Below are 57,671 nucleotides of genomic sequence, written 5' to 3' on the forward strand. Positions count from 1 at the left end.
ACAATGCAGATGGAACACCATTCCAAGGGGACCCACGCAACAATTTAAAGCGTATTTTAAGTGAAATGGAAGAAATGGGGTTCACTGAATTTAATCTAGGACCTGAACCAGAATTTTTCTTATTCAAACTAGATCAAAATGGGGATCCGTCACTGGAATTAAATGATAATGGTGGCTATTTTGATTTAGCACCAACAGATCTAGGTGAGAACTGCCGTCGGGATATCGTTCTTGAATTAGAGGAAATGGGATTTGAAATTGAAGCATCACACCATGAGGTAGCACCTGGTCAGCATGAAATTGATTTTAAATATGCAGATGCATTAATGGCATGTGATCAAATTCAAACATTTAAACTAGTTGTAAAAACGATTGCTCGCAAACACGGATTGCATGCAACCTTTATGCCGAAGCCGTTGTTCGGTGTCAGCGGGTCAGGTATGCACTGTAATGTATCGTTATTTAGTGAAGGAAAGAATGCTTTTTTCGATGAAAATGGGGATTTGCAATTAAGTGATGTAGCAAGACAATTTATTGCTGGGACATTGAAACATTCAACAAGCTTCACAGCTGTAACAAACCCAACTGTAAATTCATACAAGCGCTTAGTACCTGGTTATGAGGCTCCTTGCTATGTAGCTTGGTCTGCTCAAAATCGTTCTCCGCTTATTCGAATTCCATCCTCTAGGGGAGTAAGTACTCGTGTGGAAGTTCGTAGTGTAGATCCAGCAGCAAATCCATATCTCGCAATGGCCGTTCTGTTAAAAGCAGGTCTCGATGGCATCAAAAATAAACTCGTTCCACCAGTAGCTGTTAATCGTAATATTTATGTGATGAGCAAAGAGGAGCGGATTGCTGAAGGGATTGATGATCTGCCATCAACATTGGCAGAGGCACTTATAAAGTTAAAAGAAAATGAAACGATTGTTTCCGCATTAGGTGATCATATTTTTGAACACTTTGTTGAAGCGAAAGAGATTGAGTGGGATATGTTCCGCACCCAAGTGCATCCATGGGAAAGAGAACAATATATGTCAATGTATTAATAAATGCAAGAAGGGATGCTTTTTCTAAGCATCCCTTCTTGCTATGTATATAAGAAATAAAGGTCAAAACTTTTAATGGATATCGCGATATACCCCGATTACTTTACCTAAAATAGTCACGTTACGTAGGATGATTGGATCCATCGATGAATTTTCTGGTTGAAGTCTGATTTGGTCTTTTTCCTTGAAAAACCTTTTAACAGTTGCTTCATCATCTTCTGTCATTGCAACGATGATATCCCCGTTATTCGCAGAGCTTTGCTGTCTTACAATTACATAATCCCCATCTAAAATTCCTGCTTCAATCATACTTTCCCCCATAATTTCTAGCATAAAAACATGCTCATCTGCTGGTGCGAGACGCTCAGGTAATGGGAAGTATTCCTCTACATTTTCAATGGCTGTAATGGGCATACCAGCTGTAACTTTACCAACGATAGGGACATTGATGACTTTGTAATCTAATCTTGGTGCCTCATCATCCATATCTAGTATTTCAATTGCACGTGGTTTCGTTGGATCTCTCCGGATTAACCCTTTTGTTTCTAATCTAGCAAGATGGCCATGCACAGTAGAACTTGAAGCCAAACCAACGGCCTCGCCTATTTCTCTAACAGAAGGCGGATATCCTTTCAATTTTACTTCCTCTTTAATGAAATTTAAAATATCCTGCTGCCGTTTCGATAATTTGATCATAATCAATACACCTCATATGATTTCTTTTCCTAATTATATCATCCTTTCCAATTAAGTACAAACATAAGTTCGAATTTTTGTTGACACAAAACAAATGTTCGGTCTATAATAAAATTAATTAATCGAACGTATATTCTTATAGGGGTGACATAATGGGAAAAAAATTGTGGAATCAATATTCATATGCTATTATTTTAATCATTTTAAGCTTGTTAACTTCATTTATCCTATTCTTTCAAAATAATGGTGCTGGAAAAGAAAATTTAATGAAGATTACTGTAAATAATGGAGATTCACTTTGGCAGATTGCAGAAGAGTATGCGGATGAACACTCAATATCTCCAAAACAGTTTGTGCAGTGGGTACAGAAAACGAACGAGATCACAGGTGATCGAATTTATCCTGGCGATGAGCTCATTATCCCTATTAAAATCACAAATGCGAATGTAACTGAATTAGCGAGCTCTGAAAGAAATTAGCATTAATCGAAGGGAATAACAAATACATGAATGCCGTTATCTACTGCCGGGTCAGTACAACAAAAGCAACACAGGAAACATCTCTTGCTAGACAAGAAGAAGAGCTAATGAATCTTGCGAATTCACATGGATTTGAAATAATGAAGATAATTAGTGAACAAGCGAGCGGCTATGAGCTTGAGCGTGAAGGAATTCTGGAGCTGATATCATTAATTAAAGAAAAGCAAGTAGAAGTCATTCTTATACAGGACGAGACAAGAATAGGAAGAGGGAATGCAAAGATCGCCATTCTTCATTGTTTGTTCAAAGAAGGAGTGAAATTATATAGTATTACTCATAATGGTGAGCTGCAGCTCTCTGAATCAGATTCAATGGTTTTAAATATTGTGGGCATGGTAGAGGAATACCAGAGAAAATTACATAATATTAAGATCAAGCGCGGCATGAGAAGAGCAGTCAAAAATGGCTATAAACCCGAAAGGAATTTATCCAATCTAGGTGCCCATTCGGGTAGAGAACGTATTGAGGTGCCAATTGAAGAAATTATTAGGTTGAGGAAAAATCAGTTAACTTTTTCTGAAATTGCGGCTACTTTAAGAGGCTTTGGCTATGATATTTCTAAAGCGACTGTCCATAGACGGTATCAAGAATATATGGAGGCAGAACTAGAGAAGTGAAGATTCTTGTCAAAAAAACTTATTTCTAGTATTATGGCATTTGGGTTTAATGTCAGATAGAAGGAGCTGAATTATGCTACCTAAAGAGAAACTTGCGCGAATTAATGTGCTTGCTAAGAAGTCGAAGGAAACAGGTTTAACAAATGCAGAAGCAAAGGAGCAAACTGTGCTTCGCAAGGAATATTTAGAAACCTTTCGTTCTTCCATGTTGACGACACTTAAAGGTGTAACAATCGTTGATCCTGAGGGAAATGATGTGACCCCTGAAAAGCTCAAAGAAGCTCAGAAAAAGAACAAGCTTCATTAAGAGGAGGAATACAATGCGATTGTATTCCTTCTTTACATATGGCCATTTCTATAAGATTTCTGCTTTTTAATCAACTGTTGCAGGGGGATTGTTCTGAAGAGAATCAAGCGGACACTCAGCAGACAGAGGGCGTCTAAAGCGGAAATCAACTCTTACCAACGTTATCTTAATTGGCAACAATGTTTGTGAAACAGGCTTACATATAGATATCTCTTTGTGACAAAATAAGACAAAGAGTGTTTTTTTGCTTGCGCTTTTGATACATTTTATTGAATGGCTCTTTTCGAAAAAATTGTTGTTTTTAAAGTAGTTGTTTGAATGATTTACCAAATAGTTCGGTTGATTGGAGCGGAAGGTGCGAGACTCCTGCGGGATGCGTGGGACAGCTGAGACCCCACAGGAGCGTGAGCGACGAGGAGGCTTAGCGCCCTCCCCGCGGAAAGGGAGCAACCTGGAGCGGAAATCAACATTTACCAAAATATGTAAGAACAACAATGGTTGCGAAAACATCCTATTGAATAAAACTGGAGCTGTCTATATTATTAAAAGGGTACCAATTATTTGTAGAGAGGAAGAATAAGAAAATGATCAATCAAAATGATGCTTTATCGATAAATGCCATTCGTACTTTATCAATCGATGCCATAGAAAAGGCTAATTCAGGACACCCTGGAATGCCAATGGGTGCTGCACCAATGGCATACACACTTTGGACTCAATTTATGAATCATAATCCAAAAAATCCAACATGGTTTAACCGTGACCGTTTTGTACTTTCCGCTGGACATGGTTCAATGCTGTTATATAGTCTCCTCCATTTATCAGGATATGATTTATCAATGGATGATATTAAAGAGTTTAGACAATGGGGAAGTAAGACTCCTGGACACCCTGAATTTGGCCATACTGCAGGTGTTGATGCAACTACTGGACCTCTTGGACAAGGAATTGCTATGTCAGTAGGGATGGCGATGGCTGAACGTCATTTAGCATCGGTTTACAATAAAGAAAATATGAATATTGTTGATCATTATACATATAGCATCTGTGGAGATGGAGACTTGATGGAAGGTGTTTCTGCTGAAGCAGCTTCACTTGCAGGACATTTAAAGCTTGGAAGATTAGTTGTTCTTTATGATTCAAATGATATTTCTCTAGATGGAGATTTAAATAAGTCGTTTTCTGAAAGTGTTGAACAACGCTTTAATTCATATGGTTGGCAATATATTAAAGTTGAGGATGGCAACAATCTATCAGAAATTGCAAAAGCAATTGAAGAAGCGAAACAAGATGAAACACATCCAACTCTTATTGAAGTGAAGACTGTTATCGGATACGGTTCTCCGAATAAATCTGGTAAATCAGATTCGCATGGCGCGCCACTTGGTGCGGATGAACTAAAATTAACGAAAGAAGCTTATAAATGGACATTCGAAGAAGACTTCCATATTCCGGAAGAAGTTTATGAGCATTTCCGTAAACAAGTAGTTGAACAAGGCGAGAAAAAGGAACAACAATGGCTTGAAATGTTCAATCAATATAAAGAAACATATCCTGAACTAGGTATTCAGCTTGAACAAGCGATCAATGGGACGCTGACTGAAGGTTGGGATAGCGAAATTCCGGTTTATGAAGAAGGCAAGAGCATTGCAAGCCGTGCGTCATCTGGAGAAGCTTTAAATGCCATTGCTAAAAATCTCCCAACTTTTATGGGTGGATCAGCAGACCTTGCTGGATCTAATAAAACAATGATTAATGGTCAATCAGACTTTACGCCAGCATCATATGAAGGACGTAATATTTGGTTTGGTGTTCGTGAATTTGCAATGGGTGCAGCACTTAATGGGATGGCTTTACACGGAGGACTTAAAGTTTTTGGAGGAACATTCTTTGTGTTCTCAGATTATCTTCGTCCAGCAATCCGCTTAGCTGCATTAATGAAGCTTCCGGTAACTTATGTATTTACACATGACAGCATTGCCGTTGGGGAAGATGGACCGACACATGAACCGATTGAGCAATTAGCTGCATTGCGTGCAATGCCTAATTTATCAGTTATTCGACCGGCTGATGGCAATGAAACAGCTGCAGCATGGAAATTAGCTGTTGAGTCAACTGATCAACCAACTGCACTCGTATTGTCAAGACAAAATCTGCCAACATTAAAAGATACAAAAGAAAATGCCTATGAAGGCGTATCAAAAGGCGGATATATTGTATCACCAGCTAGCAAAGATGTGGCAGATGCCATTCTAATTGCTGCAGGTTCTGAAGTGAGTTTAGCTGTGGAAGCTCAAAAAGCATTAGAAGCAGAAGGGATCTACGCTTCTGTTGTAAGTATGCCTGCATGGGATCGCTTTGAAGCACAGTCAAAAGAATATAAAGATACCGTTATTCCAAAAACTGTGAAGAAACGATTAGCCATCGAAATGGGTTCTTCACTTGGTTGGCATCGTTATGTAGGTGATGAAGGAGATGTCCTTGCGATTGATCAATTTGGCGCATCTGCACCAGGTGAAAAGGTCATGGAAGAGTACGGATTCTCTGTAAATAATGTAGTTGCTCGTGTGAAGCAATTAACTCAAAATTAATAAATTGTAAAGGAGAGCGTGTGATACGCTCTCTTTTTCTTACAATTTAATGAAATACTTGACATTCGACAAAACAAGAGTAAATTTTCGACGGCAACAGACATAAACCTGTGTGACTATTCATTATAATAAGAAGAAAGGGGGATGTCCCAGAAGGAGAGGTTTTGGATGAGAGCTTATCAGTTGTATTTAATTGAAGAGGAGTTTGCTTCCCATTACTTTGGAAGGGAAAGGATGTTTTTTCAGTTATTTCAAGAATTTGAGAAATCATCCGGTACATTGAATGCAATCATTTCTAGACAAATTCAATATATTACAAAACCAATACCGGGATTAAAACTCCACCAATATATCAATCAGCAGCTGCACAGAAAGAATGACTTTCTAGCAGAAAAAGGTGCATACTACATAAAGATGGGAAAACGAAGCACAGCAAGACTTGAAGTGAATGATCAATCCCTTATATTAGAAGCAAATGGTAATTACGATGCTGAGACCGTGTTTTTTGAAGTTTTAAGGAAGAGTGAGGCTTCATTTTTAGCTATTGATTTGGCACATCAAAGATATGGCTGGCTAAAACCAATTAAAGAAAGAAAATTTGTCTAAAAAATAGAAGAAAATATGAAGCAAATATTGTATAATGACCTTTGGTTTAGTACACTGAAAGATAGACAACATGAAGGAGGAAATTTTGAATGTGGTATTATATTCTAGTCGGTACACTAGCACTTCTTGCTGGAGTAGCACTAGGATTTTTCATTGCTCGAAAATACATGATGAGCTATTTAAAGAAAAATCCGCCAATTAATGAACAAATGTTAAAAATGATGATGATGCAAATGGGTCAAAAGCCATCACAAAAGAAAATCAATCAAATGATGAACGCCATGAACAAACAGCAAACAAAATAATGGTGGACGAGCACTCGAATATGAGTGCTTTTTCTTTTCGCTATTTTAATGATATAATCTTCCTTATATTAAAAATATTTGTTAAACTATTTAAATAATTGAATGATACATTGTAAAACTAACTGATTTATTTGTGCTATTTACAATGACGGAGGACATTAGGATGAGGGTCTTTTCAGATTTAATGTGGTTTTTTAAACAAGAGAAGAAGGCGTATTTAACAGGGGTTATTTTGCTGTTATTCGTAGCGTTTTTTCAATTAATTCCGCCTCGTGTAATTGGTGTGTTCGTTGACCATATAAAGAATGGAACATTAACACTTAAAGGAATGCTTATATGGATTGGGGTTTTAGTTGCTTCAGCAGCCATCATGTATATTCTACGTTATTATTGGAGGATAATGATTTTTGGTTCTGCTGTTAAATTATCGAGACTCTTACGAAATAAGCTATATCATCATTTTACAAAAATGTCACCATCCTTTTATCAAAAAAAGCGTGTTGGTGATTTGATGGCACATGCGACGAATGATTTACAGGCCATTCAGCAGACGGCTGGATCAGGTGTTCTTACACTTGTAGATTCTTTGGCTACAGGTGGGTTTGTCATTATTGCTATGGCCACTACAATTAGTTGGAAACTGACGCTTATTTGTTTGATTCCTATGCCCTTAATGGCGATTTTAACAAGCTGGTACGGAACCATGTTACATAAAAGATTTCATAAAGCGCAAGAGGCCTTTTCATCTTTAAATGATAAAACACAGGAAAGTGTATCAGGAATCAAAGTAATTAAAACCTTTGGCCAAGAAAAAGAAGATATTGAGGATTTCAGAAAGCAGTCTGAAGATGTTGTAGAAAAAAACATTTCAGTTGCTAAAATTGATTCACTCTTTGATCCAACGATTTCTCTGATCGTCGGTATCTCATATTTCCTTTCCATTGTGTTTGGAGCGAAATTTGTACTTAATGATGAGCTTACAATCGGGCAACTCGTTTCCTTTACAACCTATTTAGGGCTTCTTATTTGGCCGATGCTGGCGTTTGGCTGGCTTTTTAATATCGTTGAAAGAGGGCGTGCGTCAAATGATCGTGTGACTGCTCTTCTTGCTGAAAAGATTGATATTCCAGATGATTTAGAGGCGCTTGAAGAAGTACCGAGTGGGGATATCGAATACCGTCTTACTGAATTTGTGTATCCAGATGAAAATGAACCTGTGCTTCAAAATATTCACTTTACTTTAAAGCAAGGTCAGACATTAGGGATTGTAGGGAAAACGGGAGCTGGAAAAACGAGCTTATTGAAATTGTTGCTTCGTGAGTTTGAAGGCTTTGACGGGTCCATTCAATTTGCTGGACATCCTTTATCAGAATATCGCATAGAGAGTTTGAGAGAGGCGCTTGGCTATGTTCCGCAGGACCACTTCCTGTTTTCGGCAACAGTTGCTGAAAATATTGCTTTTACAAACCCATTTGCAGAGTTGTCTGAAGTTTATGATGCTGCAAGAACAGCCCATATTCATGAGGATATTTTACAATTTACGGAAGGCTATGAAACAGTTGTCGGTGAAAGAGGAGTATCCTTATCAGGCGGACAAAAACAAAGGATATCGATTGCTAGAGCTTTAATGATGAACCCTGAAGTCTTAATCCTTGATGACTCTTTATCAGCAGTTGATGCAAAAACAGAGGAAGACATACTAACGGCCTTGAAGCAAAACCGTACAGGGAAAACAACCATTATTACAGCACATCGTCTAAGTGCCATTCAGCATTCTGATCTAATCATTGTTCTTGATGAGGGAAGTATTGTGCAAAGTGGAAATCATGAGAGGCTCATGCTTGAAAATGGCTGGTATAAAGAAATGTATTTGCACCAGCAGCTAGAAGAAATAGTGGAGCATGGAGGGAGCTGAGAATATGGATAAAACGCCGGAAATTAAAGGGAAAGACCAAAAAAAGATTCTGTTTCGATTATTATCTTATACAAAGCCGCATATGAAAACAATTATTCTCGCTTTCTGTCTACTCCTCATTACAACTGTTGGGGATATATTAGGTCCGATATTAATTAAGGTTTTCATTGATGATTATTTAACACCGCGCAATCTTGTATTCGAACCACTTTTTGCGTTGGCTGCAGCATATATAGGTATACAAATAATGAATGTGCTAGTTTCCTATTTTCAATTATTGAAATTTCAAGAGATTGCATTGAAGATTATTCAGCAGCTTCGAGTGGATGTATTTTCAAAGGTTCAGAAGCTTGGGTTGAAATACTTTGATCAAACACCTGCTGGCAGTATTGTTTCTCGCGTAACGAATGATACCGAGGCAATTAAGGATATGTTTGTGAGTGTATTAGTTACATTTATACAAGGGGCATTCTTAATTATTGGCATATTCATTGCCATGTTTATTTTGAATGTGAAGCTTGCCCTATTTTGCTTGCTTATTTTACCGCTGCTCTTTTTAATTATGCGGGCTTATCGGAAATATAGTTCAATATTTTATCAGAATTTAAGAGAACGATTGAGTCAATTAAATGCAAAGTTGAGTGAATCCTTACAGGGGATGGCGATTATCCAAGTGTTTCGACAAGAACGAAGACTTCGGAAGGAATTTGGTGACATTAATGAACAGCACTATCAAGCTGGCATGCGTAATATCAAAATAGATGGCTTGCTTTTACGGCCTGCAATTGATCTCGTATATGTTTTTGCGATTATCCTCGTATTGAGCTTTTTTGGAATTACATCCTTTAGCAGTCCTGTAGAAATTGGGGTTCTTTATGCATTTGTTAGCTATTTAGATCGATTTTTCGAGCCTGTTAATAATATGATGCAGCGACTGTCTATGTATCAGCAGGCGATTGTTGCGGCTTCAAGGGTATTTATATTAATTGATGAAACAGAGCTAGCACCTGCTCAACAAGCGGATAAAACAAGTAAAATAGCAGATGGGGAAATAGAATTTCATAATGTTAGTTTTTCATATGATAAGCAACGTGATGTCCTCAAAAACATATCTTTCACTGCAAAGCCTGGTGAAACGGTGGCACTAGTCGGACACACGGGGAGTGGGAAAAGCTCCATTATTAATTTAATGATGCGCTTCTATGAGTTTGAACGAGGCGATATTTTAATTGATGGGAAATCAATTAAATTATATAGTGAAGATGAGATAAGAACAAGGATGGGGCTTGTTTTACAAGATCCATTTCTATTTTACGGAACGATAAAGGATAATATTCGCCTTCATAACCTGGAAATGACAGATGAAGAGGTTGAAGAGGCAGCACAATTTGTGCAAGCACATCTTTTTATCGAAAAACTGGACGATGGATATAGTCATAAGGTTGTAGAAAGAGGGTCTACTTTCTCCAGTGGACAAAGACAGCTGCTCGCTTTTGCCCGTACAATTGCAGCTAATCCCAAGATTTTAATTCTTGATGAAGCAACAGCGAATATTGATACTGAGACTGAAGAAGCGATTCAACTTGCTCTGGAGAAAATGAGAAAGGGAAGAACGACAATAGCGATCGCACATCGACTTTCCACAATTCAAGATGCAGAGTTAATTCTCGTGCTTCATCAAGGAGAAATTGTGGAAAGAGGAAATCACCAAGAGCTATTAGCTAAGCGTGGACTGTATCATAAAATGTATCTGTTGCAAAATAGTGCTGTGGAAAGAGTGGAAGATGTCGTAAGCTAATTAATTGTAGAAAAGAGAAACCAGCTTGGCAATTTTAGCAAGCTGGTTTTTTTAATGAGTTGGAACTTTAGTATTGGAAATTTTATTATATTCGTTCAATAATCTATCCAGTTCTTGGCTATTTCTAACAGCTAATGAGGAAGTAAAACCATATTTTAGAGCAACCTGGATGAGCTCTCCTCTTTTTTGTTCAATTAATAGGATTAAATCTTGTTTGGACACATTTAAATTCCTTTCAACCTTTTTAACATAGCTGATTTTACATGAAATTTGTAAAATCATGAAAGATTCTAACAAATATTGTTAGGATATACTATAGTATAGCGAATGATCAATAGTAATTCAAAAGAAAAATAAGTGATTCTACATCTTTTTACAATTCGTTAACAAAAGAAAGGAAAATTTCTTGATTTCATGCGGAATGAAGGATATTTTATATAGACACAAATTGTTCAAAACTAAATATTATCTTTTCAACCGTAGTTTTGTTAGAATGGGGAATGAATTAGTACATACAGGAGAGGTTATAAATGACAGATTTAAATGTGTTTTTAGCATTAGGTGCTGGATTTTTAAGCTTTATATCTCCTTGCTGTTTGCCGCTGTATCCAGCATTCCTTTCGTATATTACTGGAATGTCAGTAGGTGAACTAAAAGAAGAGAATGCGATGCTTCAAAAGCGTAGCATGTTACATACACTGTTTTTTCTAATTGGGTTTTCTGTTATTTTTATCGCAATTGGTTTTGGTACATCTTTCATAGGTAGCTTTTTTGTTGATTATCAGGATCTGATTCGTCAGCTTGGGGCCATCTTTATCTTTTTCTTTGGATTGTTAGTAGTTGGTTTTCTTAAACCGGAATTTTTGATGAAAGAGAGACGATTCGAGTTTAAGAATCGCCCATCTGGTTATATTGGGTCATCCTTAATTGGGATGGCATTTGCTGCTGGATGGACGCCTTGTACTGGTCCGATTTTAGGTGCTGTTATTTCATTAGGAGCATCTAATCCTAATTCAGCCATGTTTTATATGTTTGCTTATATACTAGGCTTCGCTGTTCCATTTTTCGTACTGTCATTTTTCATTGGCAAAATGAAATGGATTCGAAAGCATAGTTTGAAAATTATGAAAATTGGTGGATATATAATGATGATAATGGGGGTTGTCCTTTTCTTTGATTGGATGACGGAAATTATTAAAATACTTACACCTATTTTTGGCGGTTTTACAGGCTTTTAACAATAAAATCCAGCTTAATAAAAGTGGATTGCGAATTTTGTCGTTCGATTTAATTGAAGTTTCAATTTATTTATTCTATATTATATAATATGTGTTTTTACTTTATATTTATTAAAAATTATATACTATCTAATAGATGAAACTTCTGTTGTATTGATCAAGGAGGAACAGCGATGGCAAGAATACTGATTATTGACGATGCAAAATTTATGAGAATGACTTTAACCAATATTCTTAAAAAAGCAAATCATGAAATTGTAGGTGAAGGTGAAAACGGAAAGGAAGCAATTGAACTTTTCGGAAAGCTGAATCCAGATTTAGTAACGATGGATATTACAATGCCTGAAATGAGCGGAATTGAGGCAGTGAAAGTAATAAAAAAGGAAAATCCGTCAGCTAAGGTAATTATGTGTTCTGCAATGGGCCAGCAAAAAATGGTCGTAGAAGCAATTGAAGCGGGTGCGAAAGACTTTATCGTTAAACCTTTTGATGAGGGACGCGTTTTGGATGCTGTAAATAGAGTATTAAGTTAATGTATAATATAAGCTGACTCGGTGGTTTTGCTATTTTCGAATAGCCACTTTTTGAGTTAGCTTTTTGTTTGTACTTTTAAAATGATGAAAATTTATTGGTTAAAGGATGGAAGAAATGGATTTTATTCTTATTACTTCAATTGGAGCAGTTGGTGTTGCGATTTTTGCGATGTTTGTCCGAATGAAAGCAGCAAAAAAACCAGCTACAGCAAAAAAGATCATTCTCCCACCAGTATTTATGAGCACTGGTGCGTTCATGTTTATATTTCCCTACTTTAGGGTTACTCCTATTGAAATTGTGGAGGCCGCATCAGTAGGTATGCTTTTTTCCATCTTGCTAATAAAAACCTCTAAATTTGAAATAAGAGAGAATGAAATATATTTAAAACGTTCAAAAGCTTTTATGTATATTTTAGTTGGTTTGGTTGTCATTCGAATGGCAGGAAAGCTAATATTAAGCTCATCTATTGATTATGGTGAATTAAGTGGGATGTTCTGGATTTTAGCATTTGGAATGATCGTTCCATGGCGAGTAGCTATGTACTATAATTTTAAAAAGCTCCAAAAAAATCTCTACGAGTCAATGGAGACAAAGAGGACAATCTAAGAAAAAGGCTACCAGATTCTAAATAAGTGGTTCAGTTATTGTGGAGAAAATCTAACATAACAGGATAAATAGCATTTGAATCCACACAATAAAGCCCAGACCTTATATGGCTCTGAGCTTGTCTTTTTTGAATCATTTATTTTGCGGATTGAGAATCCCTTATTCTGCAAATAGTCCCCTATTTCATCGCAGTTGCGGACACCAGTTCCTTTATTTATTCAAAATCACACAAAATAGCTTCAAAGTAACTAAATAACGGAAAGGGAGTCCGTTTACTTACAAAAATCATAGGTTTTTATTGAAATAACGAAACGTACGTTCGTTTATATTTCCTAATGTCAAATAACAACCGTAATCGCATCAAAAATAGTCAACGGACAACAGTTATTGTCATCCAGTTAATAGGTATACTATTTCAAATGATCAATCGTTAATGAAAACAAGGGGAACCCTTACATATCAACAAAAAGCCGAGTATAAATCCTTTCCGTTTTTATACTCGATTTCAAATGCGATTTTTAGTGTTTCTCCACGTTATCTGAACTACTTAGTCTCTAAATTGGTAGCCTTTTAATATGAAAAACCACTCTAGTTATTATTCAGAGTGGTTAAAATAATGCTCATAAGCCGTATAATTTATTTGTTTTTCGGTTAATTTCTTTTTAAGAAATTTATGATCTCTCTTTGGTGTTGCTAAAATATACCCACGAATGACTAAATCCTGGCTAATTATTGGTGCATCTTCCTTTAAAGCAAGCTCACCAATTTTTCCTGCAATTTTATGACGGGCTACATCCCTAAATAATTCAGGAACAGGGCTTACTAAATCCTCTAGTAAAACTTTTTCTTCCTGACTCCAAAGATGTCTTGTATTATCTACATAATGTTCTTCCCAGTCCATATCTGATTTTCCATCTTCTTTAGGCATCTTTTTCAAAAACTTACGGAACATAAAGAATCCGCCGATTGCCATTGAACCAGCAAAAATAATAATCCAAGCTAGGATGAACCACAAAAACCAACCTTCAAGCATATTCTCACCTACAAATCATTTTTCATACATATATTATAATCCCTTGTCTATTCCAAAGACAAGGGAACGACCCCCAGAAAACTTCGGATAAAGTGAAACTTGTTACATGGCGTTCAACTATTATAATATGTTCACAAAGTTGCCCTTGTATGTTTCATATCAAAATAATATAATAGAATATGTTCTATAATGGGGCTGAATGGGGTTCTGGTGTCCTCCGTAGTCTTCAAAACTATCTGTGACCTGCGTGCCAGGTCAGCTGGGTTCGATTCCCAGGCGGTCCCGCCAAATACTTGAATAGCATACTGTCATTTTTTTAGCGGACTTCTATAAAATGATTCTAGAAGGAGTTCTGCTCTTCGGGCAAGTCCTTTATTTTCCTATAAGTTTAATTCTTCAGAATTGCTCAAGCATGTGAGCAATTTTTTTGCATTTTATAATAAAATACTCATTTTTAAAAGAGTGGTGTTATTTATTCACATATTTAAATTAGCATCCATGTTTGTGAAAACAGCCTAATAAAATAGTTTCAGTGAAAAAACTGTTTTTCAATCGTATGTATCAAATGATAGTGAATGGGTATATAGTTAGTGTGTATTGATTTATTGAAAGTAGAAACTACATATTTATACGGAGGAATTTTTATGAAATGTAAAATTAATCGAAATGCTGCAAAAGTGTTAAATAACATGTTAAGTTCAGAAGATGCTAAAGGAAAGAGTATTCGTGTATTCATTACTCATATGCATGGGGATCATGCCCATTATGATTTGAAACTTGATACCCCAACTGAGCATGATGAAGTAGTTACAACAGATAAGGATATTGATATTATCTTGGACAAGCGAGAAGAATTTTTGGATGGCGTCTGGATCAAATATTTCTATGTGCCGCAAGAAGGATTTGAAATTACGAATCCTGCAAAAGATTTTCATGGACATCATCATTAAATAGTAGAGTCGAACAATTTAATGATCTATTTTCTTTCTGAGATGGATCAATCGAAATAAGACATGTAAGAAGGAAAGTGCGTATTAGAAAAAGCCTGAACTTCTGTGTGAAACACACAGGAATTCAGGCTTTTTTGATAGTTATATTTTAATACGGCATGGATCTACAAGTAATTTAATACATATTAGTGGCAAGTGTTAATATTTCCAATAAAACGCACGTTAGAAAGTTTATTTGATTAAAAACTGTAAAGTAACATTAACAACGATTTGTTAATGTTACTTTACAGTTTTTTTATTTCTCATAGAAAAGATGATTGCTAGTACCTTTCTAGGTTGGCATGATATTTGCTTCTAAGTTAATTAGAGGTGATTACAGTTGAAATTTGATGAGTTTTCCATTGGACAGATGTTTGAGACACCGTCATATAAGATGAATACGGAAGAAATCATGACGTTTGCCTCGCATTTTGACCCACAGTACATGCACGTGGATGAGGAAAAAGCGAAACAGAGTCGGTTTAAAGGAATTATTGCATCAAGGCTACATACATTGAGTATTTCTCTTAAGCTATGGAATAAATTGGGGGTTTTTGGTGATGATGTGATCGCAGGTACGGGATTAAATAATCTTAAATTCATCAAACCAGTTTATCCGGAAGATGTCTTATGTGTTAAGGCTACAATTATTGAAATGAAAAAAAGAAAGGCGGAAGGAGAGATCACTTTAGCGCTTTCTACCTTTAAGAATGTCGATGAACAAGTGTTACAAACAGAACTGTCCGCATTAATTTCAAGATAGTATTTTAAATTGGAAAGGAGTTACGACTTTGAGTTATCAGACAATCGTATGTGAGAAAAGGCAGCAGACCGCTTGGATATTTTTAAATCGACCAGAAGAAATGAACTCTTTATCAATAATTTTAGTAAATGAATTTCTTCAAGTACTAAATGAAGTGGAGCAGGATGAAACAATCCGCGTCATCGTATTATCCGGGAAAGGAAAAACATTCTGTGCTGGTGCTGATTTAAAAGAGCTTTTAGTAAATTTAGATCAGAAGTCAGAAGGACAAAAAGGGATACTAGACATTGCGGGAAATATATTTGAACGACTTAACATTCTGTCGAAGCCACTCATCGCAGCATTAAACAGGATTACCTTAGCAGGCGGATTAGAACTTGCGATGACAGCTGACATTATCATTGCTTCTGATAAAGCAAAGATTGGGGATGTACATTCCAATTTCGGTGTCCTTCTAGGTGGTGGTGGAGCAGTTAGATTGTCTCGAATCATAGGTGTCAATCGAGCAAAGTACTTACTTTTTACAGGCGATTTTATTACTGCACAAGAAATGAAGGATTACGGCCTCGTACAGAAAGTAACTCCTGCGGATGAGCTCGAGGGTGTTGTTCAAGAATTAGCAGACAAACTTTCAGCAAAAAGCCCTCTTGTTTTAAAAGAGATGAAAAAACTAGTGAGAGATGGACTTGAACAACCGCTAGATATAGCCTTAAGACAAGAATTATTAGCTTTGAAAAATCATACACGTTCCCATGATTTCCAGGAAGGACTTTCCGCATTTGCAGAAAAACGAATACCAAATTATAAAGGATTTTAATTTTATTTAATGGGGGAAAATCAATGAATATTGTAAAAATGTTAGAGGTAAATACAGCCAGACATCCTGAGAAGGAAGCGATTATCTATAAGGATATGACGTATACCTATAATGAGTTTAATAAGAGTGTCAATCAATTAGCACATGGATTAGTGGCAAGAGGAGTAATTAAAGGCGATAAAGTTGCTTTAATGATGAAGAATTCCGATTACTTCGCCTTAGCTTATTATGCGTGTGCAAAAATTGGTGCCGTTCTTGTTCCTATGAATTTTCGTTTGTTGTCTAAAGAACTGAACTATATTATTACGCAATCTGATACTGTACACATTATTACCGATCAGGAATTTGAAAGTGTTATCTTACAGGCGATCGATAATAAAGAGCTAATACAAAATCTCATTTCTGTTCCTAAGGCAAGCAATGAGGCATTCCAATCCATCACTGATCTCTTCTCAAAAAATGATCAAAATCCTTCTATTGAAATTTCAGATACAGATGATTTGCATATTTTATATACATCTGGTACAACTGGTTTCCCGAAAGGGGCGTTATTTGACCATGAGCGTGTAAAATATGTAGCTTTACAATTTGTCATATCACTTGGCTATCACCCTGATGAAAGAATGATGAACATTGCCCCATTATTTCATTGTGCACAGTTAACTATTGGACTGATCAGTGGATTATATATCGGTGGTTTAACTGTCATTTACCGGGATTTTAATCCAATAGAAATACTAAGTGATATTAAAAAGCACAAAATTACAAGCTTCCTAGCAGTACCAACCATGCACATGGCCTTCCTTCAAATTCCTAAACAAGATGATTTTGATTTTTCTACTGTTGAGAAATTTATATATGGGGCAGCGCCGATGTCTGAAGCCGTTATAAGAAAATGCATGGGCGATTTTGGGTCTAATTAATTATATAGTTTATGCGGCCAAACGGAAGGTGGACCGAATGGCATCGTCCTCTATCCAAAGGACCATGAGAAGTATGCTGGAATGGCTGGAAGAGACTCTGCTATGTTTGCCGTCATTGATATTGTGAATGAAGACGGACATTCAACAAAACCTGGAGAGGTTGGGGAGTTCATTATAAAAGGACCGACAGTTATGAAAGAATACTATAAGAATCCGCTAGAAACGGAAGAAACGATTAAGAATGGCTGGCTACACACAGGTGATCTAGCTGTTAGAGATAAAGAAAACTATATTAAACTAGTAGATCGTAAAAAGGGTATGGTCATCTCTGGCGGAGAAAACGTATATACAGTTGAAGTTGAGAATGTGTTAGGAATGCATCCTTGTATTTTAGATCTGGCTGTAATTGGAACACCGGATGAAAGGTGGGGCGAGCTTGTCACAGCAGTTGTTGTCCTTAAAGAGGGGGAGCGAACAAGTGAACAAGAAATTATTGAATTTACAAAGAGCACTTGGCTGGGTATAAAGTGCCGAGAAGGATTATTTTTTCTGAAAGCTTGCCGAGAAATGCCTCTGGTAAGTTGATGAAATTCAAGCTTCGAGAAAATGTAAGGGTGTAAAAACAAAGTGGTCAACTGATCATGAATGAGGTCAGTTGCCCCTTATATTATTCCAAACAATATTTATTTATCTTCGCATAAAGCCAAGGCCGGCTGATATCTAGTAGTTTACTAGCTTTTGTTTTGTTCCACTTTGCTTATTTTAAAGCAGCAACAATCATTTCCTTCTCAGATTTTTGAAAAATTTCTTTATAAGTTGGGGATGGGTAGTGGGGATCTGCATTTTCTTTAAGTAAATCGTTAAATGTTGGTATGTCATCCCCATCAATATAATCACCTGTTTTTAAGTTTGCTGCTCTTTCGAGAACATTTTGTAATTCTCTTACATTCCCTGGCCAAGAATGTTTCATTAATTTGGTTAAAGCAGAATGGGTAATTCCCTTAATATAAAACCCACTCTGATTCAATCGATTAATCATTTCATATGTGATGTCAGGTAAGTCTACCATTCTCTTTCTTAATGGTGGAATATTTAGGCGAATAATATTTAATCGATAGTATAAATCCTCGCGGAACTTACCTTCACGAACTAACTGTTCAATGTTTTGATTTGTAGCTGCGATGATTTTCGTATTCAAGTGAATAGTTTTAGAACTACCAATCGGTTGAAATTCCTTTTCTTGTAACACGCGGAGGATTTTTGTCTGTAAAGGGAGAAGCATATCACCGATTTCGTCCAAAAAGATTGTCCCATTTTGAGCAAGTTCAAACTTCCCTTTCATTCCACCTCTTTTTGCTCCAGTAAAAGCACCGTCCGCATATCCGAAAAGTTCAGATTCTAATAAATCAGCAGGAATTGCAGCACAATTTACTTGAACAAAGGCGCCCATTTGTCCAGAAGACACATGAATTCCTTGGGCGAATAACTCTTTACCTGTTCCACTATCCCCAATAATTAAAACGGTCGACATGCTTTTAGAAGCTAAGGTTGCTTCATGTTTTATCTTTCTGATTGCTTCTAACTCTCCGGAAAAATCAAACAAGGTATATTTTGTTCCCTTTAAATCACTTATTTCAGTCTGATAGGCATTAACTTGTTTTTCTAATTTCCTAACCTTTGTTAATGCTGTATGTAAATGGGTTAGACCTCTGTATGTAACTTTACAAACAGCACTAATGGTCTCACCGTTTTTCATTATTGGCAAAATAGAAATAAGACATTGTTGTCCTTGGATCATTTAGTGCATATTTTGAATGCTAATCCCATTGTTAAGGACATTTTCGATTTCGAGTTCTGGAAACAATTTGGACGCAGATTTGTTTAGTATTTCTTGACCATTGATATCAAATAAATCAGTAAAGCCTTTATTTACCATCGTAATAGCAGCATTCTTATTCACGAGAATAATAGCATCATAGGCAAATTCAATAACAGAGTGTAGTTTCTGTTCCCATTCTTTCGTTTGACTTAGGACTATATTATACGAACTCAGTACTTGTTGTGTGGATAGGACTCCAATCGGCTTCATCCCTTCATCTACAACCGGCGCATGACCAATTTCATGTTTTAATAGTAAATCTCTGGTGCTTTCAATTGTCTCAGTTGGTCGGATAAAAATGAAATTAGGATTATAAAAATGGTCGATCGTCATATCGAAAGAGGGCTTTGTTGCGAGTATTCTAAATATCTTATTTTTGGTGATAATCCCAATCAATTGATTCGATTCATTAACAACTGGAAGTATATTGGAGTGTGTGTGGGTAAACAAAGGAAGCACATGATGCAGGTTGTCATTCGCTCTGCAGCAATGGAAATTGGTGGTCATAATATCTGAAACGAGCAATAAGATCCCTCCTCTTCTGATAATTGTATCATATGAAAATGTAAACATTAAAAATATTTTCTTAAATAAATTAACAATTTACAATTCAGTGTTAATAATTGTTTACACATTATGTGTGGGAAGAGGATACTTTAATACTTCTAATTTTGGCATAGAACTTGCTATAAGATTATATAGAAAAACAGTAGGAGGGAAAATAATGAATCAAACTGTAGTCATTGAAGAAGAAATTACACTTTTTAAAAAGTCAGTTGCAGCTTTTGCAAAAAAGGAAATTGAAGCACATTACAGCAGATGGGAAGAAGAAGGAATCGTCCCAAGAGAATTGTGGAGGAAACTAGGGGAAGCAGGTTTCCTTTGTGTTGATATACCTGAAAAATATGGTGGTTTAGGAGCACCTGTCCATTTTGCAGCTTGTATTGTGGATGAATTCAGCAGGCTTGGATATCCCTCGGTTGAGGGGAATTTAGCGGTACACTCAAATATTGTTGCTCATTATATTTTAAATTCTGGAACAGAAGAACAAAAGACGCATTATTTACCAAAAATGGCGTCTGGAGAATACATCGGTGCTATTGCGATGACCGAGCCTGGTGACGGGAGTGATTTACAGGGGATTAGAACAACAGCCATTAAGAATACAGAAACAGGAAACTATGTTATAAATGGCTCTAAAACGTTTATCACCAATGGTCAAAGCTTTGATTTTGTCATTGTAGTTGCAAGAACAAACAACCATGTACCTGCTGCAAAAGGAACGTCTTTATTTAATGTTGATTCCAATAGCAAAGGTGTAACAAAAGGCAAAAAACTAAAGAAAATTGGATTACATTCAGCCGATACTTCAGAGTTGTTTTTTGAGGATGTGACTGTTCCTTCTAGTCAAATACTTGGAAACCTTGATTATGGGTTTGTCACATTGATGAATGAACTGCCACGTGAAAGGATGATTCTTTCTGTTGGTGCATGTGGGGCGATGGAAGGGGCTTTAGAGATCACGATTAAGTATATACATGAACGGGAAGTATTCGGAAAGCCACTCAGTCATTTACAAACCATTCGCCACAAAATGGCAGAGATGACAACAGAAGCGAAAATCAATCGGGCCTACGTAAATCAATGTCTTGCTAGCTTAGAGAAAAATCAACTATCTACAGCTGATGCAAGTATTGCAAAACTATCGACTACTGAAGCGCAAGGCAGAATTGTTGATGGTTGTCTACAGCTTTTCGGAGGGTATGGCTATATGGAAGAATATCCGATTGCTAGAGCTTATGTAGATGCAAGAGTTCAACGAATTTACGGTGGCACTTCTGAAATTATGAAAGAAATTATTAGCAAAGACATTTTAGGAAGGTAGAGGATTGCATGTGGGAATCTTGAATGGCTTGAAGGTTTTGGATTTTTCAACACTTCTACCAGGACCTTTTGCTACGATGATGCTAGCTGATATGGGGTGTGGAGCCAGTGTTGAACTTTTCAGAATCGGTCAATCATTCACAAATACAGGCACGAGAATTAGTTGTCTCAGTACCGAAGCGAGATGGCGGGACGAAAAAACAAATCGCCTTTCCTATTAAATTCTCAAATAACCAAGCAGAGTACAGATTTATAGGAGTGCAAACAGGGTATCACACAGAAGATATTTTGAAGGAAGCTGGTTTTGATTCAGATACAATTAAAACGTTCGTAGATGAAGAGATTTTTGGAAAAATAATCAGAAATGAAGGAGATGGATGCAGATGAATTTAAAAGATAAAGTAGCCGTTGTCACAGGTGGGGCTTACGGATTGGGGCTTGCAACCGTAACTAGATTAGTAGAGAAAGGTGCGAAAGTAGTTATTTTTGACTTAAATGAAGAAAAAGCAAAGGAAGCCGTAGAACAATTAGGAGAAAATGTACGATTTGTCCTTGTCAATGTGGCTGATGACGAATCTGTACAAAATGGAATCGCTCAAACGATTGATGCCTTTGGTGCCATCCATATTTGTGTAAACTGTGCTGGTGTTGGTACGGCAGCAAAAATGATTGGAAAAAAGGGTGCTCTGCCTCTTGAGGATTTCAGTTAGGTTGTTGGCATTAACTTGATTGGGAAATTTAATGTATTAAGGCTAGCAGCGAACAAAATGAAGAATAATGAACCCCTTACAGACTCAGGAGAAAGAGGAGTCATCATCAATACGGCTTCTGTAGCTGCCTTTGACGGGCAAATGGGGCAGGCTGCTTACGGGGCAAGTAAAGCCGGAGTCGTGGGGATGACATTGCCAGTTTCACGAGATTTATCGCAATTTGGTATTCGCGTAAACACAAAAGCACCAGGTTTATTCTTGACACCAATGGCTGATATGCTGCCAGAAGTTGTGATTAATAAACTATCACAAAGTGTCGAATTTCCAAAGCGCTTAGGGCGTCCATCAGAATATGCAGAATTGGCAACATTTATTATGGAGCATGAATATTTAAATGGGGAAGTTATTCGTCTAGATGGCGGAATTCGTATGTCACCCAGGTAATTAATTATTCCTAGGAGGTTATTTTTAGGCGATTACACTTTCAACAATCAAAACAAGAATGATTAAAATGGCTAAATAGGGTTAGATCCATAATTTATTTAGTCCTTAACCCATCTGTCCAGATGATATAAGGATTTTTAGAGGAAAGTGCCTATTAGAAAGAAGCCTGAACTTCTGTGTGAAACACACAGGGATTCAGGCTTTATTTTACAGTTAAATTTTGATTTGGAATGCCATTCTTAACCTTATATTGTCTTCATCTGTCAAGTACAAGAGTGGAGAAATGTCCTTCATGCTGTCATTACTCTCGCTTGTAATTTAAATATTAAAAAAATTCCGTAAATAATATTCAAAAACAAACAAACATAATATATAATAAAACAGTAGGAAACAAAATTAATTTTGTTATTAAAGGATAGGTGAATACATGAGGGTGAGTTTATTTGCTACATGTCTTGTTGATATGTTTCAAACAAATGTTGGAAAATCCACTGTAGAGCTGCTAGAAAAACTAGGTTGTGAAGTTGTTTTCCCAGAATCGCAAGTATGCTGTGGCCAACCATCTTATAATAGCGGTTATGTACGTGAGTCGAAGGAAGCGATGAAACGAATGATTGAAACATTTGCAGATGCGGAATATATCGTATCCCCTTCAGGTTCTTGTGCTTTTATGTTTAAGGAATATCCACGGATTTTTGAAGGTGACAAAGTGTGGGAAAAAAGGGCAAAAGATATTGCTGATAAAACGTTTGAATTAACACAATTTATTGTCGATATTCTCCAAGTAAAGGATGTTGGAGCTGCTTTCGAGGGAAAAGCAACATATCATGCATCCTGCCATATGACCAGATTACTTGGTGTAAAAAGTCCGCCAATGCTCCTTTTGAATAACGTAAATGGCCTCACATTAACAGAATTACCAGGAAAGGAACAATGCTGTGGTTTTGGGGGAACTTTTTCTGTTAAAATGGCGGAAATTTCTGAACAAATGGTGGATGAAAAAGTTCGTCATGTAGAAGAAACAGATGCGGACTATTTAATTGGGTCTGATGCAGGTTGTTTAATGAATATTGCTGGAAGAATACAAAGGAAAGGAATGCCTATTAAAGTCTATCATATCGCTGAAGTGCTTAATTGCCGATAAAGATTTAGCTGTGAATAAAAAATTCCTATTAGCAAGTAAGAATGGAGGAAAAACCGGTGGCTATGAAAATTGGTACATCTAAATTTAAGCAACGGATAAATGATGGCATCGATAATTCCTTTATGCGTGGGGCCGTTTCAGCTGCACAGGATGGCATGGGAATGAAACGGAAATTAGCAATGGATGAGCTTGAAGATTGGGAAGATTGGCGTTCTCACGGGGAAGAAATAAGAAAACATGTATTAGAACACTTGGATTCCTATCTTGAACAATTAAGTGATAATATCGCGGATTTAGGTGGCCATGTTTTTTTTGCGGAAACAAAGGAAGAAGCGAATGACTATATTCGTACGGTTGTGCAGCAGAAAAAGGCAAAGAAAATTGTGAAATCAAAATCAATGGTTACTGAGGAAATTAACCTTAATGCTGTATTGGAGGAAGCAGGCTGCGAAGTGATTGAGACTGATCTTGGTGAATACATTCTTCAAGTCGATGATCAGGATCGACCCTCTCATATAGTTGTTCCAGCTTTACATAAAAATAAAGAACAAATTCGGGACGTTTTTACTGAAAAACTAGGATATAGCAAAACATCTAAGCCCGAGGAACTAGCATGGCATGCACGTGAAAAGCTTCGAAATGAATATTTAACAGCAGACATCGGAATTACAGGGTGCAATTTTGCGATAGCTGAAACAGGGTCATTTTGCTTAGTTACGAATGAAGGAAACGCTGATTTAGTAACTGCTCTGCCAAAGGTGCAAATTACGGTCATGGGAATGGAACGAATTGTCCCTACATTTGAGGAAATGGAGGTGCTCGTCTCTCTATTAACAAGAAGTGCTGTCGGACAAAAATTAACAAGCTATATCACTGTATTAACTGGACCTAGGGAGGAATTAGATGTTGATGGCCCAGAAGAATTCCATCTTGTGATTGTTGATAATGGGCGTTCCAACATACTTGGGGGAGAATTCCAGTCTATTCTTCAGTGTATTCGCTGTGCGGCATGTGTGAATGTTTGTCCAGTATATCGACATGTTGGTGGCCATTCATATGGCTCGATTTATTCAGGTCCAATTGGTGCTATTCTTTCCCCATTGCTAGGTGGATATGACGAATATAAGGAGTTGCCTTATGCATCTACATTATGTGGTGCATGTACAGAAGTCTGCCCTGTGAAGATCCCCTTGCATCAGCTTCTTCATAAACATCGTGAAATCATCGTCGAAAAAGAAGGGAAAGCCCCCATATCTGAAAAACTAGCAATGAAAGCTTTTGGCCTAGGGGCTGCATCACCTACTTTATATAAGCTTGGCTCTAAAATTGCCCCAAGCGCCATGCAGCCATTTGTGGTGAAAGGGGTTATTTCTACTGGACCTGGTCCGTTAAAAGAATGGACAAAAATCCGTGAATTTCCTTCGCCGAATAAAGAAAGATTCAGAGATTGGTTTAAAAATCGACGCCGGGAGGAGGAAATATGATGAAAGGCATCATCCGAAATCGTGAAGGATTTTTAAATCAAATTGCCAAGCAGCTCGGTCGTCCACGAATTTCCGCATCCATTACTCGGCCAAGCTGGGCGCATCAACCTCAATTAGAGGCATTGAAAAACACGACAGCAGATGAATTACTAGAAAAATTACAGGATCAATGCAAGAAAATTCATACGGATATCTATATGACGGATGTATGTAATTTACCAGCTATCTTAGACAAGGCAGTTACGGATTATGGGGGCGGACCGATCGTTACATGGAAGGATGAACGATTTAGGAATTGGGGATTGAGTACACTTTTTACACAACAATGGCCCCAAAAAGGGATAGATGTATTTGAGTGGGATTATACAAAACAAGAGAAGAATATTGGAAACGCAGAAAAGGCAAATATCGGAATGACAATTAGTGAAATCACATTAGCTGAATCGGGTACAGTTGTTATGTTTAGCGAAAAAAATAAAGGAAGGACCGTGAGCTTTCTGCCGACATCTAGTATTGTTCTCATTCCGAAAAGCACTCTTGTCCCAAGGATGACACAAGCAGCAATAAAGATGCGAGAAATTTATTTGAAAACAGGAAAAGTGGCATCCTGCATTAATTTTATTACGGGTCCTAGTAATTCGGCTGATATTGAACTCAATCTTGTTGTAGGGGTGCATGGGCCGGTGAAGGTGTCTTATATAGTGATTGTTGATCAATAATGAGCAAATTAAAGAGATTCAATATGAAAATTATTAAGTTGGAGAGCTTGAATATTGCTTATACTTTATAGCCGATCAGTATTTGTAAAAAACTGCTCAAATAAATAGTAAGAATTTTCAAATATGCATTGCTTTTGCTTTGATTATTTTATACAATCAATAAAAACAAACAAATATACAAACAAAACAACCTTTGTTTTATTTTGTTTGTTTTTGCGAAAAAAATGTAAACGATTACAAAAAATCATAGATTGGTAGGTGATATGATGGCTGAAAAATTACTTAAAATGGAGGGAATTAGTAAAGCCTTTCCTGGTGTGCAGGCATTATCTAATGTACTTTTTGATCTGAATAAGGGAGAGGTACATGCATTATTAGGTGAAAATGGCGCAGGTAAATCCACATTAATGAAGATTTTAACAGGTATTTATCAAAGGGATTCAGGTACGATCATTTACCAAGGAAACGAAATAGAAATTGCTGATACGAAGGAAGCGCAACAGCTTGGAATCAGTATCATTCATCAAGAATTAAACTTAGCAAGAGATTTAACGGTCGCACAAAATATTTTTATTGGTAGAGAGCCAAAAAGTGGTTTTCGTCTATTTTTAAATGAAAAAGAATTGAATCTGATGACTCAGGAATTATTTGACCGTCTAAATATACGTTTGAATCCAGGGGAATTAGTAGAAGACTTATCAGTAGCAAAGCAACAGATGGTAGAAATTGCAAAAGCTCTTTCATTTGAATCGAAAATTTTAATTATGGATGAACCGACTGCAGCATTAACTGATTCGGAAATCGATTCACTATTTACAATTATTAGGAACTTGCGTTCGGACGGTGTTGGCATTATTTACATTTCCCATAGAATGGAAGAATTAAAAAGAATCGCTGATCGGGCAACTGTAATGAGAGACGGTACATATATTGGTACAGTTAATATGAGAGAAATAACGATTGATCAAATTATTTCTATGATGGTTGGCAGACAAATCTATCAAAATCAAAGGCCAGAAATAAAAAACAGAAGAATCGAAAAGGTGCTGGAAGTGAAATCGTTAAATCGAGGAAGCACAATAAAGGACGTAAGCTTTGATTTGCATCAAGGTGAAATCCTTGGCTTTGCAGGGTTAATGGGGGCAGGGAGAACAGAGGTAGCTCGAGCTATTTTTGGAGCGGATCCACTTGAGTCAGGAGATATTTATATTAGGGGAAAAAAAGTCCGAGTGAAAGAGCCACTTGATGCTGTAAATAATGGAATCGGATATTTGTCAGAAGACCGTAAACAGTTTGGTTTAATGCTTGAGATGGATATAAAAGCAAATATTGCGATTGCATCTATGAATGGTTTTGTCCAAACTGGCTGGCTTAATAAATTAAATATAAATAAGCAAGCATCGAAAATGGTGGATGCATTAAAAATAAAAACCCCTTCTATTCATCAGCTTGTAAAGAATCTATCAGGTGGAAACCAACAAAAGGTAGTAATTGGAAAATGGTTAACGAGAGATTCAGATATTTTAATATTTGATGAGCCTACAAGAGGCATTGACATAGGTGCAAAGGATGAAATTTATAAGTTGTTAAATGAACTAGCTGCACAAGGCAAATCAATCATTATGATTTCATCTGAGCTCCCTGAAATTTTGAGAATGAGTCATAGAGTAATCGTGATGTGTGAGGGGCGAATTACTGGTGAATTAATTAATGATGAAAAAATATCACAAGAATTGATTATGACTCTAGCAACAAAACGAATAGGCTAATTGATTTACAATGACTACTGAAAGGGGCATGAACCATGGAAACCCAAGGTCCTCAGTTGATACCTAATGATAAGAAAAAGATTCATTTAAAATCAAATGCAATTCAACAATTTTTAGCATTCGGCAGTTTGATCATTCTTATCATCTTCTTTTCGATCGCATCTCCAAATTTCTTTCAGTTTAATAATATTATTGGTATTCTCCTTTCAACATCAGTTATAGGCATTTTAGCATTAGGAGCGACTTTTATTATTATTACGAGTGGGATTGATTTATCAGTAGGGACAGTAATGACCCTTTGCTCAGTAATGACTGGTGTTTTTATCACTAGTATGGGCTTGCCCATTATTGTTGGTGTTTTAGGTGGGATATTAACAGGTGCCACGGCCGGAGCCATTGCAGGTATTGCAATCGCCAAATTTAGAATCCCGCCATTTATAGCAACGCTTGCAATGATGATGATTGCAAAAGGTTTAGCATTGGTGATTTCTGGGGCAGCACCAATTTATTTTACTTCGTATGAGGCTTTTACAGAAATAGCAATGGGCTCCATTATTCCAGGGATTGAAATACCTAATGCAATCCTCATTTTCTTCGGAATGGCAGTTATTGGTGGAATCATTTTGAATAAAACGATTATTGGCAGATTTACCTTTGCCATTGGCAGCAATGAAGAGGCCACCCGATTATCTGGTGTCAATGTGAACAAGTGGAAAATAATTATATACTCGATTGCAGGGATATTTACAGGAATAGGCGGAATCGTTATGGCAGCACGTCTAAACTCAGCTCAACCAGCGTTAGGACAAGGATATGAATTAGAGGCCATTGCAGCAGTTGTGATTGGGGGAACCTCATTAAGTGGTGGAAAAGGAACCATTCTAGGGACTGTTATTGGTGCGCTGATTATGAGTGTATTAACAAATGGATTACGCATTTTATCTGTCCCACAGGAATGGCAAACGGTCGTTGTAGGGGCAGTCATTCTTTTTGCAGTCTACACAGATGTAATTAGAAATAAAAAGGCAAATTAATTACTTCGGTATTACTCTCTAAAAGGGAATAATATATATTTTTCAAAAAAACAAGGGGGCTATAAAGTGAAAAAGAAGAGTACTATTTTTCTAGCTGTAATGTTTTTATTCTCTTTAGTTTTGGGTGCTTGTTCGTCAGATCAGTCCAATACCGACAATGATTCAGGGGGTTCAAAAGATGGAAAACCTTATATTGCAATTATTTCTAAGGGATTCCAGCATCAATTCTGGCAGGCTGTGAAGCAAGGTGCGGAGCAAGCTGCAAAAGAATTTGATGTAGAAATTACATTTGAAGGACCGGAAAGTGAATCACAGGTTGATAAGCAAATGGAAATGCTGCGTGCGGCATTAGATAAAAATCCTGATGCAATCGGTTTTGCTGCACTTGATAGCCAAGCGGCATTAAGTCTTTTACAAGAAGCAAGTGATAATAAAATTCCAGTCATCGCCTTTGATTCAGGTGTGGAAAGTGAAATTCCTCTCGCAACAGCTGCTACAGACAGCCGTGCAGCAGCCGCACTTGCAGCAGATAAAATGGCTGAATTAATCGGTGAAGAAGGGGAAGTGGCTGTCGTAGCTCATGATCAGGTAAGTCAAACTGGTATTGACCGTCGTGATGGATTTGTTAATCAAATAAAGGAAAAGTATCCAAATATTACAATTGTAGATATCCAATATGGTGGAGGAGATCATCTTAAATCAACAGATGCGGCAAAGGCAATTATGCAAGCGTATCCTAACCTTAAGGGGATTTTTGGTACGAATGAAGGCTCTGCAATCGGGGTAGTTAATGCAGTTTCTGAGGTGAATAGAAATGACTTAGTTGTGATTGGTTTTGATTCAGGAAAACAACAAATTGATGCAATTAAGAATGGTTTAATGACAGGTGCGATTACGCAAAACCCGGTTGGAATAGGGTATGAGACAGTAAAGGCAGCGGTTGATGCGATTAATGGGAAAGAAGTACAAAAAAATATTGATACTGGTTTCTTCTACTATGATAAAGACAATATTGATGACGAAGAAATAGCGGCAGTTATTTACGAATAGTCAGCAAAATTAGGGAGGATGTTCAGCTTGTGGCATCCTCTTTAATGATTGAATCTCATAATCTAAGAAAGTAGGAAAGACAATGGATAAAATTAAATGGGGAATTTTAGGTACAGCAAAGATTGCGATGGAGCAGGTTATTCCTGCTATCCAAAGATCGTCTAATGGGGTAGTTGCTGCGATTGCCAGCAGCAGTGGGAAAGCAGTGAAAATTGCCTCTCAATTCAATATTCCACATTCATATGAGAGCTATGAGGATTTATTAGCAGATCCAGAAATTGATGCCGTCTATATCCCTCTGCCTAATCATTTGCACAAAGAATGGGCGATTAAAGCTGCAAATGCAAGAAAACATGTCTTATGCGAAAAACCAGCTGCCTTGAATACAGAGGATGTTAAAGCAATGGTCTCAGCATGCATGGCCAATGATGTCCTTTTTATGGAAGGATTTATGTATCGTTTTCATCCTCAGCACACAAAAGTAAAGGAATTAATTCAAGATAATGTAATAGGGGATATTAAGATGCTCCACGCCAATTTTTCTTTTTACATGGAGGATAGAAAAGGGAATATTCGTCTAAATCGGCAATTAGGTGGAGGGGTGATTTATGATATTGGCTGCTATTGTATTCACTCACTTCGATATATTTTAGAAGCAGAACCCATTCAAATGAGTGTCATCGGAGAAATGAATGATGAGGGTGTTGATACTTCCGCTTCAGTAATCATGACATTTCCAAATAATGTGCAAGCAATGTTTATGTGTAGTTTTGATGCAATGTTGAAAAATGAATATGAAATTATCGGTTCGAAAGGCTCCATTCGTGTTCCTTTCGCTTACCGGCCAGATTTGAATGCAGGAAAGGGAATTGTACAGCTTGTGCTTGAAAATGAGTTTAGAGAGTATGTTATTGATGGCGATCAATATAAATTCGAAGTGGAGCATTTTGCAGATTGCATACAGTCGAACAGGGAACCTGTTTCATCAGGTGATCATGCCATTTCTAATATGCGAGTGATTGATGCACTTTTAGAAATGCTTATATAACAAATTTTCCTAAATGGAGGTGAAGAGTTTGTCGAAAGCAATTGCTGAATTAAAGCAGTATGCAGCAAAAATTGTTGAGTCAGGTCTAGTTGTTGGTGCTGGTGGGAATTTAAGTATAAGAGATGGAAATATCATGTACATCTCTCCTAGTGGTTTTGATCTTCAAGAGATTGAAGATCATCAATGGGTGCGAGTGAATATCGAATCAGGAGAAATAATTGATTCATTAAAACCATCTTCGGAAGTATTAATGCATCTTGAATGCTTTCGTAAACGCCCAGATATAATGGCTGTTCTTCATACACATCCTAGTTACTCTGTAGGTGTATCTTCTGCTGGTCATGAAATTCCAAGTATCTTTCCTGATTTTCCAGCCATGATTCGTAAGATTGCTTATTTGGACTACATGATTCCTACTACGGAAGTATTAGCAAATGCTGTTGCTAATGTTATTGAAGATACAGATGTAGTGGTCATGAGAAATCATGGGGTATTATCCGTAGGAAAAACAATGAAGGAGGCGTATTTCTTTATGCAGATTACTGAAGAATCTGCAAAGGTATATACAATTGCTTCAACTTTTGGTACTCCAAGAATCCTCACAAAAGAAGAATGTCAAGATTTAAGAAATCTATCCTCAGAAAAATATCGTTCAGAATTACTCAAGGACAATCAATGAAAGAGAAGGCCATAAGGGGATGAGGGATTGAAACATGTTTGGGCTTTCGATTTAGGTGCTTCAAATGGTCGTTTAATGGTAAATAGCTTTAATGGCAAGAACATGTACCTAGAGGAAATTCATCGATTTTCGAATCAGCCTATTCAACTGACTGGTCATTATTATTGGGATGTACTAAGAATATATCAAGAAATGAAAAATGGCATGGGAAAGAGCATTCAAAATGGATACAAATCAGTTGAAAGTCTATCAATTGATACTTGGGGTGTTGATTTTGGCCTTCTTTCCAGAGAGGGGGAACTTATTGGGAATCCATACTCCTATAGAGATCCACATACGAATGAAAGCATAAAGAAAATCGCACAAAAAATTTCAAAAGAAGAGCTTTTTGCTCGGACAGGTGTTGCACCTGCACCAATTAATACAATTTGTCAGTTAGTTGCAATACATGAACGAAACCCTGCATTACTTGAGCATGCCGATCAATTATTGCTAACTCCGAATCTGCTTAGCTATTTTTTTACAGGTATAAAGGCGAATGAATACACAATTAGTACGACCACCTCTCTATATAATGTTCATCAAAAAAAATGGGACAATGACTTAATGGCTGAATTAAATATCCCTATGAATTTAATGGCTGATATAGTTAAGACCGGAACAATTCTTGGTCCAACATTGAATTCAATCAATAAAGAGCTTGGCATTTATTCTACACAAGTCATAGCTGGAGCTGGACATGATACAGCATGTGCATTAGCTGCCTTGCCAATTACATCAGATAGTACAGCATTTATGAGTTGTGGCACATGGATATTGATGGGAATTCAAGTGAAGGAGCCAGTAATAAGCAGAGAGGCGTTAAAATGGGGATTTACAAATGAAGGAACGGCAGATGGTGAAACCCGCTTACTCAAAAATTCAATGGGATTATGGCTTATCCAGCAATGTCGATCTATTTGGTCAAAGGAAGGGAATCGTATTACATATGAGGAGGAATTACATTCAATTAACCATTCGACTGCTTTTAAGTGTTTGATAGATCCTGATGATCCTGCATTCTTTAATCCAAGTAATATGGTGAATCAACTATCAGAATATTGCAGACAGACTGAGCAACAGCAACCAGAATCTATTGGTGATTTCTTACGGTGTATTTTAGAAAGTCTTTCCCTTAAATATCGTTGGGTACTAGAGAAATTAGAGCAATTAACGAGTAAAAAAATCGAGTTGATTCACATGGGGGGAGGCGGAATTCAAAATGATCTTTTATGCCAGTTTACTGCCAATGCTACGAATCGAACAGTAATTGCTGGTCCGATTGAAGCAAGTTCAATTGGTAATGCCTTGTCACAATGGATTGCATTAGGTGAGATAAAGGATTTAAAAGAAGGAAGAGAAATCGTAGCAAACTCGTTTCCTTTGAAAATATATGAACCTCAAAATCAAATGGAATGGCAGGAAGCATATGAACGTTTTATTAAACTAGTGAAAAGGGGATATCTGTATGAAAATCAGTAAAAATAGGTATCACGGGGATTTACCAAAAATAGGTATCAGACCAACGATTGATGGTAGAAGAAATGGTGTTCGAGAATCTTTAGAGCAAACGACGATGAATTTGGCAAAATCGGTTGTGAAATTTTTATCTAAAAATCTACGACATTATAATGGTGAATTAGTAGAGTTTGTTATAGCTGATACATGTATAGGTGGTGTCGCTGAAGCAGCACAAGTAGCAGAAAAGTTTTCAAGAGAGGGTGTAGGTGTCTCTATTACTGTCACACCATGCTGGTGCTATGGATCTGAAACAATGGATATGACGCCAACTATTCCTAAAGCGGTATGGGGGTTTAATGGAACTGAAAGACCAGGTGCTGTATATTTAGCAGCTGTCCTCGCAGCCCATAATCAAAAGGGAATTCCTGCCTTCGGAATTTACGGTGAGGACGTACAGGATGTTGGTGATACAACCATTCCTCATGATGTTCAGGAGAAACTTCTGCAATTTTCGAAGGCAGGTCTAGCTGTTGCAATGATGAAAGGAAAATCATATCTATCGATGGGCAGTGTCTCGATGGGGATTGCAGGAAGTATGATCAATGAGAGCTTTTTTCAAGATTATCTAGGGATGAGAAATGAGTATATTGATAGTTCAGAGTTTATTAGAAGGATGGATAAAGAAATTTATGATAAGGAAGAATTTGAAAGAGCACATAGTTGGGTGAAAGAAAATTGTATGGAAGGTCCAGATAATAATGTGGAAGCCAATCAGAGGTCTAGAGTTGAAAAAGATAAGGATTGGGAAATAAGTCTGAAAATGGCTTTGATTTCACGTGATTTAATGATTGGAAATCCTAAATTAGCTGAAATCGGCTATGGCGAAGAGGCTTTGGGGCATAATGCGATTGTTGCAGGCTTCCAAGGTCAACGTCAATGGACAGATCATTTCCCGAATGGTGATTTCATGGAGGCGATATTAAATTCTTCCTTCGATTGGAACGGCATTCGCCCTCCTTATATGTTGGCAACAGAAAATGATAGCTTAAATGGGATTACAATGCTTTTAGGCCATCTGTTAACAAATACGGCTCAAGTATTTGCGGATGTAAGAACCTATTGGAGCCCAAGTGCAGTAGAAAGAGTTACGGGTTATCAGCCTCAAGGATTGGCAGAAAATGGATTTATTCACTTGATCAATTCAGGAGCAGCAGCACTTGATGGAACAGGAGAGCAATCGATTGATGGAAAGCCAGCAATGAAACCATTCTGGGAAATAAGTGAAGAAGAAGCTCAAAAGTGTCTAGATGCAACACTTTGGCGGCCATCATCTACTGGCTATTTCCGTGGAGGTGGATTTTCTAGTGATTTCTTAACTAAAGGAAATATGCCAGTTACAATAGCAAGAATAAATTTAATTAAGGGTTTAGGACCGGTTATTCAAATAGCAGAGGGATATACAGTGGAACTGCCTAATGAGGTTCATGATATACTCGATACCCGTACTGACCCGACATGGCCAACAACATGGTTTGTGCCTAACTTAACAGGTTCCGGTGTGTTCAAAGATGTATATTCTGTCATGAATAGCTGGGGAGCTAATCATTGCTCATTGAGTTTTGGTCATATTGGAAGTGAAATCATAACGCTTGCTTCTATGCTACGCATTCCAGTCAATATGCATAATGTGAGCGAGGACAAAATTTTTAGACCGAGTGCTTGGGGAATGTTTGGAACGAATGACCCTGAAGGTGCGGATTACCGTGCATGCAGCAATTATGGGCCATTATATCGTTAATTCTACTAATATTTACTCCCACATTGAAACAACGGAGTGTGAAGGAGAAATCCAAACAGATTTTAGTTTTACTTTGATGATGAAATGTTTAATGTGTATGAAAAACTATAAGTAAATGAGGTTTAATCGATGAATGAAAAAAAGTATTCAATTGGGATCGATTATGGAACCGAATCTGGAAGGGCTGTGTTAGTAGATGTCACAAATGGGGAGTTAATTGCTACACATGTAACTGAATATAGGGATGGGGTCATTGATAAACAATTGCCAAATTCAGATATAGTATTAGCTCCTAGTTTTGCCTTACAAAACCCAGCAAATTATTTAACCGTATTATTTACTTCTGTACCAGAAGTGATAAAGCAATCGGGAATTGACCCAGCAGATGTAATTGGACTGGGAATTGATTTTACGGCTTGTACAATATTGCCAACAGATGAAGAATTAAGGCCACTTTGTTTGATCGATCGATTGAAGGATAATCCTCATTCTTGGGTAAAGCTTTGGAAGCATCATGCTGCACAAAATGAAGCCAACCGAATCAATCAATTAGCTTCTCTATATGGAGGAGACTGGTTAAAGCGTTATGGTGGGAAAATTTCATCAGAGTGGATGCTGCCAAAAGTTTGGCAAATATTGAATGAAGCACCTGAAATATATGATGAGGCCGTCTATTTCCTTGAAGCAGCAGATTGGATTACAGCAAAGCTGACTGGAAATATTAAGCGGAATAGTTGTGCGGCTGGTTATAAAGGCATATGGCATAAACAAGATGGATATTTGCCACCTGAGTTTTTAAATAAGTTAGATTCGAGACTAGCAGATATTTATGAAACGAAATTAAGTGGGGAAGTTGTTCCAATTGGCTCAAAAGCTGGAGAGCTAAGAAGTGAAATGGCGGAATTTATGGGACTCTCTCCAGGCATTTCTGTTTCCGTAGGAATAATAGATGCTCATGCAGGAGTCCCAGGTGTGGGGGTTACTGATTCAGAAAAAATGGTTATGGTGATGGGAACTTCTAGTTGTCATATGCTTTTAAGTGAAAAAGAATTATTAGTGGAAGGAATGAGTGGTGTTGTTGAAGACGGAATCATTCCAGGGCTCTTTGCATATGAAGCTGGTCAAGCGGCTGTAGGTGACATATTTGCGTGGTATATTAATCAGAGTGTCCCGTCCTATATTGAAGATGAAGCAAGAAATAAAGGCATATCGATTCACGAACTACTAGAAAAAAAGGCTAGTCGACTGAAACCAGGTGAAAGTGGATTAATTGCCTTAGATTGGCAAAATGGCAATCGCACTCCATTGGTGGATGCTGATTTATCAGGCTTACTTATCGGGTTGACCTTATCAACCACACCTGAAGAGATATACTTAGCATTGATTGAATCCACTGCTTTTGGTACGAGATCGATAATTGAAACATTTCGTAAACAAGGAGTAGCTATAAAAGAACTTTATGCTTGTGGAGGGCTCCCTCATCGCAATAAACGATTAATGCAAATCTATGCAGATGTGACAAACATGGAAATCAAAATTTCCAATACAACCCTGACTTCATCAATAGGGGCTGCGATGTATGGAGCTGTTGCAGCTGGGAGTATAAATGGTGGATATGATTCCATTATTGATGCAGCAAGAAATATGGCACAGCTAAAAAATGAAGCATATTATCCAATGCAAGAGAATGTTCGAATATATGAAAAGCTTTATCAAGAATATATTCGTCTGCATGACTATTTTGGACGTGGAGAAAATAATGTAATGAAATGTTTGAAGGAGATAAAAGAATCAATAAGATAGATAATAAAGGATCCCTCAGCCAATACTGAGGGATTTTTCGTAAAAAGTAAGCGAATATGGCGGAGATGATGAGAATGGGAAAGCTTTATGCAATAGGTGAAGTATTAATTGACTTTATTCCTTTACAGAGTGGTCAGCCGCTCAAAGACACAATTTCATTTACAAGATCAGCTGGAGGGGCACCGGCAAATGTAGCTGCAGCTGTTGCAAAACTAGGTGGTTCTTCATCGGTCATTACAAAATTAGGAATGGATCCTTTTGGCGATTTTTTAATTGAAAATTTAGAAAGTGTTGGAGTGGAAATTGATAAAATAAAAAGAACATATGACGCAAACACAGCACTCGCATTTGTATCTTTGAAACAAAATGGAGAAAGAGACTTTTCCTTTTATCGGAACCCTTCTGCTGACTTGCTATTAGATGAAAGTGAGATTGATGCGAATTGGTTTCAGCCTGGGGATATCCTTCATTTCTGTTCAGTTGACTTAGTGGAAAGTCCAATGAAATACGCACATAAAAAAGCAATACAAGCAGTTATTCAAGCACAAGGACTTGTTAGTTTTGATCCAAATGTAAGGCTTGCTTTATGGAATAGCCCGGAAGAATGCAGAGAAGCGATACTCGCTTTTGTACCGCTTGCACATTTGATTAAAGTATCGGATGACGAACTGGAATTTATTACTTGTATTAAAGGTATTGATCAAGCAATATATTCACTTTTTATTGGAAATGTTAAGGCAGTGATCTATACAAATGGTGCAAATGGTGCAACTTTATACATAAAGAATTGTAAATACGAGTCAGGTGGATATGTAATAGATGTAATAGACACAACAGGTGCAGGTGACGCGTTTATAGGAGGAGTCAATTATAAACTCCAGGAAATGAAAGCAACCCCATTTAATATTGAGGAATTACTTCAAAAATGCGGGGTGGAAATCCTTGAATTCGCTAATGGCTGTGGAGCATTAACAGCAGCTGGCAAAGGTGCAATCGCCTCTTTGCCTACAAAAAAGCAGATAGATACATTTATAAGTAATGCGAGGAAATGAAAAAGAAATGAATAAATAAAAACAAACAAAATTAAATATTAAATATTCAAAAACAAACAAAAATATTATATAATTAAACAAAATGCATTTTATTTTTGGATAGGAGGGAAATGAATGGCGGAAAATAAATGGAATGAAATAAAGGCACAACAAATGCAAAAGGGGCTTGAGGAATTAGTTTATCGTTCGAATTTAATTGGTTCTGACCGTACGGTATGTAATTGGGGTGGCGGAAATACTTCAATGAAAATGGTCGGGCAGGATTTTCGTGGCAGAAATATTGAGATCATGTGGGTCAAGGGAAGTGGCTCTGATTTAGCTACAATGACCGATGATAATTTTACTTGCCTTCGATTAGACGATATTCAACCATTGTATGATCGCGAAGACATGACTGATGAAGCGATGGTTACTTATCTTTCTCATTGCATGATTGATAGCAATCATCCCAGAGCTTCAATTGAAACATTATTGCATGCCTTCTTGCCATTTAAACACGTGGATCATACACATCCAGATGTTATTATTAGTCTTTGCTGTGCAGATAATGGCAAACAAATTGCTGAAGAGATATATGGCAATCGATTCGTATGGGTTCCTTATATCCGGCCTGGATTTACATTATCAAAGCTGATTGCAGAAGGCGTTCGAAACAATCCTGATGCCGAGCTAGTTTTAATGGAAAAGCACGGTTTGGTTACTTGGGGTGAAACATCTGAAGAATCATATCACAAAACAATAGCAATTATTAATGAAGCAGAAACATATATAAATGAAAGAATTGATGAAACTTCTGTATTTGGAGGGCAAAAATTTGAAACACTCCCTGAAGAAGTGGCAGTTGATCTTTTAGCAAAAGTTATGCCCGTGATTCGCGGTGCAGTAAGTGAAGATAGAAAAATGATCTTAACGTATGATCGTAGTCTGGATGTTCTACAATTTGTAAATAGCTATCAAGCGGCGAAACTATCTCAAGTGGGGGCAGCTTGCCCAGATCATTTAGTTCATACGAAGCGGACGCCTCTGTATATTGATTGGGATCCTGAGTCTAAGAATATAGAATTATTAATTGAGAGAATAAGAGATGGAATTATTCGTTTCAAAACAGAGTACACAACTTACTTTACCAGTCATAAGCAGGATGGTGATCACATGGTAGAACCTGCGCCTCGAGTTATTCTTATTCCTGGAATCGGAATGGTGAATACAGGAAAAGGATATGAAAATGCAGGAATAAGTGGTGCATTATATCATCGGGCAATTGCCGTTATGAAGGGATCTACTACTCTAGGGGACTTTGTTTCATTAAATGAAGAAGAATCATATCATGTAGAATACTGGCCATTGGAGCAATATAAACTATCACTTGCACCAGCTGAAGCTGAATTTTCAAGAAAGATCATCTTTGTTACTGGTGGAGCAGGGGGAATTGGCAGTGAGACATGCCGTCGGTTTGCTTCTGAAGGTGCACATCTTGTTATTGCAGATTTAAATCTTGAAGGTGCAAAAAAAGTAGCAGCAGAAATAAATAATAAATATGGGACAAATCGTGCTATTGCTGTACAAATGGATGTAACGAAGGAAGTTCAGGTGGAGGATGCATTCATAAAAATGGCACTTTCATATGGCGGTGTGGACATTATTGTCAATAACGCTGGGCTAGCAACCTCTAATCCGTTTGATGAAACAACTCTACAAGAATGGAATTTGAATATGAATGTTTTAGGAACTGGTTATTTTTTAGTTGCCCGTGAAGCCTTTAAACAAATGAAACAACAAGGAATTGGCGGGAATATGATCTTTGTTGGTTCAAAAAATTCGTTATACGCAGGGAAAAATGCATCAGCCTATAGCGCTGTTAAAGCTTTGGAAATCCATTTAGCTAAATGTATTGCTGCTGAAGGTGGGGAGTATGGGATTCGTGTAAATTCGGTTCTTCCGGATGCTGTTCTACAAGGATCAGCAATTTGGGGATCGAGTTGGCGTGAGGAACGGGCAGCAGCTTATGGAATTCATCCAGATCAATTAGAAGAGCATTATCGAAAACGAACAACACTGCAAGTAAATATTTATCCATCTGATATTGCAGAAGCAATTGCATATTTTGCTTCTTCTAAAGCAGACAAAACGACAGGTTGCATGCTTACGGTTGACGGAGGTGTGCCTGCTGCATTTACTAGGTAGGTGGTTCTTTTTTTCCTTTTTTATTTATGGAATATTATGATAAAATAATAAAGGTTCTCAAAATAAATAAAAAGAAACAAACATAATCCAAAAGTTGGAAGGGTGCAGTGGAAGTGCTTGTTGCTGAACGACATAGAAGAATTATTGATTTAGTTAATGAAAGATTAAGTATACGAGTGACAGAATTAAGTAAGATCTTTTCAGTAACTGAAGAAACAATCCGGCGTGATTTAGAAAAGCTGGAGAAAGATCAACTTCTTAAGCGCAGTCATGGTGGTGCTATATGCGTTGAAAAAGAACAGTCAGAGATTTCCTATCTTGAAAGAGAAATAGTAAATATTGACGAGAAAAAGGCCATTGCTAAAGAAGCTGTCCGCATGATTGTGCCTGGTGATCAAATTGTCTTAGATGCAAGCACGACTGCATGGTATTTAGCTAAGGAATTACCTGATATGCCTCTAACCGTACTTACAAATTCAATAAAGGCTGCAGTTGAACTAAGTAAAAAAGAGCAAATAAAAGTCATTTCTACAGGTGGGATTTTGTTAAATCAATCCCTTTCATATGTAGGTCCACTGTCAGAAAGATCACTTAAGATGTATCACGTAAATAAAGCGTTTATTTCATGCAAAGGCGTTCATTTGGAAAAAGGTCTGAGTGATTCAAATGAATCCCAAGCATTAGTAAAAAAACAAATGCTAGAAATTGCTGATGAAACGATCGTAATGGTTGACTCTAGTAAAATAGGAATTCGTGCCTTTTCACAAATTGCCTCTTTATCTGCCATTCATTCAATTATTACTGATTCAAGAATAGAAGAAAAAATAAAGCTGCAATTACTAGAAAGCGGAATGAAATTAACAATGGCTAATTAACTTTTTGTTGATACGTGTAAAAAGATGGGATTGATGGAAGATTAGCAGGATAAAACATCATTTGTATTAAAAGGAAACAGTGGGGCAACACCCCACTGTTTGTATATTTATCGTATTAAAAAATCCCCTGAAAACGTTAATCTCACTAATAATTTCGAAAAGTGTTGACACTCTTTTTTGGATGCAGTTAACAAATCTTATAACAATCCCCAAGTTTAGAGTTATTTGTAATTTTGTGAATGATTGAGCATTTTCCTTCCTTCTTTACTACGACTATAGTAAACTAATTTTATTCAGAAAATGTAGTTATCGGTTGGAGGAGAAGTAACGTGTTTAGACAATTAACAAGGCGGAAGATGAATAAAAAATGGTTACAATCAGTACCAAGTTCGGAAAATCATCGTATTATTGCGCCTACTCCTAGTGTCCAAGAAAAACTTTCAATGATTCAGCTAAAGGAAGAAGACTTACGAATTATTTCAAATATCAAACCTTTAGTGGAAAAACATATAGATTGGTTAGTAGATGAGTTTTATTCATCCATTTTGCAAGTAAAGGAATTGCAACATATTATAAATACATATAGTACGATTGATCGTTTACGTAAAACATTACGTTCACATTTAATAGATTTATTTGACGGGAAAATTGACACTTCCTTTTATGAAAAAAGAATAAAAGTAGCAAAAATTCATTATCGAATTGGTCTTAAGCCTGCTTGGTATATGGGGGCATTTCAAAATGTCCAACGTGCATTTTTTCAAATTATATTTGAAGAAGTGAAGGATCCTGAGGAATTTCATCAAATTTGGACGGCAACTACGAAAATTCTTAGTTTTGAACAGCAAATTGTGCTAGAAGCTTATAATGAAGAGACAGAAAAAAAACTGAAAGAAACATTTGATAACGGTCAAAAAAATTTACAAGAGAAAATTTCTAAAGTAAGTGAAGGATTAGTAATTGTTTCTGAAGAAACATATACCTCAGTTAAACATTTAATTGCAAACAGCAAAGATGTTAACCAATTAGTGCAAAATAGTTATCATCAAGCAAAAGTAGTTCAAAAACAAGTCAATGAGGGCCAGGAGAAGCTCACATCACTATTAAAAAATATGAATCAAGTGACGAATGATACACAAATTATGAAGGATATGGTTTTTCGATTAACCGATTCCTCGCAGAAAATTACCGAGGTCGTCCGTATTGTCCATAGTATTGCAGAGCAAACAAATTTACTTGCCTTGAATTCTGCGATTGAAGCAGCAAGAGCAGGAGAACATGGGAAGGGTTTCTCGGTTGTTGCACAAGAAGTAAGGAACTTAGCAGAAAAAACAAAACACTCCATTTCAGATATTCAGTCACTAATCGATACATCGAATGCTTATACGACCGAAGTGACGAAAATAATCGTAAAAGTAGAAGAAGTTGTTCTTAATGGCGGTTTGGCTTCCAATGCAACGAATGAAACGTTTCAGATCATTCGTTCTTCCATTGAAGAAAATGAAAAGAATTTAAGTTCAATGGATAGCCAAATTGAAAATTTATTAATGGTGATTGAAGAAGTAGGTAATTCAACGACTCAAGTGGCAACTTCGGCAGAGTCATTGAGTCAAATTATTCATGATGCATAATTGAAAAATTTATTAAAATAGGAGAATTGTCCAAGCTGTTTATTAAGTATTGAATAGGATATATAGTAAGATCTCCTCCTTAAGATCTGTGATATCTTTTGCTGTTCATCTGTAAAATGTGATGAACGGCTTTTTTTTGTTTAAACTTCTATAGTCAATCAAAAAATCATCCTATTTATATGGTAAAATATATAAACATGTCCAATTACATCATGAAGTGAGGCTTTAGTATGAAAATAACAGTGAGAAAGAAACTTATCTTCGGTTTTATTATTGTTCTTATGCTTTTTGGAATCGTTGCTGGAATATCCAATTATGAATTGAAAAGAATTAATGATCGATATACCAACTTATTAAACGAGGGTGTACAAAATCTTTTACTTGTTAAAAATTTCAAAGAGGATTTAACCATCGAATCGAATGGAATAAGAGGATACTTATTATCAGGTGAATCTACATACATAACTGACTATGATATGGCTAGAAAAAGATTAGATCAGCAATTAGATGTATTAGCGGAATTAATTGTTAACGAGGAAGCTCAATCTTTGATCACTGATTTAAAGAAATTACATGGTGAATTTGCGGAAATTACAGAAGCTGCCCTTTTTTATAAAATAGAAGGAAATGAAGCGGCTTATTTAGAACTTATACAAACATCTGCAAAGGAAGTCGGTCAAGCATTTAGTCTTAAGGCAGATGAATTAATTAAATATGAGGAAACTAGGTTAACTAAAGAAAGTGAAAAAAACGCAGAAGCAATTTTATCAACACAGCTTACCGTCATCATTATTAGTATTGCTTCCTTTATCTTTGCAATTGGTATTGCCATTTTCATTAGTAGAATGATTACAAGACCAATACAAATGGCTGCTAAGTCAATGGATCAAATTGCAAACGGTGAACTGCATATAGAAGAAGTAAAGGTAAAAAGTAAGGATGAAATTGGCTCTTTAATCCATTCGTTAAATAGCATGGTGAAGGATTTAAGAAAAATGGTGAGTCAAATTAGGGGGATTTCTACACATTTGACTGCTAGTAGTGAAGAATTAGCATCAAGTGCAGAGCAAAGTACAGATGCAGCTGAACAGGTTTCACAAATATCTCAGCAAAATGTAGCAAGTATTGAACAACAGATTACTGGATTCCAGGAAGTGGCTACGGCGGTACATGAAATGGATCAAAGTATTCATGCGATTACAAAAAGCAGCGAAGAAATGCTCGAAGTAACCAATCGATCCAATCACTTATCTTCAAAAGGAGAACAATCCATTGAAAGGGTTTTTATTCAGATGAATGAGGTAAGTCAATCCGTTCAAAATGCAACAAAATCCATTCAATTACTTGAAGTGCGGTCAGATGAAATTAGTAATATTAGTAGTATTATTACAAATATTGCGGAGCAAACAAATCTATTAGCATTAAATGCAGCCATTGAAGCGGCAAGAGCTGGTGAGCATGGCAAAGGCTTTGCCGTAGTTGCTGATGAAGTACGTAAACTGGCTGAGGAATCCAAGAAATCAGCCATACAGATACAAAATATGATTGGAATGATCCAACAAGAAACGAACCTAGCAGTAGGAGTGATGGATGTTGGCAATAAGCAAGTGACGGATATGTTCACTGAAACAAAAGAGGCGAGGAATGCCTTTAAAGAAATAGCAGAAACGATGTTGGATACAGCTGGAATGGTAGAAAATATCAATTATTTACTCGGAAACCTGTCTGTATTATCTGAACAAATTACTGTAGTGATAACGAATGTGGAGGAGATTTCTAAGAATAGTGTATCAGCATCAGAGGATGCATCCGCAGCAACAGAAGAGCAATTAGCGACGATGGAAGAAGTATTCACTTCATCTATTTCTCTTGCAAAGCTTGCTGATGAAATGCAGACAGTTGTCTCCCGTTTTAAATTATAGGTACAAAAAGTACTCGTCTATGGCGAGTACTTTTTGTTTAATGGAATCTTATTTGCCATTATCCTTTTTCTTAAATCCTTTATCCATGAAAGTTTGTTTCAACATTTGATGTCCTAGGACAGCTACTCCAGCAGCAATAATTCCATTAATTACACCGGTAACTGTAAAACCGAATGCTAAGCTGCCCCCAATTATTGAAATTAGTAAGATGATCCAAATGATTGTCCAATCAGGAATGGCAGGTGTTTGTTTTAATGCATATCCGAGTACCCATAAAGCAGGGACAAGCATGAGGTAATTTTGGTTTAAATATGAAAGTAAATCCAAATACCTTCACCTCCTTAACTGGTTCTCTACTATCTTATGATAGAAGATGCAATTTGGAATGTTTCTAATTCCTATAAAATAACAATTTAAAAATTATGTGCTTTTACATAGGATAGGAATCGGTGTATTTCAATTATTGAATCCTTCATTTTTAAATCCATAACAGAAATTGGAATAAATAGCCAAGAGTTTTGAGCAATTATCTTTTACAAGCAATGAATAAAATATTGTTTCAAATCCCCATGTCCTTTTTCATTATTTACTTATATATAAAGAGTGAAAGGAGGGGATGAGAATGGCACAAGCATTAATGATTGATACGAAACTGCGCCTTAGCTTTGAAATAGGCGTAAATGAAAAAGGCGAGCCGAAGTACAAGTCGAAGACCATTGGGAATGTAAAGAAAACGGCAAGTGCAGATCAGATTTTTGAAGCAACCCAGGCAATTGCTTCCTTGTGTAATGACCCACTTGTTACAGTAGTAAGAAATGATAGCTTTGACATTGTTGGCTAATAGTCAATTGATCGAATGAAAGGGAGGTGAATAGGATGACTAAATCATTAGAGCTGTCTTTTCTAACAGAAACAGGAAAGTTATCGCGGTTATCAATTGATAATCCGAAGGAGCCAATCGATGCTGCTGCAGTTAAGCTCGCGATGGAGCAGATGATCACTTCTGCTATTTTTCAAACAGCAAATGGAGATTTTGTAGCTGCTGAAGGGGCAAGATTGATTGAACGTAATGTAACAGATTACGATTTTGAATAAGTAAACTAGGGCAGTTCGCAAGGTGGAGCTGCCCTTTTAAATGAATAATAGAAAGGAGAGTTAGGAGATGGAAGAGTTCGTATCATTAATAAGCGAAGTTGGCTTTCCTGTCGTTGTCACCCTTTATCTGTTACATCGAATAGAGGCGAAACTAGATGTTGTTGTCCATTCGATTCAAAGTCTTCCAGCTCGAATGAAAGAGGAAAACTAAGAATTGTACAATACTATTGAATTGACTATTTTTTCTAGTAGTGGTAAGCTTGTTTAAGCTATATGCATCGAATTATAATTTAGCTAGCTAATTTTCCCTAGTTTTTTTGTTTGGAAGAGTAGTGTATGGTAAAAGCGATAATCGTTGTAAATAGTGAATTAACATGTGGCTTTTAGTGCCTATAGGAGGATTTTCTTTATGAAAAACGGTAAAGTAAAATGGTTTAATGCAGAAAAAGGTTTCGGATTTATTGAAGGTGAAGATGGAAATGACGTTTTCGTACATTTCTCTGCTATCCAAACAGAAGGTTTCAAATCATTAGAAGAAGGTCAAGAAGTATCTTTCGAAGTTGTTGAAGGTGCTCGTGGACCACAAGCTGCTAACGTAAATAAACTATAATCGAAAACTAATATGCAGAACAGCCCTTTCAATTGATTGGGCTGTTTTTATATTGGAGGTTTATAAGTAAGAATGATTGCTCAAATATAATGACAATCGCTAATGATCGCCTAAAGTTATTGATCATAGATTCAAACGATAACTAATCTTCTTCATTTGTAAATATCTTCATCGCACCAATTATAAACACAGCCGGAAATAGGATTAATGATAATTTAAGAATCATAATATCTAAGATGATACTTAATAAGAAAATAGGCAACCCGATAATCGTTAACAAGGATATAAATTTTGTATAACGGATTGCTGATTTAGAAATTTCGGGCTCTTCTTGATACATCCACCTTTTCCCGACTAATATACTATCTTCAGGATAAAAATAAGTCCAAATTAACAAAGCCTCAAGTGGAATCAAACAAATAACTGTAAGGATAATTTCTGCCATTTTCTTTCCCCCCTGAAATTCAGTGATGCAATAATTGTCTATATTCTTATTACGAGATAAATTTAAAATAGTTCCAATAATTTATATTTTTTGTTGTTTAGCGTAATTATAAATTTAGATGTTGTGGATAACTTTGCGACAAGTTTTTCTGCGTCCAGCTCCAGCGCCTACCCCCTCGAGGTCACAAGCCAATCCTCCCAGAAAGGTAAAATACACCTTTCCGAGAGGCTCGTCTTGTGCTTGTCGGGGGTGATCAAGGCGCTTGCGCATTTGTTCTAGACAGCAATTTGTGAAAAAGTGTTTTGAAATTTAGTCAGCTATAGTGCTTAATCGGTTTCTAATTCGTTCTTACAAAGAAAACAATGAAATTTTTGATATAATAATAGGTAAGAGTATGTAAGGAGATGAAAACGGCATGAAATTTATTCATACAGCGGACTGGCATCTAGGTAAGCTTGTTCATGGCATATATATGACAGAGGATCAACGGTATTTTCTAAATCAATTCGTTAAATTAGTAGAAGAGGAAAAGCCGGATGCGGTTGTTATCGCAGGAGATTTATATGATCGTTCTGTACCGCCAACAGAAGCGGTTGAATTGCTTAATGAAATTCTCTTTAAAATCAATGTGGAATTACAGATACCTGTTGTTGCGATTGGCGGCAATCATGATAGCGCTGAAAGGCTATCATTTGGTAGTTCGTGGTATAAGCAAAGTCAATTTTATTTATCTGGAAAGCTAGAACAAGAAATTCAACCTGTCCATCTTAATGGTGTAAATTTCTATCTTGTTCCATATGCTGAACCTGGCATGGTTCGACATCTATTAAATGATGAATCCATTCACTCACATCAGGATGCAATGAAGGCGGTCATTGGGAAGATAGAGCAATCAATGAATCTGAATGAGCCAAATGTTTTCGTCGGACATGCCTTTGTCCTCGGAGGGAAAACGAGTGATTCAGAACGAACTTTATCTGTTGGAGGATCTGGTTGTGTGGGGGCAGAAATTTTCGAACCATTTTCGTATACGGCGCTTGGGCATTTGCATAGCCCAGATGCAATTAAGCATCCAAAGGTCCGCTATTCGGGCTCTCTATTAAAATACTCCTTTTCAGAAGCGAAGCAAGAGAAATCAATTTCAATCATTGAAATGAAGGACAATGGTCAATTTGATCTTCGTATTCGTTCGATTGCTCCGAAGAATGATATGCGAGAGCTTGAAGGATATCTTGATGAGTTAATGGATTCAAGTTTTTATGAAAAACAAAATGTGAATGATTACTTGAAAATTAATTTACATGATGAAGGGGCATTAATTGATCCTATTAATAAACTCCGCCAAATCTATCCGAATGTGCTTCATCTTGAGCGAAAAATAACAATGACTGATCTGAAGAAAAAGAAATCATTCTCTTCACATAGAGAGGAGAAAAAGTCGGAGCTTGAACTATTTAAACAATTTTATGAAGAAATGACAACATCAGAATTTACGGATGAAAAAAATACGGTTATGGCTGAAGTAATCGAAAAAACATTGAAGGAGGAGGCGGCAAAATGAGACCATTAAAATTAACGATGCAAGCTTTCGGTCCATATGCCGAGACAGAACAAATTGATTTTACAAAGCTAGGCAGCAGGACAATGTTCGTTATTTCAGGGAAAACGGGTTCAGGGAAAACAACCATTTTTGACGGGATTAGCTATGCAATTTATGGCAAAGCAAGTGGAGAAGACCGCAGCGGGCCGGATCTTAGAAGCCAATTTGCTAAAGACGATACAACAACAGAGGTTTCCCTGGAGTTCACGTTAAGAAATAAAACCTATTTAATTATAAGATCTCCACAGCAGGAAAAAAGAAAGGCACGTGGAGATGGATTTACGACGATTGGAGCAAAAGCAGAGTTGTATGTGTATGATACAAATGGGAACCGTCAGCTTCTAGCGGCTAATGTTCGTGATGTCGATGAAAAAGTAAAAGAGATAATGATTATAGATAGTAATCAATTTCGCCAAATTTTAATGATTCCTCAAGGGGAATTCCGAAAGCTACTAACATCAGAAAGCAAGGACAAGGAAGTTATTCTGCAACGGCTATTCCACACCCAGGTATACAAGCGTATTGAAGAAAAATTAAAGGAAGATGCAGTAGAACTTAAAAGAACGGTAGAAAAGCAAGTGGAGAATCGAAACCATGCGATCCAGGACATCCATACGCTTTATAACGAAGAATTAAAAGGCTATTTAGATACGGGAAGTGTCAATGACCATTTGATTATGCCTCTATTACAAATAGAAATTAGTCAAATGTTAGAGGAGCTGAGCAGGCTTGCAGATCTATTAAAAGAGAAAGACGAGCAAAGAAAAGCTATCCAGCAACAATTGTATGAAGCGGAAGCAATTACGAAACAATTGAAAGCAAAGGACGAATTGCAGGTAAGAAAATCAGCACTTGAAAAAGACAAATCGAAATTTGCTGAAATGGAAGTGCAAATGAAACTTGCTCAAAAAGCAGCAGTTCTTGCAAAGCAGGAAGAGCTTTGCCATCACTTGAAAAAAGAGATGGATGCAGCTAATCACGAGCTTTCCCTATTGAATGACCAATTAACAGTACAAGCAATTCAGCTTAAAGAGCAAGAAGAAATTTGGGTAGCTGAAAAGAATCGGGAGTCAGAAAGAAAAGCAATAGGTGAGGAAATTAGTTATTTAAAGAATATGAAGGCAGATATCCATTCCTTTGCAAGTGTGCAAAAGGAAGTGAACGAATTAGAAAGACATCTTGGAAAGTTGTCAAAAGAGAGGACTCTACTGGAAGAGGCGGAAAAAAGGACAGAAAAAGCTACACATATTTTAAAAGAAGAGAAACAAGCGATTGAACAAAATCAGCTAAAATTAATTGGACTTACACACAAGCTTGAAAATCTAGCTGGAGAACTTTCACTTATCAATAAATTTGAGGATCAACAAAATCGATTAGAGAAGGCATCCTTCCAATTTGAAAAGAAAAAGAAAATTTTGGCGAATGCTGAAGCCAGATTAGCTGATGCAAAGAGTATGACTTTGGAAGTGGAACAAAAATGGCTGCATGGACAAGCTAGCTTGCTTGCAGCTAAGCTTCACGTGGGGGATGCATGTCCTGTATGCGGATCAGAATATCATCCAAAACTTGCAGTTTCAGAGAATGAGATCCCTAATGAAATAGATATAAAAATGGCTAAAAAGCAATACGAAGAACTTGAAAAGGAAAAAGTTAATGCTGAAAAAGTGTTTTATGAGGCACAATCGATCAATCTATCATTAAAGGAAACTGTAAATAATTTGATTGAGGATATTCAAAGACGACAGCCTGAATTGTCTACGGAAGATTTTTCAGTCTATAAAAATTCAATTATTTCGGAGCAGTTGGAATTATCAGCTTCCCAGCAAACACTGACTAAAAACGTTGAACGACTGTCAAGCTGTATGAAGGAATTGCAATCACTTGAACAGGATAAAGAGAAATTTGCTACTGAACGGCTAAAGATGAATGAAAAAGTAAATGAAGCAACAATTCAATTTACGGAAAAGAAAACGAATTTGAATCGGATGATGGAAAACATTCCCGAAGAGCTACGTTCAATGGAGGTCTATGAAGCACGACTCGATCAATCAATTAAAAAACAAGAAGAGTTAAGCAACCGATTAGAAGCTGCAGAAGAGAAATATCGAAAAAGCAAGGAAAAACTTCTTTTATTAAAGACAAAATATGAAACCATTGAAAAAAATAAGAACAAAACGAATGAGCAGCTAGTAAAAGAAAGAGAAGCTTTTGTTAACCGTATGAACGAACAGGGCTTCGCCACGTACGGGGAATACAATGGTGCAAAGAAATCAGAGCAAGAGATCAAACAGCTGGAGAAATCTTTCATTGATTATCGTGAGGAAGTCCGTTCAGTAACAGATCGCTACAATGAATTGGATGAGTTGCTAGCAAATATTGAGAAACCTGATATGGAAAAGCTACACATAGCACTTAAAAATATAGAAGATCAAATTCGTTCACTGCAAGATGGCTATACAAATCTATTTATGAAGAAAAGAGATAATGAGGAAATAGCGAATAAAATCAAACAAATAAATGAGGAATTGAAGGCATTTGAAGAGAAATATAAGGTGATTGGCCATTTATACGAGATTGCTAAAGGGCAAAATACGTATCGGATTACGTTTGAAAGATTTGTTTTAGCTTCCTTCCTTGATGATATCTTAAATGAAGCAAATGGCAGGCTCCGAAAGATGACAAGTGGAAGATATGAGCTTATCAGAAAAACGGACAGGTCAAAAGGAAATGTTCAAAGTGGCTTAGAATTGCTTGTTTTTGACCAATATACAGGTCAAGAGCGGCATGTGAAAACATTATCAGGAGGAGAAAGCTTTAAGGCTGCACTAGCACTTGCCTTAGGATTAGCAGATGTTGTTCAACAATATGCTGGAGGTGTCTCATTAGAGACTATGTTTATTGATGAAGGCTTCGGTACACTTGATCCGGAATCACTTGATCAAGCGATTGAGGCATTGATTGATATCCAAAGCAGCGGAAGACTCGTCGGCATTATTTCGCATGTTCCTGAACTAAAAGAAAGAATAGATGCACGGCTTGAAGTAATCGCAACACAGACAGGAAGTAAGACGAACTTTCAATTTTTAGCATAAGAGGACTTCGATCAGTGAGAGATGATAAAAATGTACTGATTGAAGTTTTATCATTCCTCACCTTCTTGAATCAATTGCTTTAATCTACGATAATATGATTGAAAGAAGGAGGGGAATGTAAGTTGAGTATGCTATTTGGCCATCAGTATGATCTTTTTCCATTTGAGGTCTTTTCAATTTCGCATATACTAATGATTGTCCTATTGGTCAGTGGAGCCGTTGCCTTGTATTATTTTCGAAGTTATTTTCGGAAGAAGGATCAAGCGTTTAGATCTGCCATGTTTATGATCATGTTCTTGTTAGAAACAATGTATCATATTTGGCTGATTAAAGATGGCTACTGGAATCTCTCATTTACTCTTCCGCTTCAGCTTTGTTCGCTTAGTCTATTATTATGTTTAATCTTGTTAGTGACAAAATCGCAAATTATTTTTCAAATTGTCTATTTCATTGGGATTATTGGTGCCTTTATGGCTATATTAACCCCTGAATTATTTCTTGGATTTCCTCATTTTCGTTATTTTCAATTTTTCATTACCCATCTATTTATTATTTGGACTTGTCTTTATTTTGTATTTGTCCATACGTATAGACCAACGAGAAGAGGAATGATTACATCTTTCTTATTTTTAAATGGGAGTGCGATAGTCGCCTTTATGGTCAATAAGCTAACTGATGGAAATTATATGTTTCTAGCCAAAAAACCAACAAATGGTTCCTTATTAGATTATTTTGGACCTTATCCATACTATATATTGACATTAGAAGCAGCTGCTATCTTTCTATTTTTCTTTTTGCTCCTCCCATTTGTTTGGAAGGATCGTGCTGCAAATAAATTATTTGGCAAGTAAATCATTGAACTTTATGTCATTAAACGATAATGTGAAAGTTGCATAAGTTATACAGAAGAAGGTGGCAGTTTTGAAAAGGTATTTTACAATCGGCATGGCTGGACATATTGATCACGGGAAAACAACATTAACAAAAGCTTTAACAAATGTAGATACAGATCGTCTAAAAGAAGAAAAAGAACGGCAAATTTCGATAGAACTTGGGTTTGCGCACTTGTATGAAGACGAAGACATCCAAATCTCTGTCATTGATGTTCCAGGGCATGAACGCTTTATTAGACAAATGATTGCAGGAGTCGCCGGAATTGATTTAGTCGTGCTCGTTGTTGCTGCAGATGAAGGGGTTATGCCTCAGACGAGGGAGCATTTACATATATTAGGCTTATTAGGGATAAAGAGCGGGATTGTTGCAGTTACGAAGGTGGATCGTGTAGATGAAGAATTTATCGATCTCGTAAAAGATGATATTTTAGATGAGTTAAAAGGAACGGTATTTGAACAATCCCCATTTATGTTAGTGGATAGCTTATCATTAAAAGGTATCAATGACTTGAAGTCCTTAATTACGACTACATTGAAAGCACAAGAAATGAGAGATGTGAAAGGTGCATTTAGATTACCTATTGATCAAGTTTTCACGATTAAAGGACAAGGAACAGTTGTGAGAGGAACAGTATACGAAGGGGCGATTGAAGAAGGCCAACCTTTGATGATTATGCCAAAAGGTCTGGAAACTCGTGCTAGACAGCTGCAAGTACATCATCAACCAGCAAAAAAGGCATTTGCAGGGCAGCGAACAGCAGTAAATCTTTCTGGTATTGCAACGGACGAGGTACAACGTGGAGATGTGCTTGTTTCATCAGAGCATTTTATTACAACTAGAACAATAGATGTTGCATTAAGTGTGATTGCAGATCTAGATTACATAGTAAAGCAAAGAATGCCTATAAAATGTCATATCGGTACTGCAGAAGTAATGGGAAGAATCGTTTTCTTTGATCGCAATGAAATAAAAGATGATAGCAGTGAAATTCTCTGCCAAATCCGTTTAGAAGAAGAAATTGTCACCAAACGAGGCGATCGCTTTATTTTAAGAAGGCCAAGCCCGATTGAGACAATTGGCGGGGGATGGGTTATTGAACCACGTGGTGAAAAATATCGTTTTGGACATCAAACAATTGAAGAGCTTGCAAAGAAAAAAGAAGGGACACCAAAGGAAAGAACGATGGCGGCATTATTTGAAGCAAAAAGTTTACCCCTTTCTGAGCTCCTAACAAGAACATCGCTTGAACAATCCGAGCTAGAACATTTGTTACATGAAGAGGATGAGTTCCTGCAATATAAGAACAAAGATTACACCTTGATTTCATTAACTTCTATGATTGAAGAAGAAATGTATGATCGCATGAAGGACTATCATAATGAAAATGAAATGAAGCCGGGTTTGAATCGTGCTGAGCTTTTTCAAATCATGCAAAATGTATACCCAAAGCAATTATTAGAATATGTGCTGGAGAATGGCATACAATCATCTACATTTGGTAAGCGTGATCAATACGTCCATTTACATGATTTTAAACCACAAATTCCTATCAATTGGCAAAAACGTACGAATGGTTTGCTAGATGAATTAAAAAATGATGGTCTACAAGTAAAATACTTACACGATTATTTTACAAAGGCTGGAATACCTCAACCGCTTGTTGTAGAAATTAAGAAATTCTTAATGGATGAAGGAGTAATTGTTTCGCTAGATGAACAATATTATTGGCATCGAGAGCACTTTAGTAACGCTGTTGAGACATTACGAAATGGAACAGGCGCAGACTTTGAAGTTGGGGATGCGAAAGCACTCCTTGGACTATCACGAAAATACATGATTCCCTTTTTGGAAAGGTTGGATATGACTGGTTTAACTATGAGGGTGGAGAACAAAAGGGTTTGGAAAGGAAAGAAATTATAAAAGCTAATCATCATGATTGGCTTTTTTTATTTAGGATCTTTTCTAAAAGATTGTTGTTTTTTTAATCAATTCTTAGATTGAAAGTTTTACCAAATAGGTCGGTTGATTGGAGCGGAAGGTGCGAGGTCCTCGAAAATGCTGTCGCATTTCCTTCGTGCGGTGTGAATTCTAAGTAGCCTACTCAATGTCCTGCGGGATGCGTGGGACAGCTGAGACCCCGCAAGAGCGTAAGCGATGAGGAGGCTCAGCGCCCACCCCGCGGAAAAGGAGCGACCTGGAGCGGAAATCAACCTTTACCAACTATGTGTTAAATAGCAACAATGTTTGCGAAAACAGCCTTTATTTAAATATGGCATATTGGCAACAATGTTTGTCAAAATAGCATAAACAAAGAATAGAAATCAAGTAAAAACATCTTGAAATCGCGAAATATACTAGCAAAAATGTAAAATTAATCATAGTTGTGTAAAATCTACTAATCTCTCCATATCTTACAGATATATTTTGACGTAATACTCTACTAAAATAAGGATGTATAAGAATTATTAGGAGGGAACAACATGAGAAAGCAACTACTCACGATAGCCGCCTCTACTGGGTTATTTATTACAGCTTTTAGTGGGAATGCAAGTGCTCACGAGAATAATTACCAAGTTAGATCAGGGGATACGTTATGGAAGATTGCTCAAGCGAATCATCTATCTATTAATCAATTAATAGAATGGAATAGCTTATCAACTTCAGTTATTTATCCTGGCCAAAGCATTAGCTTAATTGAACCACATACTCATGAACAAACAGATGCAGATGTGATGAGTTATACTGTGAAAACAGGTGATAGATTATGGGAAATTGCAAGAAAATTCAATCTTCAGATTCAGGAATTAAAAGATAGAAATGGATTGACGTCCGACACGATCTATCCTGGACAAAAATTAATGATTAAACATACCGAATCATTAAGTACATATACAGTCCAAAGTGGAGATACTCTTTGGCTTATTGCAAGTCGCCATAATCTATCAATTACACAATTGAAGTCAATGAATAACTTAAGCTCTGATACGATTGTTGTTGGACAAGTATTAAAGTTGTCATCAACAAGTGCAGCTGCTTCTAAGGTGGATGCATTAATCATTGAGGCAAAAAAATATATGGGTGTCCCGTATAAATGGGGCGGCAGCACGCCAGTAGCTTTTGACTGCAGCGGATATTTGAATTATGTATTTAATAATGTAGGCATCTCTATTCCAAGAACAGTAGCAACCATTTGGGATGCAACAAAGACTGTATCAGCACCTCAGGTAGGGGATATTGTCTTCTTCAACACATCATCAGGACCGTCACATGCAGGAATCTATCTAGGAAACAATCAATTTATTCACTCGGGCTCTTCAACTGGAGTAACAATAAGTGATATGAATGTTTCTTATTGGAAATCACGTTATTTAGGAGCTAGAACGGCGTTTTGATTAGCTTTGAATAGAAAATTATTTTTAGAAAAAGGATTGTTTAGTGGTTTATACTAATCAGTCCTTTTCTTTTTTTTCAATGAATATATATATAAGTCTACACAAAATTAGTGTACAAACATAGGATGACTTGTGTATAGAAAAAAAGGCAATATGAAATTTGTTATTTGGTTGTTTTAAATGGAGGGAAATTATTTTGCCTTATTTCAATCATCAAGATTATGAGAACAAACTGAATAACTTCCTTGATTTTACAGCTAATGCAAAGGCAAAACAAATTTTCTTTATTTTTTCGGGAACCACTTATATGAATAAATACTCTGGAAACCGCCCTAATAAACTAGCAAATGAACTTACTAAACAGAAAATACCAGTCATCTACTCCTATAATCAAGGAAAACAAGAAAAACCGTTACAAACCTTTGCTAATGAGTACCTTTTTCAGATTCCCCAAAAGCAAATCATTCATCTATTGGAAAAAATCATTCATTTTGATTTTCGTAATAAAGAAAAGGCATTTATTATCTCTTATCCACATTTAATATGTGCAGAGTACATCGATGCATTTCATTCTAATGGATGGGTAACAGTGTATGATGTTCGCGATGATTGGGAGGAATTCCAAAAAGCGGGTGCTGCCCATTGGTATAATAAAAATCTTGAAAGGTTAATTTATCAACAGGCAGATGTAATTTGTGCCGTTTCCACTCCTTTGAAAAGGAAAATGGAGTCCTATGGCAACAAAAAGGTTTATTTATCTCCTAATGCACTAGATCCAATATTTTTTAGAGAGAAGAACTCTATGATGAGGAAACAAAGGAATCCGCTAGTGATCGGCTATTTCGGTCATTTAACAAAAGCATGGTTTGATTGGGAGAGATTAATCACCATTGCAAAAAGAAAACCAGAATGGACGTACGAGTTAATTGGCCTTTCCTTTCCTAAAATAAAGCTGCCACCTAATATACACTATTTAGGTCCAAAAAACAGTCTAGAAATAAAGGAGATTAGTAAAAGATGGAACGCGGCTATTATTCCTTTTAAGCAAAATCCATTAAGTGAAGCGGTAGATCCAATTAAGGTATACGACTATTTAGCACTTGAGCTGCCAGTTGTATCAATCGATATCCCACAAATTAAAAAATATCCAAGTGTCTATATAGCTAAAACTGATACAGCATTTATTCGAATGATCGAAGAAGTAACAAATAAGTCTTTCGATAAGGAAAAAACGGAAAAGTTTCTAAAAAACAATCTTTGGGAACACCGAGCAAAGCAACTACAGAATCTAGTAACTGAGTATAACAAAAAATAAGTAATGGGAAGTGTTAATTGTTTTTATTTAGAAGGGAGGGATGTTAAATGAGTAATCTAATACCCATTTCATCTTTGAGAATTGCCTGTATTTTAGATGAATTTTCCTTTGAAGCATTGAACCCAGATAGTGAGCTTATTCCAATTACCCCAAATAATTGGCAGGAAGTCTTAATAAAAAAACGACCACATTTTCTTTTTGTTGAATCCGCATGGAATGGCAATTCTGGTTCCTGGCAGTATAGAATTGCTTCTTATTCGAACTCAAAAGGAAACGAACTAAAAAGTTTAATTAAATGGTGCAATCAGATGAAGATTCCTACCGTATTTTGGAATAAAGAGGATCCTATTCATTTTGATCGGTTCATAGAAACTGCCAAGCTATTTGACTATGTTTTTACTACTGATGCTAATTTAATCAATATTTATAAAAAAAGGGTTCAGCATGAAAGAGTATATCCTTTACTTTTCGCTGCACAGCCTCTGATTCATAACCCAATTAATCAATATCGTCCGAAGAAAAATGTAAGCTTCGCAGGCACTTATTATGCTAATCGCCACGAAGAACGTGCAAAGGATATGGTGGCCATTTTAGATGCAGCTTTGGAGCATGGCTTAGAAATTTTTGATCGAAATTATCATTTAAAAGGAAAAGCGAAGCAAGTAAATGAATTTCCTCTCAAATATAGAAAACATATTGTCGGTCATCGGCCATACAATAAACTTTTAGAGGAATATAAGAATTATAAAGTATTTCTAAATGTGAATACTGTAAAAAATTCATCAACGATGTTTTCAAGAAGAGTTTTTGAAATTGCTGCATCTGGTACACCAATATTAAGTTCGTATGCCAAAGGGATTGAAGTACAAATGGGCAATATTGTTCAGATGGCATCTACTACTCAGGAAGCAAAGCAAAAGCTAAAAACACTTTTAAATGATAATCATTTACGTATGAAGCTTTCACTAGAAGGGCAAAGACTAGTATTTAGCAAGCATACCTATAAACATCGACTGTATGAAGTTGCAACGAGAATAGGCTTAAATGTAAATCCAATTGATAGCAAGGTAATCGTCCTTTCAATGGTTAAAAGCCTAAGTGAATATCAATCAGTTATTCGATCCTTCAAGAATCAAACCTATGAGACTAAAAGTCTTCTTGTATATGTTCCAGCAGAAAATATTGCAGAAATTAGCAAATATTGCAAAGCCCATCATTCGAATGAAAATATAAAATTATTGGACCTATCCAAACTTCAATTATATACAATGGATAAGAATGCTTATTATACGTATT

Annotated in this window: 52 protein-coding genes, 1 tRNA gene and 4 pseudogenes (2 of these 57 running past the window's edge); 49 read left to right on the plus strand and 8 right to left on the minus strand. The window is 36.6% G+C overall.

The window, feature by feature from the left end; translation table 11 throughout:
* Positions 1-1,046 carry the 3' portion of a type I glutamate--ammonia ligase gene (gene glnA / locus J2Z40_RS03845; protein ID WP_066393812.1) on the plus strand. It extends 289 nt beyond the left edge of the window, so the window shows 1,046 of its 1,335 coding nt (coding positions 290-1,335); its start codon lies beyond the left edge, outside the window; it ends in the stop codon at positions 1,044-1,046.
* Between the two features lie 72 nt (positions 1,047-1,118).
* On the opposite strand, the gene lexA is transcribed toward glnA, so the two are convergent.
* Positions 1,119-1,742 carry a transcriptional repressor LexA gene (lexA, locus tag J2Z40_RS03850; RefSeq protein WP_066393814.1) on the minus strand — a complete coding sequence of 208 codons (624 nt, stop codon included), beginning with the start codon at positions 1,740-1,742 and terminating at the stop codon, positions 1,119-1,121.
* 152 nt (positions 1,743-1,894) lie between these two features.
* Between lexA and yneA the strand changes: the two genes are divergently transcribed.
* The 8 genes from yneA (at position 1,895) to J2Z40_RS03890 (ending at position 10,420) form a co-directional block, all read left to right on the plus strand.
* The gene (gene yneA, locus J2Z40_RS03855) at positions 1,895-2,221 is read left to right on the plus strand and encodes a cell division suppressor protein YneA (protein WP_066393824.1); all 327 of its coding nucleotides are present in this window, start codon (positions 1,895-1,897) and stop codon (positions 2,219-2,221) included.
* Between the two features lie 26 nt (positions 2,222-2,247).
* Positions 2,248-2,898 carry a YneB family resolvase-like protein gene (locus J2Z40_RS03860; protein ID WP_066393827.1) on the plus strand — a complete coding sequence of 217 codons (651 nt, stop codon included), beginning with the start codon at positions 2,248-2,250 and terminating at the stop codon, positions 2,896-2,898.
* A gap of 73 nt (positions 2,899-2,971) precedes the next feature.
* A complete protein-coding gene (locus J2Z40_RS03865; protein WP_066393830.1) occupies positions 2,972-3,205 on the plus strand; it encodes a DUF896 domain-containing protein in 234 nt (77 codons plus the stop codon).
* Between the two features lie 584 nt (positions 3,206-3,789).
* Complete coding sequence (tkt, locus tag J2Z40_RS03870; RefSeq protein ID WP_066393833.1) at positions 3,790-5,796, plus strand: transketolase; 2,007 nt, start codon at positions 3,790-3,792, stop codon at positions 5,794-5,796.
* Between the two features lie 168 nt (positions 5,797-5,964).
* The gene (sirA, locus tag J2Z40_RS03875; protein ID WP_066393835.1) at positions 5,965-6,402 is read left to right on the plus strand and encodes a sporulation inhibitor of replication protein SirA; all 438 of its coding nucleotides are present in this window, start codon (positions 5,965-5,967) and stop codon (positions 6,400-6,402) included.
* An 89-nt stretch (positions 6,403-6,491) separates the two neighbouring features.
* Complete coding sequence (locus J2Z40_RS03880; protein ID WP_066393840.1) at positions 6,492-6,707, plus strand: YneF family protein; 216 nt, start codon at positions 6,492-6,494, stop codon at positions 6,705-6,707.
* Positions 6,708-6,870: 163 nt separating this feature from the next.
* Complete coding sequence (locus tag J2Z40_RS03885) at positions 6,871-8,622, plus strand: ABC transporter transmembrane domain-containing protein (RefSeq protein WP_066393843.1); 1,752 nt, start codon at positions 6,871-6,873, stop codon at positions 8,620-8,622.
* A gap of 4 nt (positions 8,623-8,626) precedes the next feature.
* Complete coding sequence (locus J2Z40_RS03890; protein WP_066393845.1) at positions 8,627-10,420, plus strand: ABC transporter ATP-binding protein; 1,794 nt, start codon at positions 8,627-8,629, stop codon at positions 10,418-10,420.
* Between the two features lie 51 nt (positions 10,421-10,471).
* On the opposite strand, the gene J2Z40_RS03895 is transcribed toward J2Z40_RS03890, so the two are convergent.
* Positions 10,472-10,702 carry a Spo0E family sporulation regulatory protein-aspartic acid phosphatase gene (locus J2Z40_RS03895; protein ID WP_342590314.1) on the minus strand — a complete coding sequence of 77 codons (231 nt, stop codon included), beginning with the start codon at positions 10,700-10,702 and terminating at the stop codon, positions 10,472-10,474.
* A gap of 248 nt (positions 10,703-10,950) precedes the next feature.
* Here J2Z40_RS03895 and J2Z40_RS03900 point away from each other — a divergent pair, with 248 nt between their 5' ends.
* The 3 genes from J2Z40_RS03900 (at position 10,951) to J2Z40_RS03910 (ending at position 12,798) form a co-directional block, all read left to right on the plus strand.
* Positions 10,951-11,658 carry a cytochrome c biogenesis CcdA family protein gene (locus J2Z40_RS03900; protein ID WP_066393847.1) on the plus strand — a complete coding sequence of 236 codons (708 nt, stop codon included), beginning with the start codon at positions 10,951-10,953 and terminating at the stop codon, positions 11,656-11,658.
* A gap of 173 nt (positions 11,659-11,831) precedes the next feature.
* Positions 11,832-12,191 carry a response regulator gene (locus tag J2Z40_RS03905; RefSeq protein WP_066393850.1) on the plus strand — a complete coding sequence of 120 codons (360 nt, stop codon included), beginning with the start codon at positions 11,832-11,834 and terminating at the stop codon, positions 12,189-12,191.
* Positions 12,192-12,306: 115 nt separating this feature from the next.
* Entirely contained in the window at positions 12,307-12,798 is a 492-nt protein-coding gene (locus J2Z40_RS03910; protein ID WP_066393853.1) for a CcdC family protein, read from the plus strand.
* A 595-nt stretch (positions 12,799-13,393) separates the two neighbouring features.
* On the opposite strand, the gene J2Z40_RS03915 is transcribed toward J2Z40_RS03910, so the two are convergent.
* Positions 13,394-13,831, minus strand: coding sequence for a DUF2621 domain-containing protein (locus J2Z40_RS03915; protein WP_066393855.1), 438 nt, complete (start codon positions 13,829-13,831; stop codon positions 13,394-13,396).
* A gap of 191 nt (positions 13,832-14,022) precedes the next feature.
* Here J2Z40_RS03915 and J2Z40_RS03920 point away from each other — a divergent pair.
* The 6 genes and pseudogenes from J2Z40_RS03920 (at position 14,023) to J2Z40_RS19725 (ending at position 17,908) form a co-directional block, all read left to right on the plus strand.
* Positions 14,023-14,119 (plus strand) — tRNA-Sec (locus J2Z40_RS03920).
* Between the two features lie 356 nt (positions 14,120-14,475).
* Positions 14,476-14,781 (plus strand): heme biosynthesis protein HemY, encoded by a 306-nt coding sequence (locus J2Z40_RS03925; RefSeq protein WP_066393858.1) that lies wholly within the window; start codon positions 14,476-14,478, stop codon positions 14,779-14,781.
* A gap of 379 nt (positions 14,782-15,160) precedes the next feature.
* Positions 15,161-15,583, plus strand: a complete 423-nt coding sequence (locus J2Z40_RS03930; RefSeq protein ID WP_066393861.1) for a MaoC/PaaZ C-terminal domain-containing protein — start codon at positions 15,161-15,163, stop codon at positions 15,581-15,583.
* Between the two features lie 28 nt (positions 15,584-15,611).
* Positions 15,612-16,400, plus strand: a complete 789-nt coding sequence (locus tag J2Z40_RS03935) for an enoyl-CoA hydratase/isomerase family protein (RefSeq protein ID WP_066393867.1) — start codon at positions 15,612-15,614, stop codon at positions 16,398-16,400.
* Between the two features lie 95 nt (positions 16,401-16,495).
* Positions 16,496-17,470, plus strand: a pseudogene (locus J2Z40_RS03940) (AMP-binding protein); the annotation flags it as partial.
* 228 nt (positions 17,471-17,698) lie between these two features.
* A complete protein-coding gene (locus J2Z40_RS19725; protein WP_245349978.1) occupies positions 17,699-17,908 on the plus strand; it encodes an AMP-binding enzyme in 210 nt (69 codons plus the stop codon).
* An 82-nt stretch (positions 17,909-17,990) separates the two neighbouring features.
* On the opposite strand, the pseudogene J2Z40_RS20135 reads toward J2Z40_RS19725, so the two are convergent.
* The 3 genes and pseudogenes from J2Z40_RS20135 to J2Z40_RS03955 all read right to left on the minus strand — a co-directional run.
* Positions 17,991-18,068 (minus strand): annotated as a pseudogene (locus J2Z40_RS20135) (helix-turn-helix domain-containing protein); the annotation flags it as partial.
* Between the two features lie 12 nt (positions 18,069-18,080).
* Complete coding sequence (locus J2Z40_RS03950) at positions 18,081-19,121, minus strand: sigma-54 interaction domain-containing protein (protein WP_066393869.1); 1,041 nt, start codon at positions 19,119-19,121, stop codon at positions 18,081-18,083.
* The gene (locus J2Z40_RS03955; protein WP_066393871.1) at positions 19,122-19,727 is read right to left on the minus strand and encodes a CBS domain-containing protein; all 606 of its coding nucleotides are present in this window, start codon (positions 19,725-19,727) and stop codon (positions 19,122-19,124) included.
* Positions 19,728-19,926: 199 nt separating this feature from the next.
* On the opposite strand from J2Z40_RS03955, the gene J2Z40_RS03960 reads away from it, so the two are divergent.
* The 20 genes and pseudogenes from J2Z40_RS03960 (at position 19,927) to J2Z40_RS04055 (ending at position 43,932) form a co-directional block, all read left to right on the plus strand.
* Entirely contained in the window at positions 19,927-21,087 is a 1,161-nt protein-coding gene (locus tag J2Z40_RS03960) for an acyl-CoA dehydrogenase family protein (RefSeq protein WP_066393873.1), read from the plus strand.
* Positions 21,088-21,097: 10 nt separating this feature from the next.
* A pseudogene (locus J2Z40_RS19955) lies at positions 21,098-21,172 on the plus strand (hypothetical protein); the annotation flags it as partial.
* A gap of 22 nt (positions 21,173-21,194) precedes the next feature.
* On the plus strand, positions 21,195-21,473 hold the full coding sequence (locus tag J2Z40_RS03970; protein ID WP_066393875.1) for a CoA-transferase family III protein: 279 nt from the start codon (positions 21,195-21,197) through the stop codon (positions 21,471-21,473).
* A pseudogene (locus J2Z40_RS03975) lies at positions 21,470-22,240 on the plus strand (SDR family NAD(P)-dependent oxidoreductase). Before J2Z40_RS03970 ends, J2Z40_RS03975 begins: the two are co-directional and overlap by 4 nt.
* 427 nt (positions 22,241-22,667) lie before the next feature.
* Complete coding sequence (locus tag J2Z40_RS03980) at positions 22,668-23,384, plus strand: (Fe-S)-binding protein (RefSeq protein WP_066393876.1); 717 nt, start codon at positions 22,668-22,670, stop codon at positions 23,382-23,384.
* 56 nt (positions 23,385-23,440) lie between these two features.
* Positions 23,441-24,868 carry a LutB/LldF family L-lactate oxidation iron-sulfur protein gene (locus J2Z40_RS03985; protein WP_066393878.1) on the plus strand — a complete coding sequence of 476 codons (1,428 nt, stop codon included), beginning with the start codon at positions 23,441-23,443 and terminating at the stop codon, positions 24,866-24,868.
* Positions 24,868-25,587 (plus strand): LutC/YkgG family protein, encoded by a 720-nt coding sequence (locus J2Z40_RS03990; RefSeq protein WP_066393880.1) that lies wholly within the window; start codon positions 24,868-24,870, stop codon positions 25,585-25,587. The genes J2Z40_RS03985 and J2Z40_RS03990 overlap by 1 nt, the downstream gene beginning before the upstream one ends.
* 266 nt (positions 25,588-25,853) lie before the next feature.
* On the plus strand, positions 25,854-27,356 hold the full coding sequence (locus J2Z40_RS03995) for a sugar ABC transporter ATP-binding protein (protein WP_066393881.1): 1,503 nt from the start codon (positions 25,854-25,856) through the stop codon (positions 27,354-27,356).
* A 35-nt stretch (positions 27,357-27,391) separates the two neighbouring features.
* Complete coding sequence (locus tag J2Z40_RS04000) at positions 27,392-28,390, plus strand: ABC transporter permease (protein WP_066393882.1); 999 nt, start codon at positions 27,392-27,394, stop codon at positions 28,388-28,390.
* A gap of 99 nt (positions 28,391-28,489) precedes the next feature.
* Positions 28,490-29,440: an ABC transporter substrate-binding protein gene (locus J2Z40_RS04005; protein ID WP_066399245.1), complete on the plus strand. Its 951-nt coding sequence runs from the start codon at positions 28,490-28,492 to the stop codon at positions 29,438-29,440.
* Between the two features lie 82 nt (positions 29,441-29,522).
* On the plus strand, positions 29,523-30,488 hold the full coding sequence (locus J2Z40_RS04010; RefSeq protein WP_066393883.1) for a Gfo/Idh/MocA family protein: 966 nt from the start codon (positions 29,523-29,525) through the stop codon (positions 30,486-30,488).
* Between the two features lie 28 nt (positions 30,489-30,516).
* Complete coding sequence (locus J2Z40_RS04015) at positions 30,517-31,167, plus strand: class II aldolase/adducin family protein (RefSeq protein WP_083953881.1); 651 nt, start codon at positions 30,517-30,519, stop codon at positions 31,165-31,167.
* Positions 31,168-31,194: 27 nt separating this feature from the next.
* Complete coding sequence (locus J2Z40_RS04020) at positions 31,195-32,688, plus strand: rhamnulokinase (protein ID WP_083953882.1); 1,494 nt, start codon at positions 31,195-31,197, stop codon at positions 32,686-32,688.
* Entirely contained in the window at positions 32,675-34,465 is a 1,791-nt protein-coding gene (locus J2Z40_RS04025) for an L-fucose isomerase (RefSeq protein WP_066393889.1), read from the plus strand. The genes J2Z40_RS04020 and J2Z40_RS04025 overlap by 14 nt, the downstream gene beginning before the upstream one ends.
* Positions 34,466-34,594: 129 nt before the next feature.
* Positions 34,595-36,268: a ribulokinase gene (locus J2Z40_RS04030; RefSeq protein WP_066393890.1), complete on the plus strand. Its 1,674-nt coding sequence runs from the start codon at positions 34,595-34,597 to the stop codon at positions 36,266-36,268.
* A 74-nt stretch (positions 36,269-36,342) separates the two neighbouring features.
* On the plus strand, positions 36,343-37,320 hold the full coding sequence (locus J2Z40_RS04035) for a carbohydrate kinase family protein (protein ID WP_066393891.1): 978 nt from the start codon (positions 36,343-36,345) through the stop codon (positions 37,318-37,320).
* 114 nt (positions 37,321-37,434) lie between these two features.
* On the plus strand, positions 37,435-39,504 hold the full coding sequence (locus J2Z40_RS04040; RefSeq protein WP_066393892.1) for a bifunctional aldolase/short-chain dehydrogenase: 2,070 nt from the start codon (positions 37,435-37,437) through the stop codon (positions 39,502-39,504).
* A 113-nt stretch (positions 39,505-39,617) separates the two neighbouring features.
* On the plus strand, positions 39,618-40,379 hold the full coding sequence (locus J2Z40_RS04045; RefSeq protein WP_066399252.1) for a DeoR family transcriptional regulator: 762 nt from the start codon (positions 39,618-39,620) through the stop codon (positions 40,377-40,379).
* 329 nt (positions 40,380-40,708) lie between these two features.
* Entirely contained in the window at positions 40,709-42,010 is a 1,302-nt protein-coding gene (locus tag J2Z40_RS04050) for a protoglobin domain-containing protein (RefSeq protein ID WP_083953883.1), read from the plus strand.
* 230 nt (positions 42,011-42,240) lie between these two features.
* Positions 42,241-43,932 (plus strand): methyl-accepting chemotaxis protein, encoded by a 1,692-nt coding sequence (locus J2Z40_RS04055; protein ID WP_066393894.1) that lies wholly within the window; start codon positions 42,241-42,243, stop codon positions 43,930-43,932.
* Positions 43,933-43,980: 48 nt separating this feature from the next.
* Here the strand turns inward: J2Z40_RS04055 and J2Z40_RS04060 are convergent, their stop codons facing one another.
* Positions 43,981-44,259, minus strand: coding sequence for a phage holin family protein (locus J2Z40_RS04060; RefSeq protein ID WP_066393899.1), 279 nt, complete (start codon positions 44,257-44,259; stop codon positions 43,981-43,983).
* 295 nt (positions 44,260-44,554) lie between these two features.
* On the opposite strand from J2Z40_RS04060, the gene J2Z40_RS04065 reads away from it, so the two are divergent.
* The 4 genes from J2Z40_RS04065 (at position 44,555) to J2Z40_RS04080 (ending at position 45,637) form a co-directional block, all read left to right on the plus strand.
* Positions 44,555-44,773: a DUF1659 domain-containing protein gene (locus J2Z40_RS04065; protein WP_066393902.1), complete on the plus strand. Its 219-nt coding sequence runs from the start codon at positions 44,555-44,557 to the stop codon at positions 44,771-44,773.
* A 35-nt stretch (positions 44,774-44,808) separates the two neighbouring features.
* Entirely contained in the window at positions 44,809-45,027 is a 219-nt protein-coding gene (locus tag J2Z40_RS04070) for a DUF2922 domain-containing protein (RefSeq protein WP_066393904.1), read from the plus strand.
* Positions 45,028-45,094: 67 nt separating this feature from the next.
* Entirely contained in the window at positions 45,095-45,238 is a 144-nt protein-coding gene (locus J2Z40_RS04075; protein WP_066393906.1) for a YvrJ family protein, read from the plus strand.
* Positions 45,239-45,436: 198 nt separating this feature from the next.
* The gene (locus J2Z40_RS04080; protein ID WP_066393908.1) at positions 45,437-45,637 is read left to right on the plus strand and encodes a cold-shock protein; all 201 of its coding nucleotides are present in this window, start codon (positions 45,437-45,439) and stop codon (positions 45,635-45,637) included.
* A 142-nt stretch (positions 45,638-45,779) separates the two neighbouring features.
* On the opposite strand, the gene J2Z40_RS04085 is transcribed toward J2Z40_RS04080, so the two are convergent.
* On the minus strand, positions 45,780-46,082 hold the full coding sequence (locus J2Z40_RS04085) for a hypothetical protein (RefSeq protein WP_066393911.1): 303 nt from the start codon (positions 46,080-46,082) through the stop codon (positions 45,780-45,782).
* Positions 46,083-46,497: 415 nt separating this feature from the next.
* On the opposite strand from J2Z40_RS04085, the gene J2Z40_RS04090 reads away from it, so the two are divergent.
* From J2Z40_RS04090 to J2Z40_RS04120, 7 genes are all read left to right on the plus strand, one after another.
* Positions 46,498-47,643 carry an exonuclease SbcCD subunit D gene (locus J2Z40_RS04090; protein WP_066393914.1) on the plus strand — a complete coding sequence of 382 codons (1,146 nt, stop codon included), beginning with the start codon at positions 46,498-46,500 and terminating at the stop codon, positions 47,641-47,643.
* A complete protein-coding gene (locus tag J2Z40_RS04095; RefSeq protein ID WP_066393916.1) occupies positions 47,640-50,774 on the plus strand; it encodes an AAA family ATPase in 3,135 nt (1,044 codons plus the stop codon). The genes J2Z40_RS04090 and J2Z40_RS04095 overlap by 4 nt, the downstream gene beginning before the upstream one ends.
* A 128-nt stretch (positions 50,775-50,902) precedes the next feature.
* Positions 50,903-51,625, plus strand: coding sequence for a YwaF family protein (locus J2Z40_RS04100; RefSeq protein ID WP_066399256.1), 723 nt, complete (start codon positions 50,903-50,905; stop codon positions 51,623-51,625).
* Positions 51,626-51,695: 70 nt separating this feature from the next.
* Entirely contained in the window at positions 51,696-53,588 is a 1,893-nt protein-coding gene (selB, locus tag J2Z40_RS04105) for a selenocysteine-specific translation elongation factor (RefSeq protein ID WP_281064431.1), read from the plus strand.
* A gap of 560 nt (positions 53,589-54,148) precedes the next feature.
* Positions 54,149-55,060 carry a C40 family peptidase gene (locus J2Z40_RS04110; RefSeq protein WP_066393919.1) on the plus strand — a complete coding sequence of 304 codons (912 nt, stop codon included), beginning with the start codon at positions 54,149-54,151 and terminating at the stop codon, positions 55,058-55,060.
* A 196-nt stretch (positions 55,061-55,256) separates the two neighbouring features.
* A complete protein-coding gene (locus tag J2Z40_RS04115; RefSeq protein ID WP_066393921.1) occupies positions 55,257-56,375 on the plus strand; it encodes a glycosyltransferase family protein in 1,119 nt (372 codons plus the stop codon).
* A gap of 47 nt (positions 56,376-56,422) precedes the next feature.
* Positions 56,423-57,671 carry the 5' portion of a CgeB family protein gene (locus tag J2Z40_RS04120; RefSeq protein WP_066393922.1) on the plus strand. Its footprint extends 350 nt past the window's final position, so only the first 1,249 of its 1,599 coding nucleotides appear in the window; the start codon lies at positions 56,423-56,425; its stop codon lies off the right edge, out of view.

The organism is Cytobacillus eiseniae (assembly GCF_017874625.1).
Taxonomy (GTDB): domain Bacteria; phylum Bacillota; class Bacilli; order Bacillales; family Cytobacillaceae; genus Cytobacillus; species Cytobacillus eiseniae.

Excerpts from the sequence above, each read along its gene's own strand:
- lexA (WP_066393814.1), bottom strand. The coding sequence starts at position 1,742 with ATGATCAAATTATCGAAACGGCAGCAGGATATTTTAAATTTCATTAAA.
- yneA (WP_066393824.1), top strand. The coding sequence starts at position 1,895 with ATGGGAAAAAAATTGTGGAATCAATATTCATATGCTATTATTTTAATC.
- J2Z40_RS03860 (WP_066393827.1), top strand. The coding sequence starts at position 2,248 with ATGAATGCCGTTATCTACTGCCGGGTCAGTACAACAAAAGCAACACAG.
- J2Z40_RS03865 (WP_066393830.1), top strand. The coding sequence starts at position 2,972 with ATGCTACCTAAAGAGAAACTTGCGCGAATTAATGTGCTTGCTAAGAAG.
- tkt (WP_066393833.1), top strand. The coding sequence starts at position 3,790 with ATGATCAATCAAAATGATGCTTTATCGATAAATGCCATTCGTACTTTA.
- sirA (WP_066393835.1), top strand. The coding sequence starts at position 5,965 with ATGAGAGCTTATCAGTTGTATTTAATTGAAGAGGAGTTTGCTTCCCAT.
- J2Z40_RS03880 (WP_066393840.1), top strand. The coding sequence starts at position 6,492 with ATGTGGTATTATATTCTAGTCGGTACACTAGCACTTCTTGCTGGAGTA.
- J2Z40_RS03885 (WP_066393843.1), top strand. The coding sequence starts at position 6,871 with ATGAGGGTCTTTTCAGATTTAATGTGGTTTTTTAAACAAGAGAAGAAG.
- J2Z40_RS03890 (WP_066393845.1), top strand. The coding sequence starts at position 8,627 with ATGGATAAAACGCCGGAAATTAAAGGGAAAGACCAAAAAAAGATTCTG.
- J2Z40_RS03895 (WP_342590314.1), bottom strand. The coding sequence starts at position 10,702 with ATGATTTTACAAATTTCATGTAAAATCAGCTATGTTAAAAAGGTTGAA.
- J2Z40_RS03900 (WP_066393847.1), top strand. The coding sequence starts at position 10,951 with ATGACAGATTTAAATGTGTTTTTAGCATTAGGTGCTGGATTTTTAAGC.
- J2Z40_RS03905 (WP_066393850.1), top strand. The coding sequence starts at position 11,832 with ATGGCAAGAATACTGATTATTGACGATGCAAAATTTATGAGAATGACT.
- J2Z40_RS03910 (WP_066393853.1), top strand. The coding sequence starts at position 12,307 with ATGGATTTTATTCTTATTACTTCAATTGGAGCAGTTGGTGTTGCGATT.
- J2Z40_RS03915 (WP_066393855.1), bottom strand. The coding sequence starts at position 13,831 with ATGCTTGAAGGTTGGTTTTTGTGGTTCATCCTAGCTTGGATTATTATT.
- J2Z40_RS03925 (WP_066393858.1), top strand. The coding sequence starts at position 14,476 with ATGAAATGTAAAATTAATCGAAATGCTGCAAAAGTGTTAAATAACATG.
- J2Z40_RS19725 (WP_245349978.1), top strand. The coding sequence starts at position 17,699 with ATGCATCCTTGTATTTTAGATCTGGCTGTAATTGGAACACCGGATGAA.
- J2Z40_RS03950 (WP_066393869.1), bottom strand. The coding sequence starts at position 19,121 with ATGATCCAAGGACAACAATGTCTTATTTCTATTTTGCCAATAATGAAA.
- J2Z40_RS03960 (WP_066393873.1), top strand. The coding sequence starts at position 19,927 with ATGAATCAAACTGTAGTCATTGAAGAAGAAATTACACTTTTTAAAAAG.
- J2Z40_RS03980 (WP_066393876.1), top strand. The coding sequence starts at position 22,668 with ATGAGGGTGAGTTTATTTGCTACATGTCTTGTTGATATGTTTCAAACA.
- J2Z40_RS03990 (WP_066393880.1), top strand. The coding sequence starts at position 24,868 with ATGAAAGGCATCATCCGAAATCGTGAAGGATTTTTAAATCAAATTGCC.
- J2Z40_RS03995 (WP_066393881.1), top strand. The coding sequence starts at position 25,854 with ATGGCTGAAAAATTACTTAAAATGGAGGGAATTAGTAAAGCCTTTCCT.
- J2Z40_RS04000 (WP_066393882.1), top strand. The coding sequence starts at position 27,392 with ATGGAAACCCAAGGTCCTCAGTTGATACCTAATGATAAGAAAAAGATT.
- J2Z40_RS04005 (WP_066399245.1), top strand. The coding sequence starts at position 28,490 with ATGTTTTTATTCTCTTTAGTTTTGGGTGCTTGTTCGTCAGATCAGTCC.
- J2Z40_RS04010 (WP_066393883.1), top strand. The coding sequence starts at position 29,523 with ATGGATAAAATTAAATGGGGAATTTTAGGTACAGCAAAGATTGCGATG.
- J2Z40_RS04025 (WP_066393889.1), top strand. The coding sequence starts at position 32,675 with ATGAAAATCAGTAAAAATAGGTATCACGGGGATTTACCAAAAATAGGT.
- J2Z40_RS04030 (WP_066393890.1), top strand. The coding sequence starts at position 34,595 with ATGAATGAAAAAAAGTATTCAATTGGGATCGATTATGGAACCGAATCT.
- J2Z40_RS04035 (WP_066393891.1), top strand. The coding sequence starts at position 36,343 with ATGGGAAAGCTTTATGCAATAGGTGAAGTATTAATTGACTTTATTCCT.
- J2Z40_RS04040 (WP_066393892.1), top strand. The coding sequence starts at position 37,435 with ATGGCGGAAAATAAATGGAATGAAATAAAGGCACAACAAATGCAAAAG.
- J2Z40_RS04055 (WP_066393894.1), top strand. The coding sequence starts at position 42,241 with ATGAAAATAACAGTGAGAAAGAAACTTATCTTCGGTTTTATTATTGTT.
- J2Z40_RS04065 (WP_066393902.1), top strand. The coding sequence starts at position 44,555 with ATGGCACAAGCATTAATGATTGATACGAAACTGCGCCTTAGCTTTGAA.
- J2Z40_RS04070 (WP_066393904.1), top strand. The coding sequence starts at position 44,809 with ATGACTAAATCATTAGAGCTGTCTTTTCTAACAGAAACAGGAAAGTTA.
- J2Z40_RS04075 (WP_066393906.1), top strand. The coding sequence starts at position 45,095 with ATGGAAGAGTTCGTATCATTAATAAGCGAAGTTGGCTTTCCTGTCGTT.
- J2Z40_RS04080 (WP_066393908.1), top strand. The coding sequence starts at position 45,437 with ATGAAAAACGGTAAAGTAAAATGGTTTAATGCAGAAAAAGGTTTCGGA.
- J2Z40_RS04085 (WP_066393911.1), bottom strand. The coding sequence starts at position 46,082 with ATGGCAGAAATTATCCTTACAGTTATTTGTTTGATTCCACTTGAGGCT.
- J2Z40_RS04090 (WP_066393914.1), top strand. The coding sequence starts at position 46,498 with ATGAAATTTATTCATACAGCGGACTGGCATCTAGGTAAGCTTGTTCAT.
- J2Z40_RS04095 (WP_066393916.1), top strand. The coding sequence starts at position 47,640 with ATGAGACCATTAAAATTAACGATGCAAGCTTTCGGTCCATATGCCGAG.
- J2Z40_RS04100 (WP_066399256.1), top strand. The coding sequence starts at position 50,903 with ATGCTATTTGGCCATCAGTATGATCTTTTTCCATTTGAGGTCTTTTCA.
- J2Z40_RS04110 (WP_066393919.1), top strand. The coding sequence starts at position 54,149 with ATGAGAAAGCAACTACTCACGATAGCCGCCTCTACTGGGTTATTTATT.